Consider the following 57,671-nt stretch of genomic DNA (forward strand, 5'->3'; position numbering starts at 1 on the left):
CCGTTCGGCTGACGCGCCGGCTATTCCTGATGCCGGGGAGAAGTCGTAAAACCAACAACGGGCCTTTCAGGCCCGTTGTCATATCGGTGTTACCGTAAGCAGGATTAATGTTCCAGCTTCACTTTTGGCATTATGGCCCTGTTCTCCTGGCGGCAGTAAAGTTCATATCGTTGACAAAACCACTCGCGCTGTTCTTCATCCATATTGCCGACAATGGCCTGAAGATCGACTGGCTGACCTTGTGCGTTCATTCTGGCGAAACTCTGAGCCAGAAAGTCAAAATTCTTCATTAAATTTGTTTCGTTATTCTTCATCCGCATACTCCTTCAGCCGTTGGTGTTCTGATTGGTCATATGCTTTTACTGTTTCTCAGTATCTACCCTTACTCTAACTTCTTTTGCCGTAAAAATGTGCCCAAAATGGCTATTTATTGCGCCAAATCATTTATGTCATCCTGGAAGCAACAACGATACTTATGTTTGTCCGTTTACCCGCGTGGATGTCTTTCTGACGGGGTTTTAGCGACATCCGGATACGATTCTCTCGTTCGCTCTTCAGCTTCTCACGGCAGGATTTTATTTTTATCGTCTTCCTCGCGGGCAACCGCGGATTGATTGCTGTCTTACCGCAGGAGGTAAGGCGTCAGAAAACCAGACGACAGGCCATCCTTCCACAAAGGGGATTTGGCGCATATAAAAAGAAGCCTGCGATTATGCAACCGCAGGCCTCTTTTTATTACATCATCTGCCGGGACAAGCGACGGTGATAGGGAAGGACAGTGTTACTTTTCGCTGTCTTTCTGGATCTTCTCAATGATACTGGTCGTCGAGCATCCATCCTCAAAATTAAGCACCAGAACCTCGCCACCGTTTGCCCACACCTCTTCACAGCCGGCAATCTGTTCCGGCTTGTAGTCACCGCCTTTCACCAACAGATCCGGTAAAATCCCGGCGATCAACCGCTGCGGCGTATCTTCTTCAAAGGCGACCACCCAGTCGACGGATTCCAGCGCGCCCAGCACGATCATTCTCTGTTCCAGCGGGTTGACCGGCCGGGAGTCGCCTTTCAGACGTTTGGTTGATGCATCGCTGTTCACCGCAACGATCAGTCGATCGCCCAGCTTACGCGCGTTCGCCAGATAGGAGACATGACCGGCGTGTAAAATGTCGAAAACACCGTTAGTCATCACCACTTTCTCGCCGCGCTTACGCGCCGCGGCCACCGCAAGCTTCAGCTCTTCTTCGCTCATTACGCCAAAACCGGTATCTGAGCGCCCACGCACCGCATTTTCCAGTTCGACAGGCGAAACGGTAGACGTACCCAGCTTCCCGACCACCACGCCAGCCGCCGCATTGGCAAAATAGCAGGCCTCTTCCAGCGAATTACCTGCCGCCAGCGTCGCCGCCAGCACGCCTATCACCGTATCTCCCGCGCCGGTAACATCATAGACCTCCTGCGCCTGAGTGGGCATATGCAGCGGCGGGCGTCCCGGCTGCAGCAGCGTCATGCCCTGCTCGGAACGGGTCACCAGTAGCGCGGACAGGTCGAAATTGGCGATAAGCTGCATTCCGCGCTCGACAATTTCCGCTTCGTCCTTACATTTACCCGCCACCGCTTCAAACTCAGAAAGGTTTGGCGTCAGCAGCGTCGCACCGCGATAGCGCTCAAAATCAGTACCTTTCGGATCAATCAGGACCGGAACGCCAGCGGCGCGAGCCAGCTTAATCATGGTCTGCACACTGATCAACGCGCCTTTGGCGTAATCAGATAACACCAGCGCGCCAATGGAACCCAGCGCCTGCTGAATACGCTCGTGTATCGGCAGGGGGTCGACGCCGGAAAACCCCTCTTCAAAATCGAGGCGAATCAACTGCTGATTGCGTGACAGTACGCGCAATTTAGTGATCGTCGGGTGCGTCGGAATGGAAACAAAGTCGCACTTCACATTGACGTCAGCCAGCGCCTTACTCAACGCGCGGGCGGCATCATCAATTCCGGTCAGGCCCACCAGGCGAGAGGTCGCGCCGAGGGAAGCGATATTCATCGCCACGTTTGCCGCGCCGCCAGGGCGTTCTTCGATATTTTCCACCTTCACCACCGGCACCGGCGCTTCCGGTGAAATTCGGCTGGTCGGGCCATACCAGTAGCGATCCAGCATCACATCGCCTACCACCAACACTCCTGCACGTTCAAACTCTGGCAGCGTTACTTTCATTACTCTCTCCTGCGAGATGCAAACTTTGCGCGCGATAATAGCATACCCGGCTTTTTAGTTAAGCCATCAACCACTTCTGCCAGCTGGCATTCACCTGCTCACGCTCGCTGGAAAATGCCTCTGCCGCCACGTTCCCCGGCAGTTCCTGCAACGCCAGATGGTGCAGCGCATCGCGTAACGTGGTATACGCACGGGTCAGGGCCCACGCCTCTGCATCGTCCATAATGTCATTCTGCGCCAGCAGCTCCAGAATGCGCACGTTATCAGACCAGCGCGTGAGCTTCGGCTTATCGCTGGCATAGCGCAGAACCAGATACTGGGTAATAAATTCAATATCGGTGATCCCCCCCGTATCAGCTTTAATATCAAAGCGATCGGGATGCTTATTCCCGTGGTGAGCGCGCATTTTTTCCCGCATTTCCCGCACGTCTGTTTGCAGTTTTTCCCCTTTCCGCGGGGTCGTAAGAATATCCCGACGAATCGCATCAAAGCGGGCCTGCAGTGCGGGATCGCCATAGACCACGCGGGCGCGAACCAGCGCCTGGTGCTCCCAGGTCCAGGCTTCATTTTGCTGATAGTCAGCAAATGCATCGGCGGTCGTCACCAGCATGCCTGCCGCGCCTGAAGGACGTAAGCGAGCATCCACTTCGTACAGAATCCCTGAAGACGTTCGGGTGCTGAAAAGGTGCATAATGCGTTGCGCCAGACGCAGGTAAAACTGACGCCCATCAATTTCGCGTTCGCCGTCGGTCATCACTTCCATCGGGCAATCATGCAGAAAGACCAGATCGAGGTCAGAACTGTAGCCCAGTTCCCAGCCCCCCAGCTTACCGTAGCCAATCACCGCAAAACCGCGCCCCTGCCGATTGTACAGATGCGTCGGCTGCCCATAGCGGGCCACCATCTGCAGCCACGCCTGCTGGACTACCGCGTCGATCATTGCTTCAGCCAGCCAGGTTAAGTGATCGCTCACTTTCATTACCGGCAGCGTCCCGGCGATATCGGCCGCGGCGATATGCAGCAGTTGCGCCTGCTTAAACTGGCGCAGCGCCTCCAGCTGCTGCTCTTCATCCTCTTCCGGCACACGCAGCAGATACTGACGCAACTCATCGCGATAGGCATCGGTCGCCGTCGTCTGATAGAGCGTATTGGGATCCAGCAGTTCATCCAGCAGCAGCGGATGCCGCGCCAGTTGGCTGGCTACCATCGGTGAAGCCGCACACAGGCTAATCAGGTGTTTTAAAGCGCCGGGGAACTCGCTCAACAGCTCCAGATAAGTGGTGCGGGTAACAATCCCGGTCAATAACGGCATAATGCGCGCCAGCGGCACCGGCGCATCCTCGCGTGAACAAATTTCGCTGAGCAGATGCGGCATCAGTTGATCGAGCACCTGACGACCGCGCGGGCCAATCGTGCGCCGATCCAGCTCTTTGCGGAAATCGGCGATCAGCGCCAGTACGCTGCGACGCTCGTTATCCGCCAGATGCGCCAGCGCCGGACTGATATCGTCTTCCTGCAGCCTATCCTGCCACAATTCACGCCAGTGCTCTGCGAGTTGCTCATCCGGCGATTGCGCGTCATCATCGCCAATTAATTCATTAAAGACATTGCGCACATTGGCCATCTGTTCAGCCAGCCTGGCGCTAAGCGTATCCCAGTCGGCGACGCCCATGCCCCACGCCAGCCGGGCGCGATTCAGCGCATCCTGCGGCAAGGTTTGCGTCTGCTCATCGTTGATGCTTTGCAGCAGATTCTCCAGGCGACGTAAAAACAGATAGGCCTCGCGCAGCCGGTTCGCATCACCTTCCGGCAGCAAACGCAGCGCTTCAATGGCGGCCAGCGTCGGCAACAAGGCCCGCTGTTGCAGCATCGGCTCGCGCCCGCCGCGGATCAACTGAAACACCTGGACGATAAACTCAATTTCGCGGATCCCCCCCGCGCCCAGCTTGATATTGTCCTTCAGCCCCCGGCGACGCACTTCGCGGGCAATCATTCCCTTCATATTACGCAGGGACTGGATCACGCTGAAATCGATATAACGGCGGAAGACAAACGGCCGCAACATGGCGCGCAGCTCGCTGGCATAGATGCCATCGTTATCCCCCATAATTCGCGCTTTCACCATCGCATAGCGCTCCCAGTCACGCCCTTGTTCCTGGTAATAATCCTCCAGCGCGGCGAAGCTAAGCACCAGCGGGCCGCTATCACCAAACGGACGCAGGCGCATATCGACGCGGTAGACAAAGCCATCCTGAGTCGGCTGATCCAGTACCTTAATCAGCCGTTGCCCAAGCCGGGTAAAAAACTGCGCGTTATCCAGTTCGCGACGTCCGCCGCGGGTGGAGCCTTTCTCCGGCCAGGCGAAAATCAGGTCGATATCGGAGGAGAAGTTTAACTCGCCGCCGCCGAGTTTCCCCATCCCGAGGATCAGCAATGGCTGCGGCGAGCCTTCAGCATTACACGGAGTGCCCCATTCGCGGCAACAGACGGCGTAAAGCCAGTCGCGAGCGGCGACAATTAACGTCTCCGCCAGTACGCTTAGCTGCTGCAAACAGATCTCTTCGCCGATCAGCGATAGCGCCTGAGCCCAGGCGATACGCACCATAATCCAGCGGCGGAACTGGCGCAGCTCACGCATCAACGCCGCTTCATCATTCACCTCCGCAAGGCGAGCCTGCAGCCAGTCGGCGTAATGACGCCACTCCTGAGCCTCGGGCGGCGAGCTTTCGAGTTCCGCCAGCCATTGCGGCTGGGCTGTCAGACTCTGTTCGACGAAATCGCTGAATGCCATCACCGATTGCGCCTGTTCACTCAACGTCGATACGGGAAAATCCGCTGGCAGCCGGTTTATAACCGTCTGCCAGTGTTGCTCTAATTGCGAAGAAAGCGGCATCTTAAAGGGCTCCCTGGCCTGAATTATCGTTTTCCACTATGCAGCCAGAACGGCTCCGCTGCCAGCGCCCGGCGACGGAAATAGTCGATAACGCTACTGTCGTTATGCGCAATCGCCCGGCGGGTTTCTTGCCAGTTTTCCAGCCACGGTTCGGCAACGTCAGCGTAGGCTCCGGCCAGTAGCTGAACGGTATCAATCTCGCGGTCCAGGCGCGGAAGCTGATCGCTATAATCATCGCCCAATGGCTGGCGGAAGGCGTTTTTCAGCTCCGCCGCCGCTCTGGAGAGCTGAATATCAGCGAAACGCTTAAACGACCCGCCAATTTTCTGCTCTCCGGCGGCATTGAGGAAAGGACGCCAGCCGCGATTCACCAGCCATTCGGTGAGCGCCAGCTTCGCATCAACGATCGCCACGCCAAAAAGCGCCGCCTCGGCCGTTTCAGCCTCCGCCAGCGCCGCTTCAGCTGCGCTCAACCGTTCACGCAGTTGAGTTGTGGCTTTACGCGGGACAATGCCGCCAAATAGCACCAGCGCATGACGCACGCGGGCGATGGCATGCAGAATCTCCGTTTTCGCTTTTGAATTACCGCGACTGAGAACTTCATCATGATAAAGCCAGTGCGCCAGCGCGTTTTCCAGCGCCGCTTCCAGACCCTGTTCGACGCTGGCCTTTGGCACAACCCGAAGAACAGATAATGCCGTCACAGGGCGCTCATCGTTACCCTGCGCCAAATGATAGCCGCGCGCCGCCTTGCTCAGGCTTCCCTGACGCAGTACACCGCTCTCCAGCAAGCGATGAGCCAGGCTCAAAATATCCTGCGGATTCCCGGACAGCAGCTCCAGTTCGAGCTCGCAAATCGGTTCCTGCTGCTCGCCCGCTTTGATTTCCCCCTGATCGAGAGCAATCTCAATTTCACTGTCGCCTTCTTTCACGACCCATCTTTCACGCGCAAAATCGGTGCTGAAAAGCGGTTGTACACTCTGCGCAAGTTCCGCTGGCAGTTCACCCTGCGGCCAGACGTCGACCGGCAGACGCGCAAGCGCCAGTTCGGGGTTTTCCAGCGGGATATTATATTCCGGGCGCTGATGCAGCCCGCCCACTACGCGTCCGGCGATCTTCAGCGTCATTTCATAACGCCCCTGGTCACCGCGAATGCGCAGCCCCATATCGTGGCGGCGCAACCAGTTGTCCGCCGTTTCGTAATAGATATTCAGCAATTGGCCCGCAGGCGTGTGCTTTGCGTCCAGGGCATTAAGGCGCTGACGCAGCGCATCAACGCCATCCTGAGCAACGATAAACTTTAATTCGATTTCTTGAGCCATGACTGAATTCTTCCGCTTATATGCTGTGCCGGGAAATTGCGGCGAACTAACAACAATATTTCTTGTCAGTAAATAGTATTTTGCGGCGAATCGCCATGCAATGTGCATTTTACCGGGCCACCTGATGGATGATTCCGATTGTGGCGGAAAACTTTGCGTCGCTTCGGCGATACCACTACTATCGTTCAACTTTTTATGATCAAACGATGACCTGATGCCAAAATTACGCCTTATTACATTAACTTTGCTGGCGCTTAGCGCGGCTACGGCGGTTCACGCGGAAGAAAAGCGTTACGTTTCAGATGAACTGAATACCTGGGTTCGCAGCGGTCCAGGTGATAACTATCGTCTCGTGGGCACCCTTAACGCCGGTGAAGAAGTCTCGGTACTGCAAACCAACGACAACACGAACTATGCACAGGTGCGCGACAGCAGCGGCCGGACGGCCTGGATCCCGCTGAAAGAGCTGAGCGATCAGCCCAGCCTGCGCATCCGCGTACCGGACCTGGAGAACCAGGTCAAAACCCTGACCGAAAAGCTGAATAACATTGATACCACCTGGAAGCAGCGCACGGCGGACATGCAGCAGAAAGTCGCCGGTAGCGATGCCGTCATCAACGGCCTGAAAGAAGAGAACCAGAAGCTGAAAAACGAGCTGGTTGTTGCGCAGAAAAAGGTAAACGCCGCAAATCTGCAGCTTGATGACAAACAGCGCACCATTATCATGCAGTGGTTTATGTACGGCGGCGGCGTCCTGGGCGTTGGCCTGCTCCTCGGTCTGGTGTTGCCACATCTGGTACCCAGCCGCAAGCGCAAAGACCGGTGGATGAACTAATTCGTCTTCTCTGCCAGACTTACGTATCATCGTAAAAAATGAATACGGGAGAGTAAGGCGTGAAGGTTTATCTGGTCGGTGGTGCGGTTCGGGATGCGTTATTAAAGCTGCCGGTTAAAGATAAAGACTGGGTCGTGGTCGGCGCGACGCCTCAGCAGTTACTGGACGCGGGCTACCAGCAGGTGGGCCGCGATTTTCCCGTGTTCCTTCACCCCCAAAGCCGCGAAGAGTATGCCCTGGCGCGTACCGAGCGAAAATCTGGCGCCGGTTATACAGGTTTCACCTGCTATGCCGCAGCTGATGTCACCCTTGATCAAGATCTGCTGCGTCGCGATCTGACCATCAATGCGCTGGCTCAGGATGCCGACGGCCAGATTATCGATCCCTATGGCGGCCTGGCCGATTTACGCCATCGCCTGCTGCGCCATGTCTCTCCCGCCTTTAGCGAAGATCCGCTGCGCGTACTCCGCGTGGCGCGTTTTGCCGCACGCTATGCGCATCTGGGATTCCGTATCGCTGATGAAACCCTGGCGCTGATGCGCGCAATGGCCGATAACGGCGAGCTTGCGCACCTCACGCCCGAACGGGTGTGGAAAGAAACCGAAAGCGCCCTTACCACCCGTAACCCGCAGGTTTTCTTCCAGACGTTACGCGACTGCCGCGGTCTCAAGGCGCTGTTCCCGGAAGTTGACGCCCTGTATGGCGTACCGGCTCCGGCGAAATGGCACCCGGAAATCGACACCGGTCTGCATACCCTGATGACCGTCACCATGGCGGCAATGCTCTCACCGGAGGTCGACGTGCGTTTCGCGACCCTGTGCCACGATCTCGGAAAAGGGTTAACGCCGAAAGCGCTGTGGCCGCGCCATCACGGCCACGGTCCGGCTGGCGTTAAGCTGGTCGAGCAGCTCTGCGCCCGATTGCGGGTACCGAACGAGATCCGCGATCTGGCAAAGCTGGTCGCCGAATTTCACGATCTGATACATACCCTGCCCATGTTGCAGCCAAAAACGCTGGTCAAGCTGTTCGATAATATCGACGCCTGGCGCAAACCACAGCGGGTCAAAAAAATCGCCTTAACCAGTGAAGCCGACGTTCGCGGTCGCACTGGTTTTGAGGCCTGCGACTATCCCCAGGGGCGTCTGCTGCTGGAAGCCTGGGAGGTGGCCCGGTCAGTGTCAACAAAAGAGGTGGTGGCTGAGGGGTTTCAGGGCATCGGGATTCGCGAAGAGCTGACGCGTCGACGGATTCAGGCCCTTGAACGATGGAAAGAAAAACGCTGCCCTCAGCCGCAGGGCTGAGGGCAGGATGTTATCAGAAGAAGACCACGTAGACCGCCGCCGCGACGATAAAGCGGTAGATGGCAAACGGGATAAACGAGATACGTTTAATCAGTTGCAGGAAAGTTTTAATGGCAATCAGCGCAACGATAAACGCCGTGACAAAACCGACAGCAAACATCGGAATATCGCCAGCGTTAAGGAAACCGATGCTTTTGTACATGTCCAGCACGGTTGCACCCATCATCATCGGTACCGCCAGCAGGAACGAGAACTCAGAAGCGGCATAGCGGCTGACGCCCATCAGCATCCCGCCTGAAATGGTCGCTCCGGAGCGCGAAAAGCCCGGCCACAGCGCCAGACACTGGAAACAGCCGATCACAAACGCCTGACGATAGGTCATATCATCAATACCCACCGCACGCGGCTGTTTTGGCTTCAGCACTTCCGCCGTAATCAGCAACACGCCGCCGACCACCAGCGCATACATCACGTTCACCGGGTTAAACAGCGACTTAATGGTGTCGTGGAAAATCAGCCCCAGCACCACCGCCGGGAGCATTCCCAGAAGAATATGGATAAGCGACAGACGACCGCTGCCCAGACCTTCGTGTTCTGGCGGCTTACCAAAATGAATACCGATAAGACCGAACAGACGACGCCAGAACATCACCACCACCGCAAGAATAGAACCTAGCTGAATCACTACTTCAAAAGTATTCGCGGTATCGCCTTCAAAACCCAGCAAATGACCGACTATAATCATATGACCCGTACTGGAAACAGGTAAAAACTCTGTCAACCCTTCAACCACACCCAATATTGCCGCCACCAGCAGCGAGTGTATATCGCTCATCCAATTAAACCCTTTAAAAAGTAAAATGAAAAAACCAGGAACGAAGAAAACGGAGCTATCAGATGCCATTATTGCGGACAATCTGACCGCAGACAGCGCACAGAAACAGGCGCGTGCAGGTTAAACACGCGAATGTCGAGCGCGGCTCCGGGACAAACGGCAAAGCAAACAGTCTGATGGCCAGCTTCTATGACCGGTATAAACGCAATTTGTTTAACAAGTATGACCTGAAAAATTTTGTTTCAGATTATGACCACGCTCAATAATGACGCCAACGTTGGCCGCCCGGGCTACCGCGCCAGGCTTGCTGACTTTAATACGTACCCATGGAGATGGAAAATTTTCCAACAACAGGTCGGCAACCTCTTCCGCCACGCGCTCGACCAGCGCGAAGCGCGCCCCTGCAACGTGGTTGATGACCAGCTCGCTGATATCAGCATAGCTGAGACAATCGTTTACATCATCACTGGCCGCCGCTTTGCGGTTATCCCACGCCATTTCGATATCGAACACCAGCTTCTGTTCGATGGTTTGTTCCCAGTCATAAACACCAATCGTGGTGATTACCGAAAGTTGCTCTATAAATACAATATCCATCACGACCTGCTCGCTTTTTGGCTAAACCGGATACCACTTCCGGCCAATTATGCGTATTATCCACAGATGCAAAGATATCCCCTAAACAATTTGCGCGGCGGGAAAGCAGCGGTGCAGCCAACTTGCGGGAGCATAGCGCGGCTATGTGTCCGGGCAGATCAATGCGCCATTCACGCGCAGATGGCAGGGGATAAAACAACACTTTCAAAATGGAACAGCTGATGAGTGCAATCGCGCCTGGACTGGTTATCCTCGCCTACCTCTGCGGCTCAATCTCCAGCGCCATTCTGGTGTGCCGCCTCGCTGGCCTGCCCGATCCACGCGACTGCGGCTCCGGCAATCCAGGCGCGACTAACGTCCTGCGAATTGGCGGCAAGGGCGCAGCCGTAGCGGTGCTTATTTTTGACGTGCTGAAAGGCATGCTGCCGGTCTGGGGGGCGTGGGCGCTGGGCCTCACGCCATTCTGGCTTGGTCTGGTAGCGATTGCCGCCTGCGTGGGCCATATCTGGCCGATATTCTTTCATTTTCGCGGTGGTAAAGGCGTAGCTACCGCTTTCGGGGCCATTGCCCCTATCGGCTGGGATCTCACCGGCCTGATGGCCGGCACCTGGCTGCTCACCATTCTGCTCAGCGGTTACTCTTCCCTGGGGGCTATCGTCAGCGCGCTCATCGCGCCGTTCTACGTCTGGTGGTTCAAACCGCAGTATACGTTCCCGGTTTCGATGCTTTCATGCCTGATCCTGCTGCGCCACCATGACAACATTCAGCGTTTGTGGCGTCGCCAGGAGACCAGAATCTGGAACCTGTTCAAAAAGAAGAAAAAAGCGCCAGAGAAGAAGTAATCTTTGTGGCAAAGGGTTAAATCGCCGCGACGCCTGCCCATTGCTTAACCGATAAATACCATCAAAAATTCAGTGGTGGCGAGTCAGATATAAGCTTTTCATATGACCGGGATACCAGGTCCCCGATCAATACTCTTTGCTGTTGTTTTATCTTGATTTTGCAGGGGCACGACATTGTACGGCACCGTGTTATCACCGAATAAAAAAGGCTGGCAGGCCACGCTTGACCTCCGCTTTCAATTGCTCGGCGGGAAGACTACGCTCGTCTCCAGCCGTCATGTCGGTCCACTCACCGTTCAGCGCCCGTTTTATCCAGAAGAAGAGACCTGTCACCTCTATGTGCTCCATCCCCCCGGCGGCATCGTCGGCGGCGACGACCTGACCATTAACGCCACCATTGAACCCGGTTGCCATACGCTGATCACCATGCCCGGCGCCAGCAAGTTTTATCGCAGCAGCGGCGCGCAGTCCCGACTTCAGCAAACCCTGGCGCTGGCCGGGCATGCCACGCTTGAGTGGCTGCCGCAGGACGCAATATTTTTTCCCGGCGCGAACGCTTCGCTGCGCACCGAATTTCACCTCTCCTCTTCCAGCAAGCTGCTGGCCTGGGACCTGTTATGCCTTGGCCGCCCGGTGATCGGCGAAGCCTTTAACTACGGCGCTATCGCCAATCGGCTGGAAGTATGGGTAGACGACGCGCCGCTGCTGATTGAGCGCCTGAGCCTGGCTGACGGAGAGCTGGCAAGCGTCGCGGAGCAGCCGTGGGTGGGAACCCTGCTGTTCTACCCGGCGAACGAGATGCTGCTGGAAGGCGTGCGCGACAAACTTACGCCGTTGGAGAATTACGCCGGTGCCACCCTCACCGACGGCCTGCTGACGGTGCGCTTTTTAAGTAATAATAATCTGCTTTGCCAGCAGGCGATGCGCGATATCTGGCAGTTTATGCGCCCACACCTGACCGGCAAATCTCCGGTACTCCCCCGAATCTGGCTGACTTAAGAGAACGCTATGGAACTGACACCCAGAGAAAAAGACAAGCTCTTGTTGTTTACCGCCGCGCTGCTGGCGGAGCGTCGCCTGGCCCGCGGCCTGAAACTTAACTATCCGGAATCCGTGGCCCTGATTAGCGCTTTTATTATGGAAGGCGCTCGCGATGGCAAAAGCGTTGCGGCGCTAATGGAAGATGGACGCCACGTTCTGAGCCGCGATCAGGTCATGGAAGGCGTACCGGAAATGATCCCCGATATCCAGGTCGAAGCCACTTTTCCGGACGGCTCGAAGCTGGTCACCGTTCATAACCCGATAATCTGAGGTGACGCGATGATCCCAGGAGAATATCAGGTCAAACCCGGCCAGATAGCGATTAACGCAGGCCGCGCAACCTGCCGCATTATCGTTGAAAATCACGGCGACCGGCCGATTCAGGTCGGCTCACATTACCACTTCGCCGAGGTCAATCCGGCGCTCAAGTTCGATCGGCAGCAGGCCGCGGGCTATCGCCTGAACATCGCCGCCGGAACCGCGGTGCGCTTTGAGCCGGGCCAGAAACGCGAGGTAGAGCTGGTGGCGCTTGCCGGTACGCGCGCGGTGTATGGTTTTCGCGGCGAGGTCATGGGCAATCTGGAGGCAAACGATGAGTGATATTTCACGTCAGGCCTATGCCGACATGTTCGGCCCCACCACCGGCGATAAAGTTCGCCTGGCAGATACCGAACTGTGGATCGAGGTCGAAGACGATTTGACGACCTACGGCGAAGAGGTCAAATTCGGCGGCGGTAAAGTGATCCGCGACGGCATGGGTCAGGGGCAGATGCTGTCCGATGAATGCGTCGATCTGGTGCTGACCAATGCGCTGATTATCGACTACTGGGGGATCGTCAAAGCCGATATCGGCGTCAAAGACGGACGGATCTTCGCGATCGGCAAAGCCGGAAACCCGGACATTCAGCCCAACGTGACGATCCCGATCGGCACGGCGACGGAAGTGATCGCCGCGGAAGGCAAGATCGTCACCGCTGGCGGCATCGATACCCATATCCATTGGATCTGCCCGCAGCAGGCGGAAGAGGCGATGGTCTCCGGCGTCACCACGATGATCGGCGGCGGCACCGGCCCGGCAGCGGGCACCAACGCAACGACCTGTACGCCGGGGCCGTGGTACATCTCGCGGATGCTGCAGGCGGCGGATAGCCTGCCGGTCAATATCGGTTTGCTGGCAAAAGGCAACGGTTCAAATCCGGATGCGCTGCGTGAGCAGGTCGCGGCGGGGGCTATCGGCCTGAAAATTCACGAAGACTGGGGCTCAACCCCGGCGGCGATCGACTGCGCGCTGACCGTGGCCGACGAGATGGACGTTCAGGTCGCGCTACACAGCGACACGCTCAATGAGTCCGGCTTCGTCGAAGATACCCTGGCCGCTATCGGCGGGCGCACGATTCATACTTTCCATACCGAAGGCGCGGGCGGCGGCCATGCGCCGGATATTATTACCGCCTGCGCGCACCCCAATATTCTGCCGTCGTCCACCAACCCGACGCTGCCCTACACTGTCAACACCATTGACGAACATCTGGACATGCTGATGGTTTGCCACCACCTCGACCCGGATATTGCCGAGGATGTGGCGTTTGCCGAATCGCGGATTCGTCGGGAAACCATCGCCGCGGAAGATGTCCTGCACGATCTCGGCGCGTTTTCACTCACTTCGTCTGATTCGCAGGCCATGGGCCGCGTCGGCGAAGTGGTACTGCGGACCTGGCAGGTCGCGCACCGCATGAAGGTTCAGCGCGGCCCGCTGGCGGAAGAGAGCGGCGATAACGATAACTTTCGTGTTAAGCGCTATATTGCCAAGTACACGATTAATCCGGCGCTGACCCACGGTATCGCCCATGAAGTCGGCTCGCTCGAAGTCGGCAAACTGGCGGATATCGTACTGTGGTCCCCGGCGTTCTTCGGTGTGAAACCGGCGACGGTCATCAAAGGCGGCATGATCGCCATGGCGCCAATGGGCGATATCAACGCGTCTATCCCGACGCCGCAGCCGGTGCACTATCGTCCGATGTTCGGCGCGCTGGGCGGTGCCCGTCACCACTGCCGTTTGACCTTTCTGTCGCAGGCAGCGGCAGAAAATGGCGTTGCCGAACGGCTGAACCTGCACAGCGCGACGGCGGTGGTTAAAGGTTGCCGCACGGTACAAAAAGCCGACATGCATCACAACGGCCTGCTACCCAATATTACCGTCGATTCGCAAACCTACGAGGTGCGTATTGACGGCGAGTTGATTACCAGCGAAGCGGCGGAAGTGTTACCGATGGCGCAACGTTATTTCCTGTTTTAAGGAGCGCGAATGCTTTATTTGACCCAACGGGTGGAGATCCCGGTACAGGCCACCGCCAGCGTCACGCTGCCGATTGATGTGCGGGTAAAAAGCCGCATTAAAGTCACCCTTAACGATGGTCGTCAGGCTGGCCTGCTGTTGCCACGCGGCCTGCTGTTGCGCGGCGGCGACATCCTTAGCAATGAAAACGGCAGCGAATTTATCGAAGTCATCGCCGCCGATGAAGCCGTTTCGGTCGTGCGCTGCGACGATCCCTTTGTGCTGGCGAAAGCCTGTTATCACCTCGGCAACCGCCACGTACCGCTGCAGATTATGCCCGGCGAGTTGCGCTACCATCACGATCACGTACTGGACGACATGCTGCGCCAGTTTGGCCTGACCGTTGATTTTGCTCATCTGCCGTTTGAACCGGAAGCCGGTGCCTACGCCAGCGAGTCTCACGGTCATCATCATCACCATGAGCACAGTCATTAAATGCCGACGCCGGAAAAACGCCTGCGGCTGATGCAGCTTGCCAGCAGCAGCCTCCCGGTTGGCGGCTATAGCTGGTCTCAGGGGCTGGAGTGGGCGGTGGAAGCAGGCTGGGTACCGGATGCCGCGGCCTTTGAGCGCTGGCAACTGCGGCAGATGGAACAGAGTTTTTTTACCGTCGACCTGCCGCTATTCGCCCGGCTCTATCAGGCATGCGAAGCAAACGATCTGGCATCGGCGCAGCGCTGGACCGCTTATCTGCTTGCCTGTCGGGAGACCCGTGAACTGCGTGATGAAGAGCGCAATCGCGGCGCGGCCTTCACCCGTTTACTCACCGACTGGCGGCCGGACTGCCCGCCTGAGTGGCGCAAAATTTGTCAGCAAAGCCAGCTAACCGGCATGGCCTGGCTCGGCGTACGCTGGAAAATCGCTATCCCCGATCTGGCCCTCAGCTTTGGCTACAGCTGGATTGAGAGTGCGGTGATGGCGGGCGTCAAGCTGGTGCCCTTCGGCCAGCAGGCTGCCCAGCAGTTGATTCTGCGCCTGTGCGACCGCTATGCGGCGGATATGGACAGCGCCCTGGTAGCCCCGGATGGCGCTATCGGATCGGCAATGCCGCTGGCGGCAATTGCGTCCTCCCGCCACGAAACCCAGTATTCCCGATTATTCCGTTCTTAGGAGAAGGTATGAACACGATTAAGCAACCGTTGCGCGTCGGCGTCGGCGGTCCGGTCGGCTCCGGTAAAACCGCGCTGCTGGAAGCGCTCTGCAAAGCCATGCGCAACACCTGGCAACTGGCGGTGGTCACCAACGACATCTATACCAAAGAAGATCAGCGCATCCTCACCGAGGCTGGTGCCCTGGAGCCTGAGCGTATTGTCGGCGTCGAGACCGGCGGCTGCCCGCATACCGCCATTCGGGAAGATGCCTCAATGAACCTTGCGGCGGTGGAAGCACTGAGCGAAAAGTTCGGCAACCTCGATCTTATCTTTGTGGAAAGCGGCGGCGATAACCTGAGCGCCACCTTCAGCCCGGAACTGGCGGACCTCACCATCTACGTGATCGACGTGGCCGAAGGGGAAAAAATCCCCCGTAAAGGCGGGCCGGGGATCACTAAATCCGACTTTCTGGTGATTAACAAAACCGACCTTGCACCCTATGTGGGCGCATCTCTGGAAGTCATGGCGCGGGATACCCTGCGCATGCGCGGCGAACGCCCGTGGGGCTTCACCAACCTGAAAAGCGGCGACGGCCTGCAAAGTATCATCGCCTTTATCGAAGACAAAGGCATGCTCGGCAAGTAACCTTTGCACCATTCCGGCGCAGAGGCGTCGGAATGGTGCGCGCCATGCCCTCTCGTTAGTCATCTCCTTCCCGCACCCTGATAGCCCCTGCCCTGCGATGTGGCATAAGGTTTGCTAATTCCAGACATGCCTAACCATTAAGGAATGATTATGTCATCGCTGGATATTAAAACTGATTTACCTGCGCAAACCACTGCCTCCGGCTCAAAAGAGACGCTGGAGGATTATACCCTTCGCTATGCGCCCCTCAGCTTTCGCCGCTGGGGACCGGGCGTTGTCGCGGTAACCGCATTGGGCGGTATCGCCTATCTGGCGGACTTTTCTATCGGCGCCAGCATCGGCATGGCATGGGGCACGACCAATGCGATTTATGCGATCCTGCTGGCGGCGCTGGTCATTTTCCTCACCGGTATCCCGCTGGCAATCACCGCCGCACGCTACAACATCGACCTTGACTTAATCACCCGCAGCGCCGGTTTCGGCTACTTTGGCTCGGTGATCACCAGCATTATCTTCGCCGGGTTTACCTTTATCTTTTTCGCCCTCGAAGGCTCAATTATGGCGCAGGGGCTGCTGGTGGGATTAGGGATCCCGCTATGGATCGGCTACCTTATCGCCACCATGATGGTGCTGCCGCTGGTGGTATACGGCATGAAAGCGCTGACCCGTCTACAGGTATGGACGACGCCGCTGTGGCTGGTATTGATGGTGGTTCCGGTAGTCTGGCTCATCGCTAAAGACCCGGACCTGGTAGACGGCTTTATCCATTTCACCGGTAAGAACAACGCCTCGACGGTGGATTTAACCGCCATTATGCTCGGCGCAGGCGTGTGTCTGTCGCTGATCATGCAGATTGGCGAACAGATCGACTATCTGCGTTTTATGCCGCCGAAGACCGCTGAAAATAGCAAAAGCTGGTGGCTGGCGGTGTTCTCCGCCGGGCCAGGCTGGGTGGTATTAGGCGCGATTAAACAGATTATCGGCGCTTTCCTCGGCTTCTATCTGCTGACCCGTTTCCCGGCGGTACACAATACCGAACCGGTACAGCAGTTCGTCAGCGTTTTTGATAATCTGGTTCCCGGCTGGCTGGCGTTAACGCTCGCCGTAGTACTGGTGGTTATCTCGCAGATCAAAATTAACGTCACTAACGCCTATTCTGGTTCGCTGGCATGGACCAGCGCCTGGACGCGCACCACGAAGCGTTATCCAGGGCGGATTATTTTCGTCATCGTCAATCTGGCGATTGCCCTCGCGCTGATGGAAGGCGATATGTTCAGCGCGCTGGCGTGGATCCTCGGTTTCTATTCCAATTTCGCTATCGCCTGGGTAGTGGTGGTCGCAACCGATATCACCGTTAACAAAGGGCTACTGAAACTGGCGCCGATGCAGCCGGAGTACCGTCGCGGGATGATTTACAACGTCAACCCGGTGGGCGTGGTGGCTTTTGCTCTCGCAGCAGGCCTCTCGATCAGCGCCTTCTTTGGTCTGACAGGCGATACGCTGGCACCGTTCTCACCGCTCATCGCGCTGGTGGTGGCGTTTGTGATGACCCCGGTAATGGGAATCATCACCCGCGGACGCTATTACATTAAGCAATACGATGATGGTATCGCCGAGCCGCGCTACGATGCGCAAGGCCATGCGTCAACCACAGTTTACCGCTGCATTCGCTGCCGGGAAGCGTATGAACGTCCTGACGTGATGCATTCGCACAAGCACGAGGGCACAATCTGCTCGCTGTGTAAAAGTATGGAATAGGTTCGAAAGGCAGGCCGATGTTGCGTCGGCCTGTTAAATAGCGGCGATTAGGCCGCCGGTAGTTCCGCCAGCGGCCAGCGGGGACGGACGGTCACGCCGAGATCCGCTTTTGCGCCAGAGTGCAGACGAACCATACCCGCATAGGCAATCATCGCGCCGTTATCGGTACAGAATTCAGGGCGAGCATAAAAGACTTCTCCGCCGCGTTTTTTCATCATTTCCGCCAGCTTCGCGCGCAGCGTGCGGTTAGCGCTGACGCCCCCCGCCATCACCAGACGTTTAAAACCGGTTTGTTCCAGCGCGCGACGACACTTAATCATCAGCGTATCTACCACCGCATCTTCGAAAGCGCGGGCAATATCGGCGCGCGTCTGCTCGTCATCGCCGTTGCTGCGGATGGTATTCGCGGCAAAGGTTTTCAGGCCAGAGAAGCTGAAGTCCAGTCCGGGACGGTCGGTCATCGGGCGGGGAAAGACAAAACGCCCTTCAGTGCCCTGCGAAGCCATTTTCGACAACATCGGGCCGCCGGGATAATCCAGCCCCAGCAGTTTCGCGGTCTTATCGAAGGCTTCGCCCGCCGCATCATCAATGGATTCGCCCAGCAGCTCATACTGACCAATGCCGGTCACGCTGATGAGCTGCGTATGGCCGCCGGAAACCAGCAGCGCGACAAAAGGATATGCTGGCGGGTTATCTTCCAGCATCGGCGCCAACAGGTGCCCTTCCATATGGTGTACCGGGATCGCCGGAACGTTCCAGGCAAACGCCAGCGCGCGGCCTACCGTCGCGCCAACCAGCAGCGCGCCGACCAGCCCCGGCCCCGCCGTGTAGGCGACGGCATCAATCTCTTTCGCCGTCATCCCCGCTTCTTTTAGCGCCGCCTGAATCAGCGGTACCGTTTTACGCACATGGTCGCGCGAGGCCAGCTCGGGCACGACGCCGCCATAGTCGGCGTGTAATTTCACCTGACTGTACAGCTGGTTGGCTAGCAGACCTTTTTCGTCGTCATAAATAGCGATGCCGGTTTCATCGCAGGATGTTTCAATTCCCAATACACGCATGGCTAGTTTTACCTCATTTCACTACCGCGCAGTGTAGGGCCAATACCGGTTGATGTATAGACTAAGAATGTCAGGCCGCAGCATGCCGACGACGCTGCGCATCCCCGGCGCGTACGGACAGTACGTGGTCGTGGTAAGCGACAAATCCGTCCGGTACAGATTTGAACGCCGTGTCGTGGCGGCCCGTAAGGGCGAGTCTCATGGATGGGCCGGGTAACAAAGCCAACGCATCCGCAGCCTGAAAGACGACGGGGATAAAACTTTCCTCACCCCTGGTGTTCAGTTCGTGTATACTCCCTGTCCTTATAAAAGTCCCTTTCAAAAGTCGCGTCGGTGCTTTACAAAGCAGCAGCAATTGCAGTAAAATTCCGCACCATTTTGAAATAAGCTGGCGCCGATGCCAGCGGCAAACCGAATTTATCAAAGGTGAGAGTTACATGCCGGTAATTAAAGTACGTGAAAACGAGCCGTTCGACGTAGCACTGCGTCGCTTCAAACGTTCATGCGAAAAAGCAGGTGTTCTGGCGGAAGTTCGTCGTCGTGAGTTCTATGAAAAACCGACTACCGAACGCAAACGCGCTAAAGCTTCCGCAGTGAAACGTCACGCGAAGAAACTGGCTCGCGAAAACGCACGCCGCACTCGTCTGTACTAATCTATTGAGAGCCCGGCTCTCAATTCAGAGCGAGTTGTAGTTGTAAGGCCGTGCTTCCGGAAGGAATGCGCGGCTTATTTTCGTTTATGCATTAGCATATACACTCAATCATTCAGGATCGATTTAAGACGGCAAGGGCGTGAGTCCCGGAGCTTACCAGGGTAAGTAACGAGCGCTGCCGGGGCAGAGACATCCTGAAAGGTGAGGCGTATAAAACGGGGCATATGGCTGGACGAATCCCACGCGTATTTATTAATGACCTGCTGGCGCGCACCGACATCGTCGATCTGATCGACGCGCGGGTAAAGCTGAAAAAGCAGGGCAAAAATTTTCACGCGTGCTGTCCGTTCCATAACGAAAAAACCCCCTCTTTCACCGTCAACGGTGAAAAACAGTTTTACCACTGCTTTGGCTGCGGCGCGCACGGCAACGCTATCGACTTTCTGATGAACTACGACAAGCTCGAGTTCGTGGAAACCGTCGAAGAGCTGGCTGCGATGCACAACCTTGAAGTGCCCTATGAAGCAGGCAACGGACCCAGTCAGATTGAGCGCCATCAGCGGCAGAATCTTTATCAGTTGATGGAGGGTCTGAACACGTTTTATCAACAGTCTCTGATGCAACCTGCCGCCGACCCCGCGCGCCAGTATCTGGCAAAACGCGGCTTAAGCAGCGAGGTGATTACGCGCTTTGCGATTGGCTATGCCCCTCCCGGTTGGGACAACGTGTTAAAACGTTTTGGTGGCAATCAGGAGAATCGGCAATCGCTCATTGATGCAGGCATGCTGGTCACTAACGATCAGGGGCGCAGTTATGACCGTTTCCGCGAACGGGTGATGTTTCCCATCCGCGATAAGCGGGGCCGGGTGATTGGTTTTGGTGGTCGCGTGCTGGGTGATGCCCTGCCGAAATACCTTAACTCTCCGGAAACCGATATTTTCCATAAAGGCCGCCAGTTGTACGGCCTTTATGAAGCACAGCAGGACAACGCCGAACCGCCCCGTCTATTGGTGGTCGAAGGTTATATGGATGTGGTGGCGCTGGCGCAATTCGGCATAAACTATGCGGTTGCGTCGTTAGGTACGTCGACGACCGCTGACCATATTCAGCTGTTGTTCCGGGTGACTAATCAGGTCGTTTGCTGCTATGACGGCGACCGGGCTGGCCGTGATGCCGCCTGGCGCGCACTGGAAACGGCGCTGCCGTATATGACCGATGGACGCCAGCTGCGCTTTATGTTTCTGCCCGATGGCGAAGACCCGGATACGCTGGTGCGTAAAGAAGGGAAAGAGGCATTTGAAGCGCGGATGGAGCAGGCTCAGCCGCTCTCCACGTTTTTGTTCAACAGTCTGTTGCCGCAGGTGGATTTGAGTACGCCGGACGGGCGTGCACAGCTCAGTACTTTAGCGCTGCCGCTGATAAGCCAGGTTCCGGGCGAAACGTTGCGCATTTATCTGCGTCAGGAGTTGGGTAACAAGTTAGGCATTTTAGATGACGCCCAGCTTGAACGTTTAATGCCTAAACTGTCTGAAAATAGCATCCAGCGCCCGGCTCTACAGCTAAAACGGACGACCATGCGTATACTTATAGGGCTGCTGGTGCAAAACCCGGCGCTGGCGCCGCAGGTACCGCCATTAGAAGGTCTGGATTCGCGTAAGATGCCGGGGCTGGGTTTATTCAACGAACTGGTTAAAACCTGTTTGTCTCAGCCTGGTCTGACTACCGGGCAACTTTTAGAGCAGTACCGCGGTACAAATGAAGCCGCAACCCTTGAAAAACTGTCGATGTGGGACGATATAGCAGATAAAGATATTGCTGAAAAAACCTTCACCGACTCGCTCAATCATATGTTTGATTCACTGCTGGAACTGCGACAAGAAGAGTTGATCGCTCGCGATCGCACACACGGTTTGAGCAGTGAGGAACGCCGGGAGTTCTGGGAAATCCGACAGGCTCTGGAAAAAAAATGAATTTAACGGCTTAAGTGCCGAATATCGTTCGGGAAGCCCCCGACAGCCGCGCAGAGGCGCAGCGGCAATTATATAAGTAGGCCCTCGCTTTAAATGTCGGCGGCTCGTCTGCTGACACCAATCAAACGAATTAAGTGTGGATACCGTCTTATGGAGCAAAACCCGCAGTCACAGCTGAAGCTTCTTGTCCAACGTGGTAAGGAGCAAGGCTATCTGACCTATGCCGAGGTCAATGACCATCTGCCGGAAGATATCGTCGACTCCGACCAGATCGAAGACATCATCCAAATGATCAACGACATGGGCATTCAGGTGATGGAAGAAGCGCCGGATGCCGATGATCTCCTGCTTGCTGAAAATAGCAACAACACTGACGAAGATGCGGAAGAAGCTGCTGCTCAGGTACTCTCCAGCGTTGAGTCTGAAATCGGACGGACAACCGACCCGGTGCGCATGTATATGCGTGAAATGGGTACCGTCGAGCTGCTGACGCGTGAAGGTGAAATCGACATCGCCAAACGCATTGAAGACGGGATTAATCAGGTTCAGTGCTCGGTTGCCGAATATCCGGAAGCAATCACCTATCTGCTCGAACAGTACGATCGCGTTGAAGCGGAAGAAGCGCGTCTGTCCGATCTGATCACCGGTTTCGTCGATCCAAACGCCGAAGAAGATATGGCGCCAACGGCGACGCACGTCGGTTCTGAACTCTCTCAGGAAGAGATGGATGACGACGAAGATGAGGATGAAGAAGAAGACGACGACAGCGGCGATGACGACAACAGCATCGACCCGGAGCTGGCGCGCGAGAAATTTGCCGAGCTGCGTACACAGTACGAACTGACCCGCGACACCATCAAAGCGAAAGGCCGCAGCCACGCCGCAGCGCAGGAAGAGATCCTCAAACTGTCTGAAGTGTTCAAACAGTTCCGTCTGGTGCCGAAGCAGTTCGACTACCTGGTTAACAGCATGCGTACCATGATGGATCGCGTTCGTACTCAAGAGCGTATCATCATGAAGCTGTGCGTTGAGCAGTGCAAAATGCCGAAGAAAAACTTCATCACGCTGTTCACCGGCAACGAAACCAGCGAAACCTGGTTCAATGCCGCCGTGGCGATGAACAAGCCCTGGTCCGAGAAGCTGCTTGACGTGAAAGAAGACGTTCAGCGCGGCCTGATGAAACTGCAGCAGATTGAGCAAGAGACCGGCCTGACCATTGAGCAGGTAAAAGATATCAACCGTCGTATGTCCATCGGTGAAGCAAAAGCCCGCCGTGCGAAAAAAGAGATGGTTGAAGCGAACCTGCGTCTGGTTATCTCCATCGCCAAGAAATATACCAACCGCGGTCTGCAGTTCCTCGACCTGATTCAGGAAGGCAACATTGGCCTGATGAAAGCGGTTGATAAATTTGAATACCGTCGTGGCTACAAGTTTTCCACTTACGCAACCTGGTGGATCCGTCAGGCGATCACCCGCTCTATCGCCGATCAGGCGCGCACCATCCGTATTCCGGTGCATATGATTGAGACGATCAACAAGCTCAACCGTATTTCTCGCCAGATGTTGCAGGAAATGGGCCGCGAGCCAACACCGGAAGAGTTGGCCGAGCGCATGCTGATGCCGGAAGATAAAATTCGTAAGGTGCTGAAAATCGCCAAAGAACCTATCTCCATGGAAACGCCGATTGGCGACGATGAAGATTCGCATCTGGGCGATTTTATCGAGGATAACACCCTTGAGCTGCCGCTGGACTCCGCCACTACGGAAAGCCTGCGCGCCGCCACTCACGATGTTCTGGCAGGCCTGACCGCCCGTGAAGCGAAAGTCCTGCGTATGCGTTTCGGTATTGATATGAATACCGATCACACGCTGGAAGAAGTGGGTAAACAGTTTGACGTTACCCGCGAACGTATTCGTCAGATCGAAGCGAAAGCGTTGCGTAAACTGCGCCACCCGAGCCGCTCTGAAGTACTGCGCAGCTTCCTCGACGATTAATTATCGCCGGTTATTACAAAAAGCCTGTCTGAAGCCAGTCGAATGACTGGCTTTTTTACGCCAGTTGTAAACCACGACCGGAGAACATAACGCTGATTGTTTAAGAGAATCTGAACGTTCGGTATGACCGGCACTGGAGGGGATATTCACGGTTAAATAAAGATGATTTTCCCGATTAAAGCCCTCGCGTCGCCAGCGCATCATCCAGTTCCCGATAGGCATCCACCAGTTTATCCAACGTCGCCCTGTTCAGGCCGCTGGGATTCGGCAACACCCATACCTCCGTTGTGCCGATGGTCACCTGCTGCTTTCCCCATCGTACGCCACGCACCTGAAACGCTTTTTCAAACGCCTGTTTACCGAGGATCGCCAGTGCTCGCGGCTGATATTCTTCCATTTTCCTGACCAGTTCCCGGCCACCATCCCGTAGCTCCAGCAAGTCGACCTCGCTGGCCTGCACCGTCGGCCGTTCGACTAACATGGTAATCCCGCAGCGCGTGTCCAGCAGGTGCAGCTCCTCTTCAGGCCTGAGAAGACGGTCAGTAAATCCGGCCTGGTGAATCACCTTCCAGAATCGATTACCCGGATGGGCGAAATGAAAACCGGTATGGGCAGAAGACTTCCCTGGGTTAATACCGCAAAAAACCACCCGCAGGTCCGGTGCCAGAATATCGTTAATCATATTTTCCCATCTCAATACCCAAAAGATAATTATAACGGATTGAAAATGCGTTGTTTATAAAAACAGCAGCCGCGCGTTTTAGGCTGGATTGCGGGCATCAGTTACTTTATAATCCCTCGCCACGGCCCCTTAGCTCAGTGGTTAGAGCAGGCGACTCATAATCGCTTGGTCGCTGGTTCAAGTCCAGCAGGGGCCACCAAATATCAAGGGCTTACGTGAAAACGTAGGCCCTTAGTCTTTTCCAGGATACCCACGCGAGGTGTAAATATCCCGGCAAACCGCACCATTCGCCGTTAATGATCTTTCGCTACGCTGAATATATCCCCTACCCCGGTAATCCCCATTATTTACATCACTTCATCCCATCAATAGCCTGTCTTCGGCAGTTCAAAACATTCTCGCGTCAGCCATCCTGAAACTATGCTGGCTGTTGTTGTAACTGATACCCGCCTTGCTCCAGCGGTTTTAACATCGGCAGACAGCCCAACAACCGCCGGGTATAGGGATGGCGCGGATTATCCAACACATCGTCACTCCAGCCGCTCTCCACCAGCTCGCCTTTCTCCATGACCAAAATACGGTCTGCAACCTGCTCAACCGCCCCAAGATCGTGGGTGATAAAAAGGCAGGCGAAACCATAGTGGTTCTGTAACCGTTTTAACAACTGCAGAATCTGTTTTTGTACAGTCATATCGAGAGCTGATGTCGGTTCATCTGCGATGATAAACGCAGGACGGCGGATAATCGCCCTGGCGATCGCGACCCGCTGACGCTGTCCTCCCGACAACTGATGCGGATAACGGGTCAAAAACATCTCGCCCAGTCCCACCTCATCAAGAACCTCACGTACACGTTGCTCGCGAGCGCGGCGATTCATCGTTGCCACCAGCAGGAGCGGCTCTTCAAGGATCTGCGCGATGTACATTCGCGGATCCAGTGAAGAAAATGGGTCCTGCTGAATCATCTGACATTCGCGACGCCAGCTGGAAAGCAGTTTCTTATCCGCATTGCTAATCAAATGCCCGCGGAATGCCAGGGTCCCACGACTGGCCTTTAACATGCCGGCAATCAGTTTGCCGATAGTCGTTTTACCTGATCCGCTGGCCCCGACCAGCGCGACAGTCTCCCCCGCACGCACGTTAAAACTGACGCCGTTTACCGCTTTCGTCACGGAAGCCGAACGAAACCACGCTTTACGGCCGGTATAGGTAATCTCGACATCAGTCAGCGCGATCACGCTTTCCGCCGCTAATAAGCGCTGCCGATCCGGAGGGGGCTGGCGTACCGGCAACGCTTCCAACAGACGGCGGGTATAAGGATGCTGCGGATCCGCTAACAGACGTTGGCTACTGTTCTGCTCCACCAGCTCACCCTGTTCCATCACCATAATGCGCGAGGCATAGCGTGCCACCATCGATAAATCATGGCTGATAAGGATCACCGCGCTGCCCTTTTCCGCCGTCAGCGTCAGCATCAATTCCATCACTTCATGCTGTACCAGCACATCAAGCGCCGTAGTCGGTTCATCGGCAATAATCAGTTTCGGCTCCAGCAGCATCACCGCGGCAATCATAACCCGTTGACGCATGCCTCCGGAAAACTCATGGGGATAACGCCCAAGCAGACTTTCTGCCTCCGTTAAACCAACTCGCTCCAGCATGGCAATGATTTTTTCTCGCCGCTCACGTTCCGTCAGTGAGGTATGCAAAACCAACCCTTCATCAAGCTGGCGGCCAATGGTCATCGCCGGATTCAGAGACGTCATCGGTTCCTGGAAAACCATGCCGATTCCCGCACCACGCAGGCGCCGCAGTTGTTCCTGATTAAGCTGCTGTAAATCCTGACCATCGAACATCATGGCGTCTGCCTGGCTGACGATACCGGCAGGCAATAGTTTGATGAGGGAGCGCATCGCCAACGTTTTACCACTACCTGACTCACCTACCACAGCCAGCACTTCTCGCGGCTCCAGAGAAAAAGAGAGGCCTTTCACCACTTCACGCTCCGCCGCATTCACCCGCAGGTTGGTCACCTGCAATAATGGCGTCTGATTGTTCATCATTGCATCCTCGGATCAAGATAATCACGGAGCGCATCACCCAGCATATTGACGCCCAGCAGCGCCAGAGAGATACAGCCCCCCGGGAGCAGAGCCAGCCAGGGCGCTTGTGCCAGATAACTACGACTTGCCGCCAGCATATTTCCCCATGTCGGCTCCGGCGGCGGCACGCCCAGCCCTAAGAAAGAGAGTGCGCTTTCCGAAATTAACACCCAGCCAAGCATCGACGTCCCGAGTACGGTAAGCGGCGCAAGACAGTTCGGCAGAACATGTCTGCGCAAAATGGTCAGTTCGTTATGCCCCATTATCCGGGCGGCTGCGACAAAATCCGCTTCCCGTAGCCCCATGACCGTTCCACGCACAATACGTACCACCGACGGCGTATACGCCAGTCCCAGCGCGAGAATAATACCGTAGCGGTTATTACCGAGGATGCTTAGCAACCCCAGCGCCAGAAGGATGCCGGGGAACGCCAGCAATGTATCGGTTATCATCATAATGAGCCGGTCCACCACACCCCGCAGATAGCCGCTAATCAGCCCCAGAACAATACCGACCAGCAGGGCGAAGCCCACCGTCACCAGCGAAATGGTCATGCTGGCGCTGGCCCCGGCCAGTAAGCGACTGAGCACATCACGGCCATATTCATCGGTGCCGAGCAGGTATTGCGCGCCAGGCGCCTGCAGACGCGCCAGAATATTTATCCGACCAGGATCAAACGGCGTCCAGAAAAAGCCCAACACGCCAGCCAGCACGATGATGCCAATCAATGTCATCCCCAGCAGGGCATTGGGCGCGAGAGACATTCGTCTTTTCATCAGGCGGAAACCCTCGGATTAAATAATGGATAAAGAGCATCAATCAGCAGATTGGTCAGAACGTAGAGCGTGGCGATAAACAGCATACAGCCCTGGATCACTGGATAATCACGTGCGTAAATAGCATCAACCAGCAGGCGTCCCAGGCCGGGAAGACTGAACACCGTCTCTGTCACCGCTACGCCGCTCAGCAGATTGCCGAGCGTTAAGCCAATCAGCGTCCATGTTGGACCAAAAGCGTTAGGGAACACATGACGCGCCAGTACGGTGCGCTCGCGCAGCCCTTTGGCACGCGCGTGGGAAACGTAATCCAGCCGCAGCACTTCCAGCGTACTGGCGCGCATCATGCGCACCAGCGCCCCTATCTCAACCAGCACCAGCGTCATTACCGGCATCAGCAGATACAGAACCCCAGCTTTCAGGTTGTCGCTTAACGCGACGTAACCAACCACCGGCAGCCAGCCCAGATGCAGGCCAAACAACAACAGGATAAGCAGCCCCATCCAGAAGCTCGGAATCGACAGCAAAAAAGTGGAAAACATAACCAGGCCGGTATCAAGCGATGAGTTTTGTTTCCACGCCGCCAACATTCCGGCGGGTACAGCCAGCAGCGAAGCTATCGCGATCGCCGCCAGCACCACGCTGAGCGTCACGCCGAAGCGTTGCAAAATTAGCGGCAATACGTCCTGTCCACTTTGAATCGAATGGCCGAAATTACCCTGCAACACGTTGCCAAACCAGATAATGAACTGCTGCACCATTCCCTGATCCAGGCCCATGCTGTGACGCAGATCGGCAAGGCTCGCTTCCGTCGCCATATCGCCCAGCATCAGCAGCGCCGGATCTCCCGGCACCATGCGCGTGAGCAAAAAGACCATCACCGTTACCAGCAGCAACGTGGGAATGGCGGTCATAATACGGGTAAGCAGGAACTGCAACATGTGCGTCTCCTTATCTCATCAGGCCTTGCTGACATTCCACAACCTCGCGGCTGCCGCCAGCCAGGATTTATAACCGCTGATCGCCTTACGGTGAGCGACAATATCCAGCCCCGGATAGAAGATAATCAGCGGGACATCCGCAATCATCAGTTGATGGAGTTTATCCGTCACGGCCTGGATTTGCGCCGGATCGTCGAGGGTAGCCAGTTTGTCGGTCATCGCAATAGCCTCGGGGTTCCCCCACACTTTGCGTTTCTGTTTGGCTTTGTCGCCAGTAATCTGCTCAAAAGCCAGCGCAGGATTGAAGCGCGCAGAGTAGGTGAAAGTCATCATCTGATAACGTCCGGACTGATAACGCTCCAGTTGCGTCGCCCACTCCATCGTGGTCACATGAGCATTGATCCCCGCGCCTTGCAGCATCGCCTGGATGATTATCGCCATATCAAAACTCGGCACGGTGGCGCGTTTATTGGCGATAATCTCCAGCGGTTGCCCCTTATAGCCAGCCTCTTTCAGCAGTTGCGCGGTACGTGCCGGATCGTATTTGTACCCTTGCTTCTGAACATTGCTGTAAAACGCCGAGGACACGGAAATATTGGAGTTGGACGCATGTGCCATATTCTGACTGGTACCAAGCGCGATCTGTTCGCTGTCAAGCGCAGAGGCTATCGCCTGGCGCAGCTTGACGTTTTTCAGCAGCGGATCGTTAGTCTGAATCAGCATGACGTGACGCTGGGCGTTCGGCGCCACTTCGAGGACGATATTGGGATCTTTTTTCAGGTCACTGCCGTCAATCGGGCTGACCTGGGCCAGATCCACGGCTCCGGATTGCAGACCGGCTTTCACCGTCGCCGCATCCGGGACGGTCATAAAGCGCACCTCATCCACCAGCGCTTTTTTACCGCCGACAAAGCCATCCGGTTTTCCCGGCAAAGCGCTGTAACCGGCAAATCGTTTCAGAGAAACATATTCGCCATGCTTCCAGTCACCAAACATAAAGGGGCCGGTACCTATCGGCGCAATCCAGGAACCATCTGACGCCACCGATTTCGGACTGATCACGGCTGCCGCGCCGCAATCAGTACGGGCCAGCGTATCAAGGAACAGCACCACCGGTTTTTCCAGCGTCATAACCACCGTGTTCTTATTCGGCGCGCTGACGTCAGTCACGTGAATCAGGCCACTGCCGTCAAATTCACGCAAACATCGCCACTGAGTTTTCGGATCGTTCCAGTGCTTCCAGCTCCACACCACATCCTGCGCCGTCATGGTGTCACCATTGTGAAATTTCACCCCCTCGCGCAGATGAAAAGTGTAGGTTTTCCCCCCATCACTAACATCCCATGATGAGGACAGCATCGGTCCGACCGTACCATTCTCACGATACCCGACCAGCCCTTCCACCACGTGCATCAGCACATCGTCGGTATTGCCGTCGCGGTTGACGCCGGGCTGACTGCTGCGGATATCCTGATTGAGAGCGAAACGAATAACTTGGGTGTCAGCCGCCTGCGCCATCACTCCCGGCATGAGCAGAGCCACCGCAAATAAAAACTTTTTCATACCAGCCTCTCTATTAGTTGAGCGTGTAACGCGTAAAGTTACGATTCAGCGCCGGAAGCGGCGCGACATCCATCACGCCATCGGCAGGAGTCATCACAATCATCGCCACCGTGGCGGACAAATCGCTGCTAAAACCAGGACGTGGCGGGCGGCACACCGAATAGGGGGAACCGAAATCATCAAAAAAGGCATTTTTCATCGCCTCTTCTCCGGGTTTTTCTATACCGTTCAGCAGTTCGCTAACGCGCCATCCTCGGTAAAGCGAATCGGGGGACGCTTCAATTCCCTCTTCACGAACTTTTCCACGCGCAGCTAAGCTGTCCCAGTGGTTGGCATGCACTAACAGACCGTTTTGCGGATACAGGGTGAAGCTCTCGTCCGGCGCGCATTCAAAGTCGATGGCGAAACCTTCTTTGGTACTGAGGATCATATTGTTGGAGCAGGACTTCGGCGTGGTGGCAACCACTCTCATCGCTAACGCCATATGTTGCTGTTCCAGCGCTTTACGTCGAATCAGCGACAGCGGGACACCCTGCTGCCGATAGTCGCGCTCACAGCGTAGATAGTTGGCGGTAATGGCGATGCCCGCGCTGTTCATACCGCTGCGGCCAAGCCCTCCGGCCTCAACGAAAGTCAGCACATCCGGTCCCTGCTCGCGTTTGATCTTCACCACCACGGAACTCTCTGCGCATTCGGCGCGCCAGTCCCAGTTCTGCCCGTGGATAAGTTTGCCGTGGCGGCTGCGCTCTGGCAGGATCACCGCGCCGGTACAGCCGTCTTTTATCGTGTCGTCATGCGGCGTGGTACAGCATTGCAGGTTGCGCGCCTGGGCGATCACCTCGGTGCGGGCATTAATCATAATAATGGCGTCCAGCGGCACGCCGGACGCGGCAGAAATTCCCCGCATCTCATCGAGATAATCGGCGTCGAAATTGTGGATGATGGCGCTGAAACTGTTGATAAGATCGTCGCGCTGCTCGCGGCGAATATGCAAAGCATCAAGCTGGTCACCATAGATGGCGACGCTGGCGTGAATTCGCGCTTTTGCCTGTTCGCCATACTGGCAACCGCGCTCATACGGTGTACCGGAAATTTCAATTAACGGAAAAGGTTGCGTCACGTTGTTTGCTCCTCAGCGATGTGTCTGCAAAACGCGCAGGAAGAAATCTTTTACCTGCTCCAGAACTTTCATCCCGTCATGACCGACGTTCGGCACAATATCCTGAACGGCGTCGACCCCCTGTTCGCGCAGGCTGTTCAACAAAGCCGTGTTGCGTTCGATACGGGTGGTTCCGGCATCATTACAGCCAGGCATGTAGTAGCGACCACCGGGTTTATGCGTAATTTCCCAGGTTTCGAGATCCACTTTCCCCACCACAAGCTGTACCGCCACTTCGCGTAGCGCACGGTAATTCAGTGGCTTACCGAACAGTTGCTCAAAGTTCTGCACGCCTGGCCACCAGGCCTTATTGTTATCAAGTAACGTAACGGACCCCGGCGCACCGATAGAGACGCCGAGCAATTTTTCAGGATGGATATAGAGAAAACGATGAGCAAAATGTCCCCCCCCTGAGTACCCAAACAACAGAAACTGGCCAAAGTCATACCCCAGTAAGGCACTGACTTCGTCAATCATCGCCAGCAGCACCAGGTCGTAGCGGATATCCTGTTCGATAATGTACTTAAAACCGTGAGAATTGCCGTCGCCCAGCGGCCCTACCGGGAACAGAGGCGCCAGAACGACACAACGGTTATAGCGGGCGAATTCGGCAAAAGCATCGCGATACTGGACCATCGAACGCCCGGTACCGTGCATCGCAACAATCAAACGGTACCCGTTCTTGTCACCATCAAAGCCCGGCGGGACATACAGGCAGTACTGAAAGCGCGGATCGCGTTGACTGGAAAAGATGGTAGTACTGCCACGATAGTAAAGCGCCATACTACGCACGGCAGCATCTTCTGAATTCTCTTTAATATCATTTTGTTGCATAAATCTCTTGCCTATTTTGTCGCTGTTTAAATTCGATTCAAACATAAAACCAAAATTGGCGCCAATTTAAAAAACAATTTATTAACAAAAGATATGACTCATGCCACAATTCCCCTCCTGGCAGATAAAAAAACGATAACGACATTGTTTACGCTGGCGAAAAAACAGTGAACCCGCCATTATCAGAAGCGGGGACAGCAGCATAAAATCACAGGAAACAGCAGAAGGAACAGAAGATATGACGCACCGCAAAAGCGCACTGGTGCATGTCGCCAATCGCCTCGCGATGGACATCAATACCGGGGAATTTCAGCCAGGTTCATGGCTGAAGCAGGTTGAGCTGGCTGAACGGTATCAATGCACGCGCAGCGAAGTACGCCGGGCGTTGGATCAATTGGTTATTGAACGTCTGGTGCAACATGTCCCAAACCGGGGCTACCATGTTTATACGCCTAATGAGCAGCAACGCCGTAACATTTCTTCCATCCGGGCAATCCTCGAAAGCGCCTCGGCAGCCGATATCGTGGAGCATATTCAACCACAGCAGTTGGATACCCTGCGCCAGTGTGCGGAGCTGTTCGAGCACTACACCCAGTACGGCACGCTACTGCAGCAGTATGAATCTAATCTCAGTTTCCACCGCGCGCTTCTCGCCCCTTGCTCTAATCAGGACATGATTGAACTTATTTTTGAATTACGCAGCCGGGTACCTTCCGCAGCCCTGGGGCAATGGAACTCTCACGCCAGAATCGTTCAGTCATCAGAAGAGCATTTTGCAATGGTGGCCGCCATTGAACGGAAAGATGCGGCTGCGCTGGCACAACTTTTACGGCAGCACATCCTGCAGGAAGATAATCCCAGACGGAACGGGTAAAGAGGCTCCTCCGCCGACGAGCTATCGTTGTTCGGTTCTGTCCCGTTAGGCACGTTCCGCCCTGTTTCCTGTGCGGCCCTTTTGGCCTCTCCCAACATCGGTATGGCAATAAAAATCTGCCTCTCTGAGGCTGAATTTAACATCAGACTGCCAGCATCAGGCGGAGTCGCGTTACGCTTGACGTTTGGCAACGCGCTTTTCAGGAGGAGTCTACCGTTTGTGCAACCCTGGCTGGATCCGCCAATACAACAGAAGGCGTTGCCGGAAATCGCAACGCCTTCTGTTTTACACGATACCCACAAGATATCGCCGTTTTTTCACACAATCGGCTCAGACCAGCGCCTGAAGCTGCTCCCGCATATAAGAAGTGAAGAACTCCGGGTTTTTGATAATAATGCGCTCGCCAGAGGCGATTTTATCCGCCCATCCGGCGACTTTTTTCGTGAACCCGCTATTCCACCCCTCTTTTTCACCTCGCGCCATCACATCGGCAGCGCTGGCTGGCACCCCTAACTCGTGCAAATATTTCAAAATTCCCTTAGCTGTACTTTCATCCATGGTATGAGGTACTGACGCCGACGTGTTCATACCGCCAATAAAATCCAGGGCTTTATCTATCGCTGTTGGCATGCTCTTATCCTTAAAATTAACCATGTCGTGAACTGCTTATACTATGGACCCAGGTCAGTCGGGGTATCAAAGAGATCGTTGCCTTTATTTGATTCAGACCGCAGTCAAACGCTTGCGTGGCGATTTTCTGCACAACGGGGGCCATGACTGCGGCCAGGACAAGCAGGGAAAAGACTACTCAACACGCTTGCGCTTAAACTGACTGGCGTCGATATCGTACTGCTTCATTTTGCGCCACAGGGTGGTGCGACCAATATTCAGCAGTTGCGACATCTCCTGTACCCGCCCGCTGGTGACGCGGGCGGCGTGAATAATCGCCTCTTTCTCAATGGCGCTAAAGGTCAGGCTGGCAGGCAACAGTGACGAGCTCACGTCTGCGCCAGGCCGTTCGGCAAACAGATACTCCGGCAGATTGCTCAGGCGAATATGGCCGTTATCGCTGCTGATGGCGATATTCTCAATCACGCTGTTAAGTTCAAAATCATTGCCCGGCCAGGAGTAGGCCACCAGTTGCTCCAGCGCATCATCATCCACCTTCAGCCGTGAGGAAAAACGCTTCTCCAGGCTCTTCAGGCGATTATGCACCAGCGACGGTATACTGTTCCGCCGCGCTCGTAGCGGGGGAATAATAATTTCAAAGGAGTGCAATGCGTAATAAAGCTGACGGCTAAAACGGTTTTGCTCCACCAGATTGGCGAGATCGACGGTGGTAGTGGCAATCACCTTAACATCAACCGGAATCAGTCGACGCGCATCAAGTCGCGTTAACACCCCCTGCTTGATCACCTGCAGCAGCGCGGATTGCAGCTCTGGCGCCAGATACTCTATTTTTTCCAGAAACAATGTGCCGCCATTGGCCAGCTCAAGACGGCTGAGACGACCATTTTCATCGTCCGTCGGCGCGCTGCCCATAAAATCCTGCCCCAGAACACTGTCAGCATACAGCTGGCAGTTAACCGCGATATAGGGCCCGCCGCCCCGCTCGCTCTCATTATGGATAGCCTGGCTGAGCAACTCTTTGCCCACGCCTTCTTCACCGCACAACAGCACCGGAAAAGCGCCGCGCGCCGCCTGACGACCAAAGTGGATCAGCCGCCGGGTTTCCGGGTCGTCATCCGACATCTGTTCAAAGGTATGGCTCACTTTTCCCAACTGGCTGGTCATCAACTGGCGCATCTGTTCGACCGGATGCAACAGCAGAATAAAACTGTTGCCCTGCTCTTCGACAATCGGTTTAAGGGTAATGACCGCATCAACAAACTGATGCTGACTCTCGAAGGTGACTTCCACATGATTCAGCCCGCGTGCGCGCTTAATCGCCCGGCGCAGCAGGGCCGGGAGCGTCACCAGTTCGTTGATATTTTTCCCCTGGCTGGCCTGCGCATCAAGATGCAACAGCGTCGCGGCCTGCACGTTAAGAAACTGCAAAATACCCTGTTCATTCCACGCCATCACCCCGTCGTCCATACTCTCCAGCAGACCGTACATCTGATTAAGATGACGATTGGACTCAGCCAACAGGCTATCGGTAAGCAGCGAGTTGCCCACTTCCCGCGCGATGGCCAGGGTCAGAGAGAGGTCAGCCACCGCCTGCTCATCGCTCAGGCAGCACAACGAAATGGAGCCAAACAGACGGCCATGGTTATCAAACACCGGCGTGGAGCTAAATGACCAGGCATGTAAAGCCTGTTTAAAGTGCTGAGCGCCCGTTGTTTTAACCGGTTGCCCAAGCATAGAAGCCAGCGAAAGCGCACAGCTACCAATAATGCTTTCTGCGCAATAGCTGCCGTCACGAAACCCCAGTTCCGCCAGTTGGGCGAGCGTCTGCGGATCGCCGCAACGGCTGAGAATACAGGCAGACTCATCGAGGATAAATAACGCGCAGGGACGACTATCCATAAACTCCCAGGCGTCTTCCAGCGCCGCCTGGCCAATCGTCAGCAGCGCTGTCTTACGCCGACAAATTGATTCAAAAGTCAGTCCCTGTGCCTGATGCTGCGCCCGCCAGGTGTCCCGCTGCATAAATTTGCTGCAGCGATGCCATGACTGGGTTATTACCAAAGGCAAGCTCTGCGTCTGCACCATCATATCCATTTCCGCTGTTGCATCCCCTCTCTCCCTTTCCGCGGCGGCAGCCAGAAAAGGAGGCCCCCCTCCTTCTCTTTAACGCACCGGGGCCGACGATAAATTATCGCGCCAGCCACTGCTGGCCCAGCAGATCGGCGGTCAGAATCGCCGCATAGACGCTCTGTGCGTTGACCGGGAACGGCATATTGTGGATGGTTTCGCCTTCGGCGCAGGTCGCTTTTGCTACCGCCTCGATTTTACCTTCGATCCCCTCTTTTTTGAGACCCATTTGCGCCAGCGTGACCGGCAGACCGACTTTCTGGCAGAAGTTCAGCACCGTTTCAATCTCTTCCATCGGACTATTTTGCAGCACCAGCTGCGCCAGGGTGCCAAACGCCACTTTTTCGCCGTGATACAAATGGTGGCACTCTTCGAGGATGGTAAAACCATTGTGAATGGCGTGCGCAGCGGCCAGACCGCTACTTTCAAAGCCAATGCCGCTGAGGTAGGTGTTCGCTTCAATAATACGTTCCAGCGCATCGGTCACCACGCCGGCCTGAGCGGCGAGACGGGCTTTTTCGCCTTCCGCGAGCAAGGTATCATAGCACAGGCGCGCCAGGCTCAGAGCCGCCGCCGTGGACTGTCCGCCCGCCATACTGGTGGCTCTGGCGTCGTAGCAGGCCTTCGCCTCAAACCAGGTCGAGAGCGCATCGCCCATTCCTGCCACCAGCAGGCGTACCGGCGCTTTAGCGATAATCGCCGTATCCATCACCACCATATCCGGGTTTTTCGGGTAGATAAGATACTCTTCGAACTCACCGGCTTCGCTGTAGATGACCGACAGCGCGCTGGTCGGCGCGTCGGTGGAAGCAATGGTCGGAATAACCACTACCGGCAGCTTCTGGTAATAGCCAATCGCTTTTGCCGTATCAAGCGTCTTGCCGCCGCCAACGCCAACCACGCCGCGGCAACCATGCTGTTTCAGAATAGCGATCAGGCGATTGATTTCAACATGGCTGCACTCGCCATTAAAACGCTCCGCATGGCAACTGATGTTGTGGCTGTTCAGGCCATTCAGCACGTTGTCCCCCGCCAGCTTCATCACGAAATCATCGGCGATCACAAAAAAACTGTCCGCCAGGTTTTTAGCGTACTGACCAAACAGCGTAGATGCATCCGGACCCTGGAGATATTTGGCTGGAGATTGAATAACTTTTAGCATTTCGTTCACCCTCAAATAAGTGCATGTTGTGACATGATGCGCCCCGGCATTTCCCCGTCCGGCCTCATATTACGTGCGGGAACCGACGTGCTGCCTGAGCGATGCCATCACTGTAGGGCGAGCGGCGGGTAAAAAAACGTCTCTCTATTTTGTCCCGATATGAAACGGAACGTAAAATTTATCGTTTCATATTGGAACACTAATTTGCAGGAAACGACGGGATTGCGATCCCGATCCGCTCATTTTCGGCAGAAGAGAGTCAATAACCTGATAAACATCATAGTTTATCTGCTTCATGCCCGGAAAAAGCGGCAAAATTAACGCTCCGGCACGCCGCTAATCCCGGTCAGGATGAGATAAAAAAAATCGCCTGGCGTCGCATTTTCCCGCATTCCCCATCAAAAACGTTTCATTACGGAACAAAAAATAATAATTAGGTTTCGTAATGAAACTCGTTTGATGGCGATTTTTTTTTCCGCTAACTCAGCCAGAATCACTACATCGCCGGATATCGTCAGGCGGTAACCCCTACCCGATGACCGCCTCCGTCAGCAGAGAGGCCGCATCGAAACCTCCGACGGAGAATAAACAATGAAAAAACTGATTAACCGTGTCGAAGATGTACTGAGTGAACAATTAATGGGCCTGGCTAAAGCCCACCCTGAACTGACGCTGCATCAGGACCCGGTCTACATGACCCGCGCCGACGCGCCGGTAGCCGGAAAAGTGGCGCTGCTCTCCGGCGGCGGCAGCGGGCATGAGCCGATGCACTGCGGTTATATCGGCCAGGGCATGCTCTCCGGGGCCTGTCCGGGTGAGATTTTTACCTCCCCGACGCCGGATAAAATGTTCGAATGCGCCATGACAATTGACGGCGGCGAAGGCGTACTGCTGATTATCAAAAACTACACCGGCGACATTCTTAATTTCGAAACCGCCACCGAACTGCTGCATGAAAGCGGCGTGAAGGTCACCACCGTAGTGGTCGATGACGACGTAGCGGTAAAAGACAGCCTCTACACCGCCGGGCGTCGCGGGGTTGCCAATACCGTGTTAATTGAGAAGTTAGTTGGCGCGGCCGCTGAACGCGGCGACTCGCTGGAGGCCTGCGCCGAACTGGGACGCAAGCTCAACAATCTCGGTCACTCCATCGGCATTGCGCTCGCCGCCTGTACCGTTCCGGCCGCCGGACAACCTTCATTTGAACTGCAGGATGACGAAATGGAGTTCGGTGTCGGCATTCATGGCGAGCCGGGTATCGACCGTCGCCGCTTCACTTCACTCGATCGTACCGTTGACGAGATGTTCGATACTCTGCTGGAAAACGGCGCCTATAGCCGGACGCTGCGCCACTGGGATGGCACAAAAGGGGCGTGGCAGGACGTACAGCAGACGAAACAGGCGCTGCAAAAAGGCGACCGGGTTATCGCCCTGGTCAACAATCTCGGCGCCACGCCGCTGTCGGAGCTTTATGGTGTCTACAACCACCTGACGCAGCGCTGTGAGGAAACCGGCATCGTTATCGAACGCAATCTTATCGGTAGCTACTGTACCTCCCTTGATATGGTGGGCTTTTCCATCACCCTTTTAAAGGCCGATGACGAAACGCTGGCATTATGGGACGCCCCGGTCCACACCCCGGCGCTGAACTGGGGAAAATAAGGAGAACGACATGTCATTAAGCAGAACGCAAATCGTCGACTGGCTCTATCTCTGCGGCGAAATTTTCACCAAAGAGAGCGATTTTTTGACCGGACTGGACAGAGAAATTGGCGATGCCGACCACGGCCTGAATATGCATCGCGGCTTTAGCAAGGTGGTGGAAAAACTGCCATCCATTGCCGATAAAGACATCGGTTTCATCCTTAAAAATACCGGTATGACGCTGCTCTCCAACGTCGGTGGCGCCAGCGGCCCGCTGTTCGGCACCTTCTTTATTCGCGCAGCCCAGGTGACCCAGGCCCATCAGAGCCTGACCCTGGAAGAGCTTTATCAGATGATCCGCGAAGGCGCGGACGGCGTGGTCAATCGCGGCAAAGCGGAGCCGGGCGATAAAACCATGTGCGATGTCTGGCTGCCGGTGGCGGAATCGCTGCGTCAGTCCAGCGAGCAGCACCTGTCAATACAGAGCGCGCTTGACGCCGCATGCGAACGGGCGGAAGCCGCCGTTCACGCCACTATCACCATGCAGGCCCGCAAAGGCCGGGCCAGCTACCTCGGCGAGCGCAGCGTCGGGCATCAGGATCCGGGCGCAACCTCGGTGATGTTTATGGTTCAGATGCTGGCCGCGGCGGCCAAAAAGTAAGGAAAACGCGATGGTAAACCTGGTTATTGTTTCTCATAGTGCCCGGCTGGGCGAGGGTGTCGGGGAACTGGCCCGGCAGATGATAATGAATGATGGCTGCAAGCTGGCGATCGCCGCCGGGATTGACGATCCCGCAAGCCCGATCGGCACCGATCCGATTAAGGTGATGGAAGCCATTGAATCAGTGGCCGATACCGATCATGTACTGGTGATGATGGATATCGGTAGCGCCCTGCTCAGCGCCGAGACCGCGCTGGATCTGCTCGATCCAGCGATTGCCGCGAAGGTTCGCCTTTGCGCCGCGCCATTAGTCGAAGGCACTCTGGCGGCCACGGTCAGCGCCGCCGCCGGAGCCGGTGTCGATAAGGTGATCGAAGACGCCATGAATGCGCTGGAAGCAAAGCGCGTACAGCTGGGAATACCATCGCAACCGCAACACGACTCGGTTGCCGCCGTGCTGGCCGACGATCGTGATGCCCGTTCTGTTTCCGTGGTGATTAAAAACCACAACGGCCTGCACGTTCGTCCGGCTTCGAAGCTGGTCGCCGCGCTGGCCGGGTTCAATGCCGACCTGGTGCTGGAGAAAGGGGGAAAATGCGTCACGCCGGACAGCCTCAACCAAATCGCCCTGCTTCAGGTGCGCTGTAATGACACGTTAAGGCTGCTGGCCCGCGGCCCTGACGCCGACGCCGCGCTGGCGGCATTCCAGGCGCTGGCGGCAGAGAACTTCGGCGAAGCAGTAGACGCGTCCCCTGCGCTTCAACCCGTCACGGCCGCCCGCGTTCAGGGTGAAGTCGTGCGCTGTCCGCAGCCGCAGGCTATCGTCACGCGAGAAAAATGCGCCGATATCGGTCAGCAGCAACTGCGCCTGAAACGGGCTATCGACCGGACGCTGGAGGACCTTAGCACTCTGGCGACCCAGGCAGAAGAGAAGTACTCTGCCGATATCGCGGAAATCTTCTCCGGGCATCATACCCTGCTCGACGACCCCGATTTATATGAAGCGGCATGTGATATCGTGCGCAGCGAACAGTGCTGCGCGGAATGGGCGTGGCAGCAGGTACTGAGCGATTTAAGCCAGCAATATCGCCATCTCGATGATGCTTATCTACAGGCTCGCTATATTGATATTGAAGATATTTTACAGCGCACGCTGCGCCATCTTGAAGGTGCCAGCGAATCGCTGCCGCGCTTTAACGCGCCGACCATCCTCGTTGCCGAGGATATCTTCCCTTCCACCGTTCTGCAGCTCGACCCGCAGCAGGTTAAAGGCATCTGCCTGCAGGAAGGAAGCGAGCTCTCTCACGGGGCGATCATCGCCCGTCAGGCGGGCATCGTCATGCTTTGCCAGCAACGCGATGCCCTGAAAACGCTACACAACGGCGATACCGTCACCCTTGATATCCCCGACAAATGCATTATTCGCGGGTAGCTTTTACCTCACTTTGCCCCCGGAGGCGGGATCTCCGGGGGAAGCGCGCCGCGTAAATCTGCACTGCTGGCCTTCGCGCTTAGGGGAACAACAGGCGGTTTCGCGACTTATTTGCTGTGCCAGTAGGCCTGAGAACGCACCAGCTGCGGGTCGATCTCTTCACCTTCAAAGCGCGCCAGCAGCGATTTCACCACCGCCCCTTCGCCGGTCACCCAGATAAAGTAATCTTCAGCCGGAACCACCACCTGCGCCAGGCGTTCAGCCACGGCGGACAGGTTATGTCCGACGATCCACTCAATATTAAAGCCACTAAGATCCGCAAAGTAATCTTTATAAGACTCATCGCCAATGCTGACGATCGCCGTCACCAGCGGACGCGTCGGGAGTTGTAGCAACCCCTGCAGACGGCGGCGTAACGCGGGCATGCCAGACTCATCACCCACGTACAACTGCCAGGCGTAATCTTCCGGCACCACTAATGACCCCCGCGGACCGCCGATCACCAGCTTGTCGCCCGCTTTTGCCGCCTGCGCCCAGCGGCTGGCGATCCCGCCATCGTGGATAAAAAAGTCATAGGCCAGTTCGTGACGTTCAGCATCATACAGCGGCGTATAGTCTCGTGACGCCGGACGCACGCCCGCGCCCCAGTTAATGCCTTCATCCGTGACTTCCGGCGGGGTAAACGCTGTGCCGGCAGCGGGGAAAAAGAGCTTGGTATGATCATCAAACCCCCGGGAAACAAAGCCGTCCAGCGCCTCGCCACCCAGTATGATACGCTGGAAAGCGCTACCGATGCGCTCAACGCGCAGCACGGTTAACTCACGAAAACGCAGCTCGTTGCGAACGCGTTGTGGGTATTTAGATTGATTGGTCGTGGTCATCTTCAGTCGCCTTCGTGAACAAAATAGATATATCTAAAAATCTTGCAAATGATAATGATTGCCGTTAAAAAAGAATGCAAGAATTTTCTTGATATAAAAATAACAAAAGGCAAAAAAAGTTAATAATCAAAATTAAATTCTTATATATCAAACAAATAAAAAATAAATCTTTTTTAATATTGCGAGAAGATATTTTTTAGATATAAATTAGATATATCTAATATAGAGGAATGGAATATGAGACATCATCACGAAGAAGGGCGTGGACCGTGCGGGCACCGCGGGGAACACGGCGAACATGGCCGCAGAGGCGGCGGACGTCGGCAGCGTTTCTTTGGTCACGGCGAGCTGCGTCTGGTTATTCTGGATATCCTTACCCGTAACGCCAGCCATGGTTACGAATTGATTAAAGAGATTGAAACCCTGACCCAGGGCAACTACAGCCCCAGTCCCGGCGTTATCTATCCGACGCTTGATTTACTCCAGGATCAAGGTCTCATCAGCGTTGCCGACGAGAACGGTCGCAAAAAAATCGCCATTACCGCCGAAGGCAGCCAGCTGCACGCGGAAAACCAGGCGCAACTGGAGCATATTCACACCAGGCTGCAGGCGCGGATGGTGGGTTGTGAACTACGTAAAAATCCACAGATGAAGCGCGCGCTGGAGAATTTTAAGGCGGTACTGGATTTAAAGGTTAACCAGCAGGAAATGACCGAAGCTCAGCTAAAGCAAATCGTCGGCGTGATAGACCGCGCGGCAATGGAGATCTCCCAGCTCGATTAGGCGGTGCCCCGTACCAGTGCGTGGCGCCGCCTAATCCTCTGCCCTGCCGCCGGGCAATCTGCACCGCCGCGAAGCACGCGGCGGTCGCCCTCCGTCATATCGATTCGTGGCTGCAGGAGTAAAGCATGCCAATAAATTCACGATGAGATTAAATTTTGCTCAATCGCAATTTCACGTTGCGTTTATCCCGATTTTCCTCGCCTGTGCCGAAGTGGCGTAATCCCTGCAATACTTAATTCAGTATCGTGTGATACGTCCCGTCAAGGAGCACATTTTGAACAGGTTACCTTCCAGCGCATCGGCTCTGGCCTGTAGCGCGCACGCACTGAATCTCATTGAGAAGCGAACGCTTGATCATGAGGAGATGAAATCACTTAACCAGGAGGTCAGGGAATACTTTAAAGAGCATGTGAATCCAGGATTTTTAGCGTACCGAAAATCGGTCACTGCTGGCGGGGATTACGGGGCCGTAGAGTGGCAAGCGGGAAGTCTGAATACGCTTGTCGACACTCAGGGACAGGAGTTTATCGACTGCCTGGGTGGGTTTGGGATTTTTAATGTAGGGCACCGTAATCCAGTTGTTATTTCCGCCGTCGAGAATCAGCTCGCTAAACAACCTCTTCATAGCCAGGAACTTCTGGACCCGCTGCGGGCCATGCTGGCCAAAACGCTGGCGGCTTTAACGCCCGGCAAACTGAAATACAGCTTCTTTAGCAATAGCGGCACCGAATCGGTCGAAGCGGCGCTGAAGCTGGCGAAAGCCTATCAGGCGCCGCGCGGCAAGTTTACCTTCGTCGCCGCCAGCGGCGCATTTCACGGTAAATCGCTGGGCTCGCTCTCGGCCACAGCTAAATCCACCTTCCGTAAGCCTTTTATGCCGCTTCTGCCGGGATTTCGTCATGTGCCGTTTGGCAATATCAACGCCATGCGCACGCTGCTCAGCGAGTGCCAAAAAACCGGTGATGACGTCGCAGCGGTGATCCTTGAGCCGATTCAGGGTGAAGGCGGCGTTATTCTGCCGCCGCCGGGCTACCTGCCAGCAGTGCGGAAGCTGTGCGACGAGTTTGGCGCGCTGCTGATCCTCGATGAAGTGCAGACCGGGATGGGGCGCACCGGCAAGATGTTTGCCTGCGAGCACGAAAACGTGCAGCCGGATATTTTATGCCTTGCCAAAGCGTTAGGCGGCGGCGTCATGCCGATTGGCGCCACGGTCGCCAGCGAAGAGGTATTTTCGGTGCTGTTCGACAACCCATTCCTGCACACCACGACTTTCGGCGGTAATCCGCTGGCCTGCGCGGCGGCGCTGGCAACCATCAACGTACTGCTGACGCAAAACCTGCCCGCGCAGGCGGAGCAGAAAGGCGATATGCTGCTGGACGGCTTCCGTCAACTGGCCCGCGAATACCCGGATCTGGTCAATGAAGTCCGCGGCAAAGGCATGCTGATAGCGATAGAGTTTGTCGATAACGAAATCGGCTATGACTTCGCCAGCGAGATGTTCCGCCAGAGGGTGCTGGTGGCCGGAACGCTGAACAATGCAAGGACGATTCGTATCGAGCCGCCGCTGACGCTCACTCTTGAACAGTGTGAGCAGGTGTTAAAAGCAACCCGCCTGGCGCTGGCAGCATTACGGGTGAGCGTTGAAGAAATATAACACATTGCCGGATGGCGCTACGCTTATCCGGCCTACAGGAATCCGATCCGTAGGCCGGATAAGACGCGCCAGCGTCGCCATCCGGCAAATTCGTTCTCTGGCCCCGCTCCTTTTTTGAATCCCATCACAATCATCGCATTCCCCTTTTCCCTTTTACGCCGTGACGGCTAAATTAGTAACTCATCCGACCACATAACAATAATTTTACATACTGGACACACTTATGAGCTATCCGTCGCTTTTCGCCCCGCTCGATCTGGGCTTTACCCGGCTTAAAAACCGTGTGTTGATGGGCTCGATGCATACGGGCCTGGAGGAGCGCCCGGACGGTGCGGAGAGACTGGCGGCCTTTTACGCCGAGCGCGCCCGCCACGGGGTGGCGCTGATCGTCACCGGTGGTATTGCGCCTGCGGCTTCCGGCGTCACCATGGCGGGCGGCGCGCTGCTTAACGACGCCAGTCAACTGGCTCACCACCGCCACATTACCGACGCGGTGCATCGGGAAGGCGGCAAAATCGCGCTGCAAATTCTGCACACCGGTCGCTACAGCTACCAGCCAAAACTGGTCGCGCCTTCCGCACGCCAGGCGCCGATCAACCCCTTTACGCCGCATGAGCTGACCCATGACGAGATCTTGCAGCTGATCAAAAATTTCGCCCACTGTGCCCAGCTGGCGCGGGAAGCGGGTTACGACGGCGTCGAGGTGATGGGTTCGGAAGGCTATCTGATCAACGAATTTCTTACCGTGCGCACCAACCAGCGCGACGATGAATGGGGCGGCGATTACGCCAGGCGTATACGTTTCGCGGTGGAAGTGGTACGGGCGGTACGCCAGCGCGTGGGCAGCGATTTTATCATTATCTACCGTCTGTCGATGCTCGACCTGGTGGAAAACGGCGGGACATTCGACGAAACCGTACAGCTGGCGCAGGCCATTGAAGCGGCTGGCGCGACGCTCATCAACACCGGTATTGGCTGGCACGAAGCGCGTATCCCGACGATCGCCACGCCGGTTCCGCGCGGCGCCTTTAGCTGGGTAACGCGCAAACTGAAAGGCCACGTCACCGTTCCGCTGGTCACGACCAACCGGATCAACGATCCGCAAGTGGCGGACGATATTCTGGCGCGCGGCGATGCGGATATGGTGTCGATGGCGCGCCCGTTCCTGGCGGATGCCGAACTGCTGTCGAAAGCGCAATCAGGGCGGGCGGATGAGATCAACACTTGCATCGGCTGCAATCAGGCCTGCCTGGATCAGATCTTTGCCGGTAACGTCACCTCCTGCCTGGTGAATCCACGCGCCTGTCACGAAACCAAAATGCCGATAGTTCCGGCTGAACATAAGAAAAGCCTGGCAGTTGTCGGCGCAGGCCCGGCGGGTCTCGCATTTGCCATTAACGCGGCGGTGCGCGGGCACGACGTTACGCTGTTTGATGCCCTGGCCGAGATCGGCGGCCAGTTTAATATCGCCAAACAGATCCCCGGCAAAGAAGAATTTTATGAAACGCTGCGCTATTACCGCCGGATGATCGACGTGACCGGCGTGACGCTGAAGCTTAATCAGTTTGTTACCGCAGACGATCTGCAACCGTTTGATGAAGCGATCCTTGCTTGCGGGATCGCGCCGCGTAAACCGTCGATCGAGGGTATCGATCACCCGAAAGTGCTGACCTATCTTGAGGTGCTGCGCGATAAAGCGCCGGTCGGCGAGAAGGTGGCGATTATCGGCTGCGGCGGGATCGGCTTTGATACCGCCATGTACCTCAGCCAGTCCGGCGTCGCGACCAGCCAGAATATCAGCGAATTTTGCCTTGAGTGGGGGATTGATACCAGCCTGCAGAACGCTGGCGGGCTGCGCCCGGAAGGTATGCAATTGGCGAAAAGTCCGCGCCAGATCGTGATGCTCCAGCGCAAGAGCAGCAAGCCCGGTGAGAGGCTGGGGAAAACCACCGGCTGGATCCATCGCACCACTCTGCTGGCTCGCGGGGTTAACATGATCCCTGGCGTCAGCTATCAACGGATCGACGATGAAGGGTTACACATATTGATCAACGGCGAACCGCGGCTTCTGAACGTCGATCATGTCGTGATCTGCGCGGGGCAGGAACCCCGACGCGAACTGGCCGATCCGCTGCGCGCGTCAGGGAAAACGGTACACCTGATTGGCGGCTGCGACGTGGCGACGGAGCTGGATGCGCGGCGGGCAATTGCGCAGGGAACAACATTGGCATTAGCGATTTGATTTCTTGCCCGGTGGCGCTGCGCTTACCGGGCCTACAAAACCGTAGGCCTGTGCAAGCGAAGCGCCGCCAGGCAAAGCGATCTTACCGACGACGCCCCAGCTTCACCGCTTTCAACACCACGAATTTGTTATTGGTGGCGATGGTGGTGCAGTTACCGAAAATCTTCTTCAGCTTGTGGAAATAATCCAGGTGACGGTTCGCCACAATGTACAGCTCGCCGTTGATCTTCAGGCAACGGCGCGCATGGTGGAACATCTCCCAGGCAACGTTATCCGTCAGCGCATGTTTCTGATGGAACGGCGGGTTGCACAGCACGGCGTTAAAGCGGAAAGGCTCCACGCCGGACAAGGCGTTGTTAATCATAAACTCGCAGCGATCCAACGCTTCCGGCATATTGGTTTCCACATTCAAACGGCTGGACGCGACCGCCATCGGCGATTCGTCGACAAACACGACGCTCGCCTGAGGGTTCTTCGCCAGTAGCGTCAGGCCAATCACGCCATTGCCGCAGCCGAGATCGACGCTCTCCCCTTCCAGGTTTTCAGGTAAATGCTGCATAAAGAAGCGCGCGCCGATATCCAGGCCGGTACGCGAGAAAACGTTCGCATGATTGTGGATAGTCCAGTCGGTGCCGTCCAGTTTCCAGCTCAGCGTCTGCGGCGCATCCGCCAGTTCAGGCTGACTGAAGGTACAGTTGATCAGGCGCGCCTTTTTCCAGGCCAGCGTCGTGGTCGTGGGGCCGAGCACTTTTTCGAACAGTTCCAGCGTGGAGGTATGAATGTCACGCGCCTTTGCTCCCGCAATAATACGGGTTTGTGGAGTCACAACCTGGCGCAACGCGCGCAACTGTTGTTCCAGCAGCGCCAGCGTTTTCGGCACCTTAATCAACACAACGCCCGGCGCCGGCGGGTACGCGGCGGTACTGTCGAGAAACTTGACGCTGGATTCAGCGATATCGTTGTGGCGTAAATTTTCGCGCGTCGCCAGCTCGCTTAAATACGAGTCGCCGATGCTGTATGGTGTATGTTCAGCCAGCGCGCAGCCTAATGCGCCAAAGGCATCATTCAGGATCAGCAGCGGGCCGCTGATTTCCGTGTCGTCTAACTGTTGCAGCAGATATTCATCCGCCGCTTCCCACGCCTGAAGCGGGTTAACGTCATCCGTTTCCGGGAAACGTTTCAGTGTCAGTGAACGGAAACCGTTGTCTACGTGGCTCATCGGCCCTCCTGAATGGTAAAATTTCGCTGTTATCCCTGAAAGGGTGCGTGAGTATACTCTTTTTTTAGATTTAATTTGGGGCTTTGATGGGTCAACTTACTTATCTCCACGGCTACCCGGAGAATTTACTGTCTCAGGTACGCACGCTTATTGCTGAACAGCGTCTGGGCGCAGTGCTGGAAAAACGCTATCCGGGAACGCATGATTTCACGACCGATAAAGCGCTCTGGCAGTATACCCAGGATCTGAAAAACCAGTTTCTGCGTAACGCCCCGCCGATCAACAAAGTGATGTATGACAACAAGATCCATGTGCTGAACAATGCACTGGGGCTGCATACCGCTATTTCGCGCGTACAGGGCGGCAAGCTGAAGGCCAAAGCCGAGATCCGCGTCGCCACCGTCTTTCGTGATGCGCCGGAACCTTTTCTGCGAATGATCGTGGTTCACGAACTGGCGCATCTGAAGGAAAAAGAACACAACAAAGCGTTTTATCAGTTGTGCTGTTACATGGAACCGCAATACCACCAGCTTGAGTTTGATACCCGCCTGTGGCTGACGCAGCTTTCGTTAAACCGTTCTGCGCAGTAGCGCACTGGTTTTGTTATGATGGCGTGTTACAGTGACGAAAGATCCCTTTTTATGGAGTTCGTCAACGTTTATGATACGTTTCGCAGTTGTTGGCACAAACTGGATCACTAAGCAGTTTGTCGATGCCGCCCATGAAACCGGCAAATATAAACTTACCGCCATTTACTCCCGCAGCCTTGAACAAGCCCAGGCTTTCGCCAACGATTATCCCGTCGAACATCTGTTCACTTCACTGGAAGCGCTGGCGCAAAGCGCCGATGTTGACGCCGTCTATATCGCCAGCCCTAACGCGTTGCACTTCCCGCAAACGCGCCTGTTTCTGAGCCATAAAAAGCATGTGATTTGCGAAAAACCGCTGGCATCAAATCTGCAGGAAGTGGAAGCCGCCATAAAGGTGGCGCGGGAACATAACGTGGTGCTTTTCGAAGCGTTCAAGACCGCCAGCCTGCCAAATTTCCTGCTGCTGAAGCAGTCGCTGGATAAAATCGGTAAGCTGCGCAAAGCCTTTATTAACTACTGCCAGTATTCTTCGCGCTACCAGCGCTATCTGGATGGTGAAAACCCCAATACCTTTAATCCGGCCTTCTCGAATGGCTCGATTATGGATATCGGTTTTTACTGTCTGGCGTCGGCGGTTGCGCTGTGGGGCGAACCGCGCGCAGTCCACGCCAGTGCCAGCCTGCTGGAGAGCGGGGTCGATGGTCAGGGGACCGTCGTGCTGAGCTACGGTGATTTTGATGTCACTCTGCATCATTCGAAAGTGAGTGATTCCGCGATCCCGAGCGAAATTCAGGGCGAATCTGGCGCGTTGGTTATTGAGAAAATATCTGAATGCCAGAAGATCTGCCTGGTGCCGCGCGGCGGCAAAGCCCAGGATCTGAGTCAACCGCAGCATATTAATACAATGCTGTATGAAGCGGAGACATTTGCTGGTCTGGTTGAAAGCAATGCGGTTGTTCATCCGGCTCTGGAAGTTAGCCGTATCACAGCAAAACTGCTGAGCGAGATTCGTCGCCAGACCGGCGTGGTCTTCCCGGCGGACAGCCAGCCGGTGGCGTAAAGGAGTGTAAAGGGACCACCAGACGCCATTGACCCTATTTATAAGTTGTAATAGTTTGTGACACGCAAAGGGGAGTAACTTCCTTGCCGGTCGATCGTCATTACGATGCGTGAAAAACCGCATCCGGTCGCCGGGCAACAAGCTTCTTGTTGTAAGTGAGACCTTGCCGGAAGGCGAGGTCTCTGCATAAAAGCGCAGCGGCTGCCGTCTTCCGACGTCAGCCGTTTTGTTTTTATGTAAGGAATATCGTAATGAATAGTGTCGGCACACCGTTGTTATGGGGCGGATTCGCCGTGGTGGTGGTCATCATGCTGGCTATCGATCTGCTGCTGCAAGGACGGCGCGGCGCGCATAGCATGACCATGAAGCAAGCTGCAGGCTGGTCTGTTCTCTGGGTTACCCTCTCACTGCTGTTTAACGCCACTTTCTGGTGGTATCTGGTGCAGACCGAAGGTCGCGCTGTAGCCGACCCGCAAGCGCTGGCGTTCCTTACCGGTTATCTCATTGAGAAAGCACTGGCTGTGGATAATGTCTTCGTCTGGCTGATGCTGTTCAGCTACTTTTCCGTCCCGCCTGCGCTACAGCGCCGGGTGCTGGTCTATGGCGTGTTAGGCGCGATCGTGCTGCGTACGATCATGATCTTCACCGGTAGCTGGCTGATCTCCCAGTTCGAATGGCTGCTCTACGTCTTCGGCGCGTTCCTGCTGTTTACCGGCGTGAAAATGGCGCTGGCAAAAGAAGATGAGTCCGGTATCGGCGACAAACCGCTGGTGCGCTGGCTCCGCAATCATCTGCGCATGACGGATAAGATCGAGGGCGAGCGCTTCTTTATCCGCCAGAATAGCGCGCTTTACGCTACGCCGCTGCTGTTGGTGCTGATCCTCGTCGAACTGAGCGATGTTATCTTCGCCGTTGACAGTATTCCGGCCATTTTCGCCGTCACCACCGATCCCTTTATCGTGCTGACCTCAAATCTGTTCGCTATCCTCGGCCTGCGCGCAATGTATTTCCTGCTGGCAGGCGTCGCCGAGCGTTTCTCCATGCTGAAGTATGGCCTGTCGGTCATTCTGGTGTTTATCGGTATCAAGATGTTGATTGTCGATTTCTTCCACATACCAATCGGGTTCTCGCTTGGCATCGTGGGCGGCATTCTGGTATTGACGTTAATTATTAATGCCTGGGTCAATCAGCAACACGACAAGAAAAAACGGCTGCCATAAGTCATAGCTGACCGGGTGAAATCCCCTTTCATCCGGTCAACAACATGCCCTACGCTATATAAGCGTTAACACAATGCTAAAAATATGTTCTTAGCACCAAAAACGATATTTTACCCTTTCCCAATGCCAATCTTTCCGTATACTCAACCAGGCAAACATCTATTTACATCCGGACATAAACGTTACAAATAATACGTAGCCGGAACAGATCGCGACTTCACTGGAAGGAATAAACATGGTAAGCCAATCACCCCGTTCAACCCTGCTGCGCCGCATGGCTCAGGGTAGTCTGGTCAAACAAATTTTAATCGGTCTGGTACTCGGCGTACTGCTGGCGATGGTTTCAAAACCCGCCGCAATCGCCGTGGGACTGTTGGGAACGCTATTCGTCGGCGCGCTGAAAGCGGTCGCGCCGGTGCTGGTTCTGATGCTGGTGATGGCCTCAATCGCTAACCATCAGCAGGGGCAAAAGACCCGTATCCGCCCGATTCTGTTCCTCTACCTGCTGGGTACGTTTAGTGCGGCGTTAACCGCCGTGCTGTTTAGCTTTATCTTCCCCTCAACGCTGCACCTTACCTCGGCGGCAGACAGCATCACGCCACCGTCGGGGATTGTCGAAGTCCTGCGCGGACTATTGATGAGCATGGTTTCCAACCCGATTAACGCTCTGCTGAACGCCAATTATATCGGCATTCTGGTGTGGGCCGTGGGTCTTGGGTTCGCGCTGCGTCACGGAAACGAAACCACCAAAAACCTGATTAACGACGTTTCCCATGCGGTGACTTTTATCGTTAAAGTGGTGATCCGCTTCGCGCCGCTGGGGATCTTTGGCCTGGTCTCCTCAACGCTGGCGACCACCGGTTTTGAAACCCTTTGGAGCTACGCCCATCTGCTTCTGGTGCTGGTTGGCTGTATGCTGCTGGTGGCGCTGGTCATTAACCCGCTGCTGGTGTTCTGGAAAATTCGCCGCACCCCCTATCCGCTGGTGCTACTCTGCCTGCGCGAAAGCGGCGTTTACGCCTTTTTTACCCGCAGCTCCGCCGCCAATATTCCGGTGAATATGGCGCTGAGTGAAAAGCTGAATCTGGATCGCGATACTTACTCGGTGTCTATTCCGCTGGGGGCGACCATCAATATGGCCGGTGCGGCGATCACCATTACGGTACTCACCCTGGCAGCCGTCCATACGCTGAATATCCCGGTTGACCTGCTGACCGCGCTGCTGCTTAGCGTCGTGGCGTCGCTGTGCGCCTGCGGCGCTTCCGGCGTGGCGGGCGGTTCACTGCTGTTAATTCCGCTGGCCTGTAATATGTTTGGCATCCCGAACGATGTTGCCATGCAGGTGGTGGCCGTTGGCTTTATCATCGGCGTCTTGCAGGATTCTTGCGAAACCGCGCTGAACTCTTCTACCGACGTTCTCTTTACTGCGGCAGCCTGTATGGCCGAAGACCAGCAGCTGGCGAAAGAGCCGCTGCGCAGCTAATCCTTCCCCCTCCGCTAACCTGCGGAGGGGTTCTCTTTCTGTATCCTCTTTTCCACTTTAAACGGGTCAATACCACGCTTTTGCATCCGCCGAAAGCGGATAATGTTCAGACCGTTCATCACCAGAAAGCTGCCTTCAATCATCGTGCCGCCAATCGATCCCAGCCAGAAGTTGTGGATCACCCAGCAGGCTGTCGCACACCACATCACGCAGCGAACGGTTAATCCCGTGCAGCGAAATAGCGCCCAGGTGCTGGCCAGGGTGCCAACAATCGGCAGCAGTTCCATGGCATGCTGCAGCTTCGCCAGTCCCAGCACCAGCGTAAGCACAATAAACACGGTCATCACCCAGAGCTTGCGGGTACGCATTGAGATAAGGGTTCGTACGGTATTCAGCTCGGCGCTCATTCCCGCCGGATACGCCCCCATCAAAAAAAAGTGCACGCCAATGGTGGCGCTATAGACGGCAAGCTGCAGCCTGAAGCGGCGCTCGTCCCGGTTGATAAAAGTGGTAATGCCGATCAGAAAGGCGATAACACCAACGCCCTGGGCAAGCCAATACGCGGTCATGGGGAGTCCTTATAAAACAAAACGGCGCATCATACTCTGAAACGCCGTTTTTGAAACGCCTTCCTTTTATAACTCACCAGATTTCACGCCACAGCAAGGCGGCAAGCTCAGACATCCCCGGTAGCTTACTGAAGTAAGTCACCGGGATGATGTGGTGTGAAAAATGACGGGTAATTAAAGGGTAACGCCGCTTTTGAATATAGCCAGTTCGCGGAAATCATTACGTTCGTTACAGGTCTGCTTGCCGTTAGCAAACGCCACAATGGTATCGACAAACTCTTCCAGTAATTGCGGCATCGCTTTACCGTGAATCAGTTGCCCGGCATCAAAGTCGATCCAGTGTTTTTTCCTGGTCGCCAGCTCGCTGTTGGTGGCAATTTTCACCGTGGGAACAAAACCGCCGTAGGGCGTGCCACGGCCGGTGCTGAACAGCACCATATGGCAGCCCGCCCCGGCCAGCGCACTGGTTGCCACCGCGTCGTTACCCGGAGCACTCAGCAGGTTAAGACCGCTAACTTTCAGGCGCTCGCCGTAACGTAGCACGTCAACTACCTGACTGGATCCCGCTTTCTGCGTACAGCCCAGCGACTTATCTTCCAGCGTGGTAATACCGCCCGCTTTGTTGCCCGGCGATGGATTCTCATAAATCGGCTGGTTGTGGGCGATAAAGTACTGTTTAAAATCATTGACCATCGTTACCAGCTTGCCGAAAGTTTCTTCGTCACGACAGTGGCTCATCAGCAGTCGCTCAGCACCGAACATTTCCGGTACTTCAGTCAGTACCGTGGTCCCACCGTTGGCAACCAGATAATCCGAGAAGCGGCCCAGCATCGGGTTAGCGGTAATACCGGACAGACCATCAGAACCGCCGCACTCAAGGCCAAATTTCAGTTCGCTTAGTTTTCCCGGTTCACGCCTGTCGTGACGCATTACGTTGTACAACTGGTGGAGATGTTCTATTCCCGCTTCCACTTCGTCATCCTGGTGCTGGCAGACCATAAAATGGACGCGCTCAGGATCGATGTCGCCGAGCGTTTCTCGGAAAGCATCAACCTGATTGTTCTCGCAACCCAGGCCAATCACCAGCACGGCCCCGGCATTCGGGTGACGCACCATATTTTGCAACATGGTTCGGGTGTTGATGTGATCGTCGCCCAACTGTGAACAGCCGTAGGTATGGCTGAAAAGAAAGACGCCGTCGGTGCCTTCAGCCTGATTCGTTTCCTGCAAAAAACGGTTCTGGATCTGGCGCGCAATACCATTGACGCAGCCGACGGTCGGCAGGATCCACAGCTCATTACGCACCCCGACTTCACCGTTAGCGCGACGATAAATTTGCACCGCGCGATCCGCAGGCTGCGCCGCTGGCGCAATCAGATCCGGTTGATAACTATACGCGTCAAGATCGCTTAAGTTAGTGCGCGTATTGTGGAAGTGGATATGTTCCCCCGGCACAATATCCGCCAGCGCATGTCCTATCGGCAGACCATATTTAATGACGTTATTTCCCTTCGCAATGCCGTGTAGCGCAAACTTATGCCCGCGTGCAACATCCTGCATCAACGTGACCGTATCGCCGTCAATGGTGACTACCGTGCCTGCCGCCATATCCGCCAGCGCTACCGCGACGTTATCTTGCGAATGGATTTTAATGTATTGCATATCAACCGACCTCTGGCCTTAGTTCAATTCAATAGCGAAGTAGTCACGCGCATTGTTAAAGCAAATGTTTTTCACCATCTCGCCCAACAGTTGAATATCCTCAGGGGCTTCACCCGCGCTCACCCAACGGCCAATCATCTGGCACAGGATGCGACGGAAGTATTCATGGCGAGTATAGGAGAGGAAGCTACGGCTATCGGTCAGCATACCGATAAAACGGCTCAGCAGACCAAGCTGCGCCAGTTGGGTCATCTGACGTTCCATGCCGTCTTTCTGATCGTTGAACCACCAGCCGGAACCAAACTGCATCTTGCCCGGCATACCTTCGCCCTGGAAGTTGCCAGTCATGGTGCCCAACACTTCGTTGTCGCGCGGATTCAGGCAGTAGAGGATGGTTTTCGGCAGCAGGTTTTCTTCGTTCTGTTTACTGAGCAGTTTGGATAACTCTTCCGCCATCGGGCGGTCGTTGATGGAGTCAAAACCAACATCCGGCCCTAACAGTTTGAACTGACGCAGGTTGTTGTTGCGCAGCGCGCCAATATGATACTGCTGCACCCAGCCGCGACGAGCGTATTCCGCGCCGAGGAAAACCAGAACGGCGGTTTTGAACTGAGCCACTTCATGCTCGCTCAGGGTTTCGCCCCCCAGGCGACGTGCCAGAATGCTATCCAGCTGGCTTTCGTTGGCTTCAGCAAACAGCACCACATCCAGCGCATGGTCAGAAACTTTGCACCCATGAGCGGCGAAATGATCCAGACGTTTAGTCAACGCGGTTTGCAGGTCGGCAAAGCGGCGAATGTCGGTATCCGACACGGCGCCCAGTTTCGCCATGTAGTCGTTGAACGTCGCCTGTTCAATGTTGAAGGCTTTGTCCGGACGCCAGCTCGGCAGCACTTTCACCGGGAAGTCGCGCTCTTTGGCAATAGCAGCGTGATACGCCAGTGAATCGATCGGATCGTCAGTAGTGCCGACCATTTTCACGTTCATCTGCTGCATGATGCCACGGGCGGAAAAGCGATCCTGCGCCAGCAGCTCGTTGCACTGCGCCCAAATTTCATCGGCGGTTGCCGGAGAAAGGAGTTTACCTGTAATACCAAAAGGACGGCGTAATTCAAGATGCGTCCAGTGGTATAACGGGTTGCCAATAGTATGTGGTACGGTGGCCGCCCAGGCGTCAAATTTCTCGCGGTCAGAGGCATCACCCGTACATAAACGCTCGGCCACGCCGTTAGTTCGCATCGCGCGCCATTTATAATGATCGCCTTTCAGCCAGATATCATACAGATTTTTGAAGCGGTAATTGTCAGCAATCTGCTGTGGCGGCAGGTGGCAGTGATAGTCGAAAATCGGCTGATCTTTAGCGTAATCGTGGTACAGACGGCGGGAAAACTCGGTATCAAGCAGAAAATCCTCGGTCATAAACGGTGTCATTTTCGTGTCCTCTTCACCCTTCAGCGGGAGCCCATCAGATGATTGACTGTCATGCCGATAAAGTTATCACACCAATTCGCGCAAGCCGAAGTATTTTTCGTGAGTTAGATCAATAAACGTCGACAAAAAAACCGCCGCTATTAATGTAAACGCCCCTCCAGCGCGCGCCAAATCTGGGCTTCATCGCAGAAAATCATATCCACACAAACTTTCCTCCTTTTGTGACATCACTCAACTTTTCAAGTTGTATGACAAGTTATCTTGCTCCCGTCGAAACTTATATACCAATGGAATGCATTACCGATGAATTATCACGTCGGATTAACCGGTATGGACACCGAATCAGACACAACAGTTGATGGCAAGGTTCGGACCATATGAGGTTTCCTCTCCTGAACCCTCCGTTTCACCTTCTGCGCTTCAATGACAGAGCCGGAAGATAGCCGCATATGCTGCGGATATATAATAAAACGATGAGGTTTTACATGCGTAAAATTAAAGGGTTACGTTGGTATATGATCGGACTGGTGACGCTAGGCACTGTTCTGGGGTACCTGACGCGTAACACGGTGGCGGCAGCCGCACCAACGATAATGGAAGAGTTGCATATCTCCACACAACAATATTCCTATATCATCGCAGCCTATTCCGCTGCTTACACCGTTATGCAACCTGTTGCCGGTTATATCCTTGATATTCTGGGCACCAAAGTCGGTTATGCCTTCTTTGCTGTCACATGGGCGCTCTTCTGTGGTTCTACGGCGCTGGCGGGAAGCTGGGGGGGCCTTGCGCTGGCCCGCGGTGCGGTCGGCGCCGCTGAAGCCGCGATGATCCCCGCCGGTTTGAAGGCCAGTTCTGAATGGTTCCCGGCAAAAGAACGTTCTATTGCCGTTGGCTACTTCAACGTGGGCTCCTCTATTGGCGCGATGATTGCTCCCCCGCTGGTGGTATGGGCTATCGTGATGCACAGCTGGCAAATGGCGTTTATCATTTCCGGCGTTCTGAGCTTCATCTGGGCAATGGCGTGGTTAATTTTCTACAAACACCCGCGCGATCAGAAAAAATTAACAGAAGAAGAACGCAACTACATTATTAGTGGCCAGGAATCTCAGCACCAGACCAACAACGGCAAGAAAATGTCGCCGTGGCAAATTCTGCGTAACCGCCAGTTCTGGGGTATTGCTTTGCCGCGTTTTCTTGCGGAACCCGCATGGGGAACGTTCAACGCCTGGATCCCGCTGTTCATGTTTAAAGTCTACGGCTTTAACCTGAAAGAGATTGCCATGTTCGCCTGGATGCCAATGCTGTTCGCGGATCTCGGTTGTATCGTCGGTGGTTATCTGCCGCCGCTGTTCCAGCGCTGGTTTGGCGTGAATCTGATTGTTTCCCGCAAAATGGTGGTGACCATGGGTGCGCTACTGATGATCGGCCCAGGGACGATTGGTTTATTTACAAGCCCGTACGTAGCTATCGCTCTGCTGTGCGTCGGGGGCTTCGCTCACCAGGCGCTGTCCGGCGCGCTGATCACCCTCTCTTCCGACGTATTTGGTCGTAACGAAGTGGCAACGGCAAACGGGATGACCGGGATGGCTGCATGGCTGGCAAGCACCCTCTTTGCTCTGGTGGTCGGTGCGCTGGCGGATACCATCGGCTTCAGCCCGCTGTTCGCCGTGCTGGCGGTATTCGATCTGCTGGGCGCCGTGGTGATCTGGACGGTGCTGAAAAATAAATCGGCGGATGATAACGCTACGCCGGTAAACGCCACCAACCCGGCAACACAAAGCTAGCCGTCTCGGCTCATTGTCATACGAAAGCCGCCCTGGTTAAGGCGGCTTTTTCGTCTCTTCTTGTGGTGGCTGGCGTGTAAAAGTGGTATAACAAATCCAATATTGTCGCCATTTCCCGGGAGCGAATATGGAATTCACTGAATCACGTCGTTTGTATCAGCAGCTTGCCGCGGAGCTGAAGACGCGTATTGAGCAAGGTGTTTACCTTGTGGGCGATAAACTCCCCGCTGAGCGGTTTATTGCTGACGAAAAAAGCGTGAGTCGCACCGTCGTTCGCGAAGCGATCATTATGCTGGAAGTCGAAGGCTACGTTGAAGTTCGCAAAGGCTCTGGCATCCACGTTATTTCCAACCATCCGAAGCATCAGCAAATTCCCGATGAATCCCTGGAGTTCGCCAGCTACGGTCCCTTCGAGCTATTGCAGGCCCGCCAGTTGATAGAAAGCAATATTGCCGAATTCGCAGCGACGCAGGTGACCAAGCAGGACATTATGAAGCTGATGGAAATCCAGGAAAACGCGCGCAAAGAGAAATGCTTCCGCGATTCGGAATGGGATCTGCAGTTTCACGTACAGGTCGCGCTGGCGACGCAAAACAGCGCGTTAGCCGCCATCGTTGAAAAAATGTGGACCCAACGGGTGCATAATCCGTACTGGAAAAAGTTGCATGATCATATCGATCTGCGCACCGTTGATAACTGGTGCGACGATCATGACCAAATTCTTAAGGCGCTGATTCGTAAAGATCCGCATGCGGCAAAACTGGCCATGTGGCAGCATCTGGAAAACACTAAACAGATGTTGTTCAACGAAACCAGCGATGATTTTGAATTCAATGCCGATCGCTATCTGTTTGCCGAAAATCCGGTCGTTCATCTCGATACCGCCGCCAACGGCACAAAATAGACCGTTTTCTTCTCCCCGGGCAGTAACGCCGCCGCTGCCCGCCCCCCCGCAGGGTAAGCAAAGCATATATAATGTCAGCCTGTGTAAATACACTCGCCTCCCTTCTCCACAATCAGCACAATCAGAATGCAACAAACTGCAATTTCTATGACGTAAAGACGGTGGGTTTGTTACAATTAGATGCACTTTGTCGTTCTGAGAGTTTGCTTTG

50 protein-coding genes and 1 tRNA gene (1 of these 51 only partly in view) are annotated in these 57,671 nt (G+C 55.3%); 29 read left to right on the plus strand and 22 right to left on the minus strand.

What is annotated here, in order from left to right:
- Window positions 1-49, plus strand: the final stretch of a protein-coding gene (gene ubiK, locus ABK821_RS09070; protein WP_138362505.1) for a ubiquinone biosynthesis accessory factor UbiK. Its footprint begins 233 nt before the window's first position; 49 of the gene's 282 nt are visible here — the last part of the coding sequence; its start codon lies off the left edge, out of view; it ends in the stop codon at window positions 47-49.
- Window positions 50-104: 55 nt separating this feature from the next.
- On the opposite strand, the gene glgS is transcribed toward ubiK, so the two are convergent.
- From glgS to ABK821_RS09090, 4 genes are all read right to left on the minus strand, one after another.
- Window positions 105-314, minus strand: a complete 210-nt coding sequence (glgS, locus tag ABK821_RS09075; RefSeq protein ID WP_138362504.1) for a cell surface composition regulator GlgS — start codon at window positions 312-314, stop codon at window positions 105-107.
- 467 nt (window positions 315-781) lie between these two features.
- Window positions 782-2,215, minus strand: coding sequence for a bifunctional D-glycero-beta-D-manno-heptose-7-phosphate kinase/D-glycero-beta-D-manno-heptose 1-phosphate adenylyltransferase HldE (gene hldE / locus ABK821_RS09080; protein WP_343177985.1), 1,434 nt, complete (start codon window positions 2,213-2,215; stop codon window positions 782-784).
- Window positions 2,216-2,273: 58 nt separating this feature from the next.
- Window positions 2,274-5,108: a bifunctional [glutamate--ammonia ligase]-adenylyl-L-tyrosine phosphorylase/[glutamate--ammonia-ligase] adenylyltransferase gene (glnE, locus tag ABK821_RS09085; RefSeq protein ID WP_343177984.1), complete on the minus strand. Its 2,835-nt coding sequence runs from the start codon at window positions 5,106-5,108 to the stop codon at window positions 2,274-2,276.
- 23 nt (window positions 5,109-5,131) lie between these two features.
- The gene (locus tag ABK821_RS09090) at window positions 5,132-6,430 is read right to left on the minus strand and encodes an inorganic triphosphatase (RefSeq protein ID WP_343177983.1); all 1,299 of its coding nucleotides are present in this window, start codon (window positions 6,428-6,430) and stop codon (window positions 5,132-5,134) included.
- A gap of 214 nt (window positions 6,431-6,644) precedes the next feature.
- Between ABK821_RS09090 and ABK821_RS09095 the strand changes: the two genes are divergently transcribed.
- Both ABK821_RS09095 and ABK821_RS09100 read left to right on the plus strand, forming a co-directional pair.
- Window positions 6,645-7,265 (plus strand): TIGR04211 family SH3 domain-containing protein, encoded by a 621-nt coding sequence (locus ABK821_RS09095; protein ID WP_138362500.1) that lies wholly within the window; start codon window positions 6,645-6,647, stop codon window positions 7,263-7,265.
- Between the two features lie 59 nt (window positions 7,266-7,324).
- Window positions 7,325-8,566, plus strand: coding sequence for a multifunctional CCA addition/repair protein (locus ABK821_RS09100; protein WP_308560590.1), 1,242 nt, complete (start codon window positions 7,325-7,327; stop codon window positions 8,564-8,566).
- A gap of 13 nt (window positions 8,567-8,579) precedes the next feature.
- On the opposite strand, the gene bacA is transcribed toward ABK821_RS09100, so the two are convergent.
- A complete protein-coding gene (bacA, locus tag ABK821_RS09105; RefSeq protein ID WP_138362498.1) occupies window positions 8,580-9,401 on the minus strand; it encodes an undecaprenyl-diphosphate phosphatase in 822 nt (273 codons plus the stop codon).
- Window positions 9,402-9,614: 213 nt separating this feature from the next.
- Window positions 9,615-9,998: a bifunctional dihydroneopterin aldolase/7,8-dihydroneopterin epimerase gene (folB, locus tag ABK821_RS09110; protein ID WP_138362497.1), complete on the minus strand. Its 384-nt coding sequence runs from the start codon at window positions 9,996-9,998 to the stop codon at window positions 9,615-9,617.
- A 221-nt stretch (window positions 9,999-10,219) separates the two neighbouring features.
- On the opposite strand from folB, the gene plsY reads away from it, so the two are divergent.
- From plsY to ABK821_RS09155, 9 genes are all read left to right on the plus strand, one after another.
- Complete coding sequence (plsY, locus tag ABK821_RS09115; protein ID WP_142502700.1) at window positions 10,220-10,840, plus strand: glycerol-3-phosphate 1-O-acyltransferase PlsY; 621 nt, start codon at window positions 10,220-10,222, stop codon at window positions 10,838-10,840.
- Between the two features lie 174 nt (window positions 10,841-11,014).
- Window positions 11,015-11,839 (plus strand): urease accessory protein UreD, encoded by an 825-nt coding sequence (locus ABK821_RS09120; protein WP_138362495.1) that lies wholly within the window; start codon window positions 11,015-11,017, stop codon window positions 11,837-11,839.
- Between the two features lie 9 nt (window positions 11,840-11,848).
- A complete protein-coding gene (locus ABK821_RS09125) occupies window positions 11,849-12,151 on the plus strand; it encodes an urease subunit gamma (RefSeq protein WP_138362494.1) in 303 nt (100 codons plus the stop codon).
- A 9-nt stretch (window positions 12,152-12,160) separates the two neighbouring features.
- Complete coding sequence (locus ABK821_RS09130; RefSeq protein ID WP_138362493.1) at window positions 12,161-12,481, plus strand: urease subunit beta; 321 nt, start codon at window positions 12,161-12,163, stop codon at window positions 12,479-12,481.
- The gene (ureC, locus tag ABK821_RS09135) at window positions 12,474-14,177 is read left to right on the plus strand and encodes an urease subunit alpha (RefSeq protein ID WP_343177982.1); all 1,704 of its coding nucleotides are present in this window, start codon (window positions 12,474-12,476) and stop codon (window positions 14,175-14,177) included. The genes ABK821_RS09130 and ureC overlap by 8 nt, the downstream gene beginning before the upstream one ends.
- A gap of 9 nt (window positions 14,178-14,186) precedes the next feature.
- On the plus strand, window positions 14,187-14,651 hold the full coding sequence (ureE, locus tag ABK821_RS09140; RefSeq protein WP_138362491.1) for an urease accessory protein UreE: 465 nt from the start codon (window positions 14,187-14,189) through the stop codon (window positions 14,649-14,651).
- Complete coding sequence (locus tag ABK821_RS09145; protein ID WP_138362490.1) at window positions 14,652-15,326, plus strand: urease accessory protein UreF; 675 nt, start codon at window positions 14,652-14,654, stop codon at window positions 15,324-15,326.
- A gap of 8 nt (window positions 15,327-15,334) precedes the next feature.
- The gene (gene ureG / locus ABK821_RS09150) at window positions 15,335-15,952 is read left to right on the plus strand and encodes an urease accessory protein UreG (RefSeq protein ID WP_138362489.1); all 618 of its coding nucleotides are present in this window, start codon (window positions 15,335-15,337) and stop codon (window positions 15,950-15,952) included.
- Window positions 15,953-16,102: 150 nt separating this feature from the next.
- Window positions 16,103-17,710 carry a cytosine permease gene (locus ABK821_RS09155; protein ID WP_138362488.1) on the plus strand — a complete coding sequence of 536 codons (1,608 nt, stop codon included), beginning with the start codon at window positions 16,103-16,105 and terminating at the stop codon, window positions 17,708-17,710.
- A 47-nt stretch (window positions 17,711-17,757) separates the two neighbouring features.
- Here ABK821_RS09155 and tsaD read toward each other — a convergent pair whose 3' ends face one another.
- Window positions 17,758-18,771, minus strand: a complete 1,014-nt coding sequence (gene tsaD, locus ABK821_RS09160) for a tRNA (adenosine(37)-N6)-threonylcarbamoyltransferase complex transferase subunit TsaD (RefSeq protein WP_138362487.1) — start codon at window positions 18,769-18,771, stop codon at window positions 17,758-17,760.
- Window positions 18,772-19,208: 437 nt separating this feature from the next.
- On the opposite strand from tsaD, the gene rpsU reads away from it, so the two are divergent.
- The 3 genes from rpsU to rpoD all read left to right on the plus strand — a co-directional run bounded on the left by rpsU (window position 19,209) and on the right by rpoD (window position 23,389).
- On the plus strand, window positions 19,209-19,424 hold the full coding sequence (gene rpsU / locus ABK821_RS09165) for a 30S ribosomal protein S21 (RefSeq protein ID WP_001144069.1): 216 nt from the start codon (window positions 19,209-19,211) through the stop codon (window positions 19,422-19,424).
- A 224-nt stretch (window positions 19,425-19,648) separates the two neighbouring features.
- Window positions 19,649-21,394: a DNA primase gene (gene dnaG, locus ABK821_RS09170; protein ID WP_138362486.1), complete on the plus strand. Its 1,746-nt coding sequence runs from the start codon at window positions 19,649-19,651 to the stop codon at window positions 21,392-21,394.
- 150 nt (window positions 21,395-21,544) lie between these two features.
- Window positions 21,545-23,389, plus strand: coding sequence for an RNA polymerase sigma factor RpoD (gene rpoD / locus ABK821_RS09175; protein ID WP_343177981.1), 1,845 nt, complete (start codon window positions 21,545-21,547; stop codon window positions 23,387-23,389).
- 175 nt (window positions 23,390-23,564) lie between these two features.
- Here rpoD and mug read toward each other — a convergent pair whose 3' ends face one another.
- The gene (mug, locus tag ABK821_RS09180; RefSeq protein WP_343177980.1) at window positions 23,565-24,071 is read right to left on the minus strand and encodes a G/U mismatch-specific DNA glycosylase; all 507 of its coding nucleotides are present in this window, start codon (window positions 24,069-24,071) and stop codon (window positions 23,565-23,567) included.
- 123 nt (window positions 24,072-24,194) lie between these two features.
- On the opposite strand from mug, the gene ABK821_RS09185 reads away from it, so the two are divergent.
- A tRNA-Ile gene (locus tag ABK821_RS09185) sits at window positions 24,195-24,270 on the plus strand.
- 219 nt (window positions 24,271-24,489) lie between these two features.
- On the opposite strand, the gene ABK821_RS09190 is transcribed toward ABK821_RS09185, so the two are convergent.
- From ABK821_RS09190 to ABK821_RS09215, 6 genes are read right to left on the minus strand one after another with little or no spacing between them, the layout of a single operon-like run.
- Window positions 24,490-26,133, minus strand: coding sequence for an ABC transporter ATP-binding protein (locus ABK821_RS09190; protein ID WP_343177979.1), 1,644 nt, complete (start codon window positions 26,131-26,133; stop codon window positions 24,490-24,492).
- Complete coding sequence (locus tag ABK821_RS09195) at window positions 26,130-26,948, minus strand: ABC transporter permease (protein ID WP_142502705.1); 819 nt, start codon at window positions 26,946-26,948, stop codon at window positions 26,130-26,132. Before ABK821_RS09195 ends, ABK821_RS09190 begins: the two co-directional genes overlap by 4 nt.
- Window positions 26,948-27,889, minus strand: a complete 942-nt coding sequence (locus tag ABK821_RS09200; RefSeq protein WP_138362481.1) for an ABC transporter permease — start codon at window positions 27,887-27,889, stop codon at window positions 26,948-26,950. The genes ABK821_RS09195 and ABK821_RS09200 overlap by 1 nt, the downstream gene beginning before the upstream one ends.
- A gap of 18 nt (window positions 27,890-27,907) precedes the next feature.
- Window positions 27,908-29,452 (minus strand): ABC transporter substrate-binding protein, encoded by a 1,545-nt coding sequence (locus ABK821_RS09205; RefSeq protein WP_142502707.1) that lies wholly within the window; start codon window positions 29,450-29,452, stop codon window positions 27,908-27,910.
- Window positions 29,453-29,465: 13 nt separating this feature from the next.
- Window positions 29,466-30,572 carry a C45 family peptidase gene (locus ABK821_RS09210; protein WP_221887627.1) on the minus strand — a complete coding sequence of 369 codons (1,107 nt, stop codon included), beginning with the start codon at window positions 30,570-30,572 and terminating at the stop codon, window positions 29,466-29,468.
- Window positions 30,573-30,584: 12 nt separating this feature from the next.
- A complete protein-coding gene (locus tag ABK821_RS09215) occupies window positions 30,585-31,445 on the minus strand; it encodes an alpha/beta hydrolase (RefSeq protein ID WP_142502708.1) in 861 nt (286 codons plus the stop codon).
- A gap of 238 nt (window positions 31,446-31,683) precedes the next feature.
- On the opposite strand from ABK821_RS09215, the gene ABK821_RS09220 reads away from it, so the two are divergent.
- Entirely contained in the window at window positions 31,684-32,319 is a 636-nt protein-coding gene (locus ABK821_RS09220; RefSeq protein ID WP_138362478.1) for a GntR family transcriptional regulator, read from the plus strand.
- Window positions 32,320-32,649: 330 nt separating this feature from the next.
- Here ABK821_RS09220 and ABK821_RS09225 read toward each other — a convergent pair whose 3' ends face one another.
- From ABK821_RS09225 to ABK821_RS09235, 3 genes are all read right to left on the minus strand, one after another.
- Window positions 32,650-32,973, minus strand: a complete 324-nt coding sequence (locus ABK821_RS09225; RefSeq protein ID WP_138362477.1) for a DUF1889 family protein — start codon at window positions 32,971-32,973, stop codon at window positions 32,650-32,652.
- 150 nt (window positions 32,974-33,123) lie between these two features.
- Window positions 33,124-35,037, minus strand: a complete 1,914-nt coding sequence (dhaR, locus tag ABK821_RS09230; RefSeq protein ID WP_343177978.1) for a dihydroxyacetone kinase operon transcriptional regulator DhaR — start codon at window positions 35,035-35,037, stop codon at window positions 33,124-33,126.
- 100 nt (window positions 35,038-35,137) lie between these two features.
- The gene (locus tag ABK821_RS09235) at window positions 35,138-36,238 is read right to left on the minus strand and encodes a glycerol dehydrogenase (RefSeq protein ID WP_395033928.1); all 1,101 of its coding nucleotides are present in this window, start codon (window positions 36,236-36,238) and stop codon (window positions 35,138-35,140) included.
- 591 nt (window positions 36,239-36,829) lie between these two features.
- Between ABK821_RS09235 and dhaK the strand changes: the two genes are divergently transcribed.
- Genes dhaK through dhaM form a run of 3 tightly spaced genes read left to right on the plus strand, consistent with a single transcriptional unit; the run spans window position 36,830 to window position 39,975 of the window.
- Complete coding sequence (gene dhaK, locus ABK821_RS09240) at window positions 36,830-37,900, plus strand: dihydroxyacetone kinase subunit DhaK (protein ID WP_138362474.1); 1,071 nt, start codon at window positions 36,830-36,832, stop codon at window positions 37,898-37,900.
- Window positions 37,901-37,910: 10 nt separating this feature from the next.
- Window positions 37,911-38,543, plus strand: a complete 633-nt coding sequence (gene dhaL, locus ABK821_RS09245) for a dihydroxyacetone kinase subunit DhaL (protein WP_138362473.1) — start codon at window positions 37,911-37,913, stop codon at window positions 38,541-38,543.
- Window positions 38,544-38,553: 10 nt separating this feature from the next.
- On the plus strand, window positions 38,554-39,975 hold the full coding sequence (gene dhaM / locus ABK821_RS09250) for a dihydroxyacetone kinase phosphoryl donor subunit DhaM (RefSeq protein ID WP_343177977.1): 1,422 nt from the start codon (window positions 38,554-38,556) through the stop codon (window positions 39,973-39,975).
- Between the two features lie 107 nt (window positions 39,976-40,082).
- Here dhaM and ABK821_RS09255 read toward each other — a convergent pair whose 3' ends face one another.
- Window positions 40,083-40,856: a siderophore-interacting protein gene (locus tag ABK821_RS09255; RefSeq protein ID WP_343177976.1), complete on the minus strand. Its 774-nt coding sequence runs from the start codon at window positions 40,854-40,856 to the stop codon at window positions 40,083-40,085.
- A 237-nt stretch (window positions 40,857-41,093) separates the two neighbouring features.
- On the opposite strand from ABK821_RS09255, the gene ABK821_RS09260 reads away from it, so the two are divergent.
- The 3 genes from ABK821_RS09260 (at window position 41,094) to ABK821_RS09270 (ending at window position 45,535) form a co-directional block, all read left to right on the plus strand.
- Window positions 41,094-41,639 carry a PadR family transcriptional regulator gene (locus tag ABK821_RS09260; protein ID WP_138362470.1) on the plus strand — a complete coding sequence of 182 codons (546 nt, stop codon included), beginning with the start codon at window positions 41,094-41,096 and terminating at the stop codon, window positions 41,637-41,639.
- A 274-nt stretch (window positions 41,640-41,913) separates the two neighbouring features.
- The gene (gene ygjG, locus ABK821_RS09265) at window positions 41,914-43,293 is read left to right on the plus strand and encodes a putrescine aminotransferase (RefSeq protein ID WP_171034929.1); all 1,380 of its coding nucleotides are present in this window, start codon (window positions 41,914-41,916) and stop codon (window positions 43,291-43,293) included.
- A gap of 223 nt (window positions 43,294-43,516) precedes the next feature.
- Complete coding sequence (locus tag ABK821_RS09270) at window positions 43,517-45,535, plus strand: NADPH-dependent 2,4-dienoyl-CoA reductase (protein ID WP_343177975.1); 2,019 nt, start codon at window positions 43,517-43,519, stop codon at window positions 45,533-45,535.
- A gap of 82 nt (window positions 45,536-45,617) precedes the next feature.
- Here the strand turns inward: ABK821_RS09270 and rlmG are convergent, their stop codons facing one another.
- On the minus strand, window positions 45,618-46,754 hold the full coding sequence (rlmG, locus tag ABK821_RS09275; protein ID WP_343177974.1) for a 23S rRNA (guanine(1835)-N(2))-methyltransferase RlmG: 1,137 nt from the start codon (window positions 46,752-46,754) through the stop codon (window positions 45,618-45,620).
- Window positions 46,755-46,840: 86 nt separating this feature from the next.
- Here rlmG and ABK821_RS09280 point away from each other — a divergent pair, with 86 nt between their 5' ends.
- The 4 genes from ABK821_RS09280 to sstT all read left to right on the plus strand — a co-directional run bounded on the left by ABK821_RS09280 (window position 46,841) and on the right by sstT (window position 51,107).
- A complete protein-coding gene (locus ABK821_RS09280) occupies window positions 46,841-47,344 on the plus strand; it encodes a M48 family metallopeptidase (protein ID WP_343177973.1) in 504 nt (167 codons plus the stop codon).
- 70 nt (window positions 47,345-47,414) lie between these two features.
- Complete coding sequence (locus ABK821_RS09285; RefSeq protein WP_308560543.1) at window positions 47,415-48,404, plus strand: Gfo/Idh/MocA family oxidoreductase; 990 nt, start codon at window positions 47,415-47,417, stop codon at window positions 48,402-48,404.
- A 251-nt stretch (window positions 48,405-48,655) separates the two neighbouring features.
- Entirely contained in the window at window positions 48,656-49,624 is a 969-nt protein-coding gene (locus tag ABK821_RS09290; protein WP_395033929.1) for a TerC family protein, read from the plus strand.
- A 235-nt stretch (window positions 49,625-49,859) separates the two neighbouring features.
- A complete protein-coding gene (sstT, locus tag ABK821_RS09295; RefSeq protein WP_343177971.1) occupies window positions 49,860-51,107 on the plus strand; it encodes a serine/threonine transporter SstT in 1,248 nt (415 codons plus the stop codon).
- A 14-nt stretch (window positions 51,108-51,121) separates the two neighbouring features.
- Here the strand turns inward: sstT and ABK821_RS09300 are convergent, their stop codons facing one another.
- The 3 genes from ABK821_RS09300 to uxaC all read right to left on the minus strand — a co-directional run bounded on the left by ABK821_RS09300 (window position 51,122) and on the right by uxaC (window position 54,769).
- The gene (locus tag ABK821_RS09300; protein WP_343177970.1) at window positions 51,122-51,676 is read right to left on the minus strand and encodes a YgjV family protein; all 555 of its coding nucleotides are present in this window, start codon (window positions 51,674-51,676) and stop codon (window positions 51,122-51,124) included.
- A 174-nt stretch (window positions 51,677-51,850) separates the two neighbouring features.
- On the minus strand, window positions 51,851-53,338 hold the full coding sequence (locus ABK821_RS09305) for an altronate dehydratase family protein (protein WP_343177969.1): 1,488 nt from the start codon (window positions 53,336-53,338) through the stop codon (window positions 51,851-51,853).
- Between the two features lie 18 nt (window positions 53,339-53,356).
- Window positions 53,357-54,769, minus strand: coding sequence for a glucuronate isomerase (gene uxaC, locus ABK821_RS09310; protein ID WP_142502728.1), 1,413 nt, complete (start codon window positions 54,767-54,769; stop codon window positions 53,357-53,359).
- Between the two features lie 485 nt (window positions 54,770-55,254).
- On the opposite strand from uxaC, the gene ABK821_RS09315 reads away from it, so the two are divergent.
- Together ABK821_RS09315 and exuR are read left to right on the plus strand one after the other, a co-directional pair.
- A complete protein-coding gene (locus ABK821_RS09315) occupies window positions 55,255-56,556 on the plus strand; it encodes an MFS transporter (RefSeq protein WP_142502729.1) in 1,302 nt (433 codons plus the stop codon).
- Window positions 56,557-56,683: 127 nt separating this feature from the next.
- Entirely contained in the window at window positions 56,684-57,460 is a 777-nt protein-coding gene (gene exuR, locus ABK821_RS09320; RefSeq protein WP_138362458.1) for a transcriptional regulator ExuR, read from the plus strand.
- Window positions 57,461-57,671: the final 211 nt, after the last annotated feature.

This window comes from Klebsiella sp. KE9456 (assembly GCF_043832615.1).
Taxonomy (GTDB): Bacteria; Pseudomonadota; Gammaproteobacteria; order Enterobacterales; family Enterobacteriaceae; genus Klebsiella; species Klebsiella indica.

Bases quoted from the DNA above. Each gene is read 5' to 3' on its own strand.
- ABK821_RS09255 (WP_343177976.1), bottom strand. From the start codon at position 40,856: ATGACCACGACCAATCAATCTAAATACCCACAACGCGTTCGCAACGAG.
- bacA (WP_138362498.1), bottom strand. From the start codon at position 9,401: ATGAGCGATATACACTCGCTGCTGGTGGCGGCAATATTGGGTGTGGTT.
- ABK821_RS09215 (WP_142502708.1), bottom strand. From the start codon at position 31,445: ATGCAACAAAATGATATTAAAGAGAATTCAGAAGATGCTGCCGTGCGT.
- dhaL (WP_138362473.1), top strand. From the start codon at position 37,911: ATGTCATTAAGCAGAACGCAAATCGTCGACTGGCTCTATCTCTGCGGC.
- hldE (WP_343177985.1), bottom strand. From the start codon at position 2,215: ATGAAAGTAACGCTGCCAGAGTTTGAACGTGCAGGAGTGTTGGTGGTA.
- ABK821_RS09125 (WP_138362494.1), top strand. From the start codon at position 11,849: ATGGAACTGACACCCAGAGAAAAAGACAAGCTCTTGTTGTTTACCGCC.
- ABK821_RS09095 (WP_138362500.1), top strand. From the start codon at position 6,645: ATGCCAAAATTACGCCTTATTACATTAACTTTGCTGGCGCTTAGCGCG.
- exuR (WP_138362458.1), top strand. From the start codon at position 56,684: ATGGAATTCACTGAATCACGTCGTTTGTATCAGCAGCTTGCCGCGGAG.
- ABK821_RS09220 (WP_138362478.1), top strand. From the start codon at position 31,684: ATGACGCACCGCAAAAGCGCACTGGTGCATGTCGCCAATCGCCTCGCG.
- ABK821_RS09130 (WP_138362493.1), top strand. From the start codon at position 12,161: ATGATCCCAGGAGAATATCAGGTCAAACCCGGCCAGATAGCGATTAAC.
- ABK821_RS09270 (WP_343177975.1), top strand. From the start codon at position 43,517: ATGAGCTATCCGTCGCTTTTCGCCCCGCTCGATCTGGGCTTTACCCGG.
- ureE (WP_138362491.1), top strand. From the start codon at position 14,187: ATGCTTTATTTGACCCAACGGGTGGAGATCCCGGTACAGGCCACCGCC.
- ABK821_RS09195 (WP_142502705.1), bottom strand. From the start codon at position 26,948: ATGAAAAGACGAATGTCTCTCGCGCCCAATGCCCTGCTGGGGATGACA.
- ABK821_RS09280 (WP_343177973.1), top strand. From the start codon at position 46,841: ATGGGTCAACTTACTTATCTCCACGGCTACCCGGAGAATTTACTGTCT.
- ABK821_RS09200 (WP_138362481.1), bottom strand. From the start codon at position 27,889: ATGTTGCAGTTCCTGCTTACCCGTATTATGACCGCCATTCCCACGTTG.
- ureG (WP_138362489.1), top strand. From the start codon at position 15,335: ATGAACACGATTAAGCAACCGTTGCGCGTCGGCGTCGGCGGTCCGGTC.
- ureC (WP_343177982.1), top strand. From the start codon at position 12,474: ATGAGTGATATTTCACGTCAGGCCTATGCCGACATGTTCGGCCCCACC.
- ABK821_RS09285 (WP_308560543.1), top strand. From the start codon at position 47,415: ATGATACGTTTCGCAGTTGTTGGCACAAACTGGATCACTAAGCAGTTT.
- plsY (WP_142502700.1), top strand. From the start codon at position 10,220: ATGAGTGCAATCGCGCCTGGACTGGTTATCCTCGCCTACCTCTGCGGC.
- tsaD (WP_138362487.1), bottom strand. From the start codon at position 18,771: ATGCGTGTATTGGGAATTGAAACATCCTGCGATGAAACCGGCATCGCT.
- folB (WP_138362497.1), bottom strand. From the start codon at position 9,998: ATGGATATTGTATTTATAGAGCAACTTTCGGTAATCACCACGATTGGT.
- ABK821_RS09235 (WP_395033928.1), bottom strand. From the start codon at position 36,238: ATGCTAAAAGTTATTCAATCTCCAGCCAAATATCTCCAGGGTCCGGAT.
- sstT (WP_343177971.1), top strand. From the start codon at position 49,860: ATGGTAAGCCAATCACCCCGTTCAACCCTGCTGCGCCGCATGGCTCAG.
- ABK821_RS09145 (WP_138362490.1), top strand. From the start codon at position 14,652: ATGCCGACGCCGGAAAAACGCCTGCGGCTGATGCAGCTTGCCAGCAGC.
- glnE (WP_343177984.1), bottom strand. From the start codon at position 5,108: ATGCCGCTTTCTTCGCAATTAGAGCAACACTGGCAGACGGTTATAAAC.
- ABK821_RS09315 (WP_142502729.1), top strand. From the start codon at position 55,255: ATGCGTAAAATTAAAGGGTTACGTTGGTATATGATCGGACTGGTGACG.
- mug (WP_343177980.1), bottom strand. From the start codon at position 24,071: ATGATTAACGATATTCTGGCACCGGACCTGCGGGTGGTTTTTTGCGGT.
- ABK821_RS09090 (WP_343177983.1), bottom strand. From the start codon at position 6,430: ATGGCTCAAGAAATCGAATTAAAGTTTATCGTTGCTCAGGATGGCGTT.
- ABK821_RS09155 (WP_138362488.1), top strand. From the start codon at position 16,103: ATGTCATCGCTGGATATTAAAACTGATTTACCTGCGCAAACCACTGCC.
- dhaM (WP_343177977.1), top strand. From the start codon at position 38,554: ATGGTAAACCTGGTTATTGTTTCTCATAGTGCCCGGCTGGGCGAGGGT.
- ABK821_RS09290 (WP_395033929.1), top strand. From the start codon at position 48,656: ATGAATAGTGTCGGCACACCGTTGTTATGGGGCGGATTCGCCGTGGTG.
- dhaK (WP_138362474.1), top strand. From the start codon at position 36,830: ATGAAAAAACTGATTAACCGTGTCGAAGATGTACTGAGTGAACAATTA.
- rlmG (WP_343177974.1), bottom strand. From the start codon at position 46,754: ATGAGCCACGTAGACAACGGTTTCCGTTCACTGACACTGAAACGTTTC.
- rpsU (WP_001144069.1), top strand. From the start codon at position 19,209: ATGCCGGTAATTAAAGTACGTGAAAACGAGCCGTTCGACGTAGCACTG.
- ABK821_RS09190 (WP_343177979.1), bottom strand. From the start codon at position 26,133: ATGATGAACAATCAGACGCCATTATTGCAGGTGACCAACCTGCGGGTG.
- dnaG (WP_138362486.1), top strand. From the start codon at position 19,649: ATGGCTGGACGAATCCCACGCGTATTTATTAATGACCTGCTGGCGCGC.
- rpoD (WP_343177981.1), top strand. From the start codon at position 21,545: ATGGAGCAAAACCCGCAGTCACAGCTGAAGCTTCTTGTCCAACGTGGT.
- ABK821_RS09225 (WP_138362477.1), bottom strand. From the start codon at position 32,973: ATGGTTAATTTTAAGGATAAGAGCATGCCAACAGCGATAGATAAAGCC.
- ABK821_RS09260 (WP_138362470.1), top strand. From the start codon at position 41,094: ATGAGACATCATCACGAAGAAGGGCGTGGACCGTGCGGGCACCGCGGG.
- ABK821_RS09205 (WP_142502707.1), bottom strand. From the start codon at position 29,452: ATGAAAAAGTTTTTATTTGCGGTGGCTCTGCTCATGCCGGGAGTGATG.
- ABK821_RS09305 (WP_343177969.1), bottom strand. From the start codon at position 53,338: ATGCAATACATTAAAATCCATTCGCAAGATAACGTCGCGGTAGCGCTG.
- uxaC (WP_142502728.1), bottom strand. From the start codon at position 54,769: ATGACACCGTTTATGACCGAGGATTTTCTGCTTGATACCGAGTTTTCC.
- ABK821_RS09300 (WP_343177970.1), bottom strand. From the start codon at position 51,676: ATGACCGCGTATTGGCTTGCCCAGGGCGTTGGTGTTATCGCCTTTCTG.
- glgS (WP_138362504.1), bottom strand. From the start codon at position 314: ATGAAGAATAACGAAACAAATTTAATGAAGAATTTTGACTTTCTGGCT.
- dhaR (WP_343177978.1), bottom strand. From the start codon at position 35,037: ATGATGGTGCAGACGCAGAGCTTGCCTTTGGTAATAACCCAGTCATGG.